Source organism: Guyparkeria hydrothermalis (assembly GCF_023555375.1).
GTDB classification, from domain to species: domain Bacteria; phylum Pseudomonadota; class Gammaproteobacteria; order Halothiobacillales; family Halothiobacillaceae; genus Guyparkeria; species Guyparkeria hydrothermalis.
This window is the reverse complement of sequence record NZ_JAJSEE010000005.1, coordinates 1-56,831: the sequence shown is the minus strand read 5'-3', so window position 1 is coordinate 56,831 and position 56,831 is coordinate 1. Positions and strand designations below refer to the sequence as shown.

Annotated in this window: 52 protein-coding genes and 3 tRNA genes; 21 read left to right on the top strand and 34 right to left on the bottom strand. The window is 67.0% G+C overall.

Going from position 1 to position 56,831, the window contains the following annotated elements; genetic code table 11:
- The first annotated feature begins 46 nt into the window (after positions 1-46).
- Entirely contained in the window at positions 47-280 is a 234-nt protein-coding gene (locus LV475_RS07845; protein ID WP_136867655.1) for a DUF2789 domain-containing protein, read from the top strand.
- A 22-nt stretch (positions 281-302) separates the two neighbouring features.
- Here the strand turns inward: LV475_RS07845 and LV475_RS07840 are convergent, their stop codons facing one another.
- Together LV475_RS07840 and ovoA are read right to left on the bottom strand one after the other, a co-directional pair.
- Positions 303-1,529, bottom strand: coding sequence for a MalY/PatB family protein (locus LV475_RS07840; RefSeq protein WP_136867654.1), 1,227 nt, complete (start codon positions 1,527-1,529; stop codon positions 303-305).
- Positions 1,526-3,658, bottom strand: a complete 2,133-nt coding sequence (ovoA, locus tag LV475_RS07835) for a 5-histidylcysteine sulfoxide synthase (RefSeq protein ID WP_211238829.1) — start codon at positions 3,656-3,658, stop codon at positions 1,526-1,528. The genes LV475_RS07840 and ovoA overlap by 4 nt, the downstream gene beginning before the upstream one ends.
- A gap of 189 nt (positions 3,659-3,847) precedes the next feature.
- Here ovoA and LV475_RS07830 point away from each other — a divergent pair, with 189 nt between their 5' ends.
- Positions 3,848-4,303 carry a methyltransferase family protein gene (locus tag LV475_RS07830; RefSeq protein WP_136867653.1) on the top strand — a complete coding sequence of 152 codons (456 nt, stop codon included), beginning with the start codon at positions 3,848-3,850 and terminating at the stop codon, positions 4,301-4,303.
- A 223-nt stretch (positions 4,304-4,526) separates the two neighbouring features.
- Positions 4,527-8,546 (top strand): EAL domain-containing protein, encoded by a 4,020-nt coding sequence (locus tag LV475_RS07825; RefSeq protein WP_136867652.1) that lies wholly within the window; start codon positions 4,527-4,529, stop codon positions 8,544-8,546.
- An 83-nt stretch (positions 8,547-8,629) separates the two neighbouring features.
- Here LV475_RS07825 and LV475_RS07820 read toward each other — a convergent pair.
- From LV475_RS07820 to LV475_RS07790, 7 genes are all read right to left on the bottom strand, one after another.
- Positions 8,630-8,706: transfer RNA gene (locus LV475_RS07820), tRNA-Arg, on the bottom strand.
- An 81-nt stretch (positions 8,707-8,787) separates the two neighbouring features.
- Positions 8,788-10,425 (bottom strand): phosphoglucomutase (alpha-D-glucose-1,6-bisphosphate-dependent), encoded by a 1,638-nt coding sequence (gene pgm, locus LV475_RS07815; protein ID WP_136867651.1) that lies wholly within the window; start codon positions 10,423-10,425, stop codon positions 8,788-8,790.
- Positions 10,426-10,502: 77 nt separating this feature from the next.
- The gene (locus LV475_RS07810) at positions 10,503-11,468 is read right to left on the bottom strand and encodes a bifunctional enoyl-CoA hydratase/phosphate acetyltransferase (RefSeq protein WP_250106101.1); all 966 of its coding nucleotides are present in this window, start codon (positions 11,466-11,468) and stop codon (positions 10,503-10,505) included.
- A gap of 45 nt (positions 11,469-11,513) precedes the next feature.
- Positions 11,514-12,122, bottom strand: coding sequence for an SMC-Scp complex subunit ScpB (scpB, locus tag LV475_RS07805; protein WP_136867649.1), 609 nt, complete (start codon positions 12,120-12,122; stop codon positions 11,514-11,516).
- Positions 12,119-12,979, bottom strand: coding sequence for a segregation and condensation protein A (locus LV475_RS07800; protein WP_136867648.1), 861 nt, complete (start codon positions 12,977-12,979; stop codon positions 12,119-12,121). Before LV475_RS07800 ends, scpB begins: the two co-directional genes overlap by 4 nt.
- Positions 12,969-13,625 (bottom strand): site-2 protease family protein, encoded by a 657-nt coding sequence (locus LV475_RS07795; RefSeq protein ID WP_197039203.1) that lies wholly within the window; start codon positions 13,623-13,625, stop codon positions 12,969-12,971. Before LV475_RS07795 ends, LV475_RS07800 begins: the two co-directional genes overlap by 11 nt.
- Positions 13,626-13,632: 7 nt before the next feature.
- Positions 13,633-14,250, bottom strand: coding sequence for an L-threonylcarbamoyladenylate synthase (locus tag LV475_RS07790; RefSeq protein WP_197039278.1), 618 nt, complete (start codon positions 14,248-14,250; stop codon positions 13,633-13,635).
- Between the two features lie 186 nt (positions 14,251-14,436).
- Between LV475_RS07790 and LV475_RS07785 the strand changes: the two genes are divergently transcribed.
- The 4 genes from LV475_RS07785 (at position 14,437) to LV475_RS07770 (ending at position 17,029) form a co-directional block, all read left to right on the top strand.
- Entirely contained in the window at positions 14,437-15,015 is a 579-nt protein-coding gene (locus tag LV475_RS07785) for a septation protein A (RefSeq protein WP_136867646.1), read from the top strand.
- A 54-nt stretch (positions 15,016-15,069) separates the two neighbouring features.
- Positions 15,070-15,375, top strand: a complete 306-nt coding sequence (locus tag LV475_RS07780) for a YciI family protein (RefSeq protein WP_136867645.1) — start codon at positions 15,070-15,072, stop codon at positions 15,373-15,375.
- Positions 15,376-15,440: 65 nt separating this feature from the next.
- Positions 15,441-16,499: a peptidylprolyl isomerase gene (locus LV475_RS07775; RefSeq protein WP_136867644.1), complete on the top strand. Its 1,059-nt coding sequence runs from the start codon at positions 15,441-15,443 to the stop codon at positions 16,497-16,499.
- 41 nt (positions 16,500-16,540) lie between these two features.
- Positions 16,541-17,029: a Crp/Fnr family transcriptional regulator gene (locus LV475_RS07770; protein WP_136867643.1), complete on the top strand. Its 489-nt coding sequence runs from the start codon at positions 16,541-16,543 to the stop codon at positions 17,027-17,029.
- 87 nt (positions 17,030-17,116) lie between these two features.
- Here the strand turns inward: LV475_RS07770 and LV475_RS07765 are convergent, their stop codons facing one another.
- The 12 genes from LV475_RS07765 to hrcA all read right to left on the bottom strand — a co-directional run bounded on the left by LV475_RS07765 (position 17,117) and on the right by hrcA (position 32,545).
- Complete coding sequence (locus LV475_RS07765) at positions 17,117-18,388, bottom strand: EAL and HDOD domain-containing protein (RefSeq protein ID WP_136867642.1); 1,272 nt, start codon at positions 18,386-18,388, stop codon at positions 17,117-17,119.
- Between the two features lie 71 nt (positions 18,389-18,459).
- Positions 18,460-20,592, bottom strand: a complete 2,133-nt coding sequence (pnp, locus tag LV475_RS07760; protein WP_136867641.1) for a polyribonucleotide nucleotidyltransferase — start codon at positions 20,590-20,592, stop codon at positions 18,460-18,462.
- Positions 20,593-20,655: 63 nt separating this feature from the next.
- Complete coding sequence (gene rpsO / locus LV475_RS07755; RefSeq protein WP_136867640.1) at positions 20,656-20,925, bottom strand: 30S ribosomal protein S15; 270 nt, start codon at positions 20,923-20,925, stop codon at positions 20,656-20,658.
- 97 nt (positions 20,926-21,022) lie between these two features.
- A complete protein-coding gene (truB, locus tag LV475_RS07750; RefSeq protein ID WP_136867639.1) occupies positions 21,023-21,946 on the bottom strand; it encodes a tRNA pseudouridine(55) synthase TruB in 924 nt (307 codons plus the stop codon).
- 19 nt (positions 21,947-21,965) lie between these two features.
- Positions 21,966-22,385: a 30S ribosome-binding factor RbfA gene (rbfA, locus tag LV475_RS07745; RefSeq protein WP_136867638.1), complete on the bottom strand. Its 420-nt coding sequence runs from the start codon at positions 22,383-22,385 to the stop codon at positions 21,966-21,968.
- A gap of 10 nt (positions 22,386-22,395) precedes the next feature.
- Entirely contained in the window at positions 22,396-25,011 is a 2,616-nt protein-coding gene (gene infB / locus LV475_RS07740; protein WP_136867637.1) for a translation initiation factor IF-2, read from the bottom strand.
- Positions 25,012-25,102: 91 nt separating this feature from the next.
- On the bottom strand, positions 25,103-26,596 hold the full coding sequence (gene nusA, locus LV475_RS07735; protein ID WP_136867636.1) for a transcription termination factor NusA: 1,494 nt from the start codon (positions 26,594-26,596) through the stop codon (positions 25,103-25,105).
- A gap of 18 nt (positions 26,597-26,614) precedes the next feature.
- The gene (gene rimP, locus LV475_RS07730; RefSeq protein ID WP_231505807.1) at positions 26,615-27,127 is read right to left on the bottom strand and encodes a ribosome maturation factor RimP; all 513 of its coding nucleotides are present in this window, start codon (positions 27,125-27,127) and stop codon (positions 26,615-26,617) included.
- A gap of 244 nt (positions 27,128-27,371) precedes the next feature.
- On the bottom strand, positions 27,372-28,526 hold the full coding sequence (gene dnaJ, locus LV475_RS07725; RefSeq protein ID WP_136867635.1) for a molecular chaperone DnaJ: 1,155 nt from the start codon (positions 28,524-28,526) through the stop codon (positions 27,372-27,374).
- Between the two features lie 181 nt (positions 28,527-28,707).
- Positions 28,708-30,630 (bottom strand): molecular chaperone DnaK, encoded by a 1,923-nt coding sequence (gene dnaK, locus LV475_RS07720; RefSeq protein ID WP_136867798.1) that lies wholly within the window; start codon positions 30,628-30,630, stop codon positions 28,708-28,710.
- A gap of 151 nt (positions 30,631-30,781) precedes the next feature.
- On the bottom strand, positions 30,782-31,333 hold the full coding sequence (grpE, locus tag LV475_RS07715; protein ID WP_211238835.1) for a nucleotide exchange factor GrpE: 552 nt from the start codon (positions 31,331-31,333) through the stop codon (positions 30,782-30,784).
- 162 nt (positions 31,334-31,495) lie between these two features.
- Positions 31,496-32,545 carry a heat-inducible transcriptional repressor HrcA gene (hrcA, locus tag LV475_RS07710; RefSeq protein ID WP_136867797.1) on the bottom strand — a complete coding sequence of 350 codons (1,050 nt, stop codon included), beginning with the start codon at positions 32,543-32,545 and terminating at the stop codon, positions 31,496-31,498.
- Positions 32,546-32,757: 212 nt separating this feature from the next.
- Between hrcA and LV475_RS07705 the strand changes: the two genes are divergently transcribed.
- Genes LV475_RS07705 through recN form a run of 3 tightly spaced genes read left to right on the top strand, consistent with a single transcriptional unit; the run spans position 32,758 to position 35,738 of the window.
- Entirely contained in the window at positions 32,758-33,084 is a 327-nt protein-coding gene (locus tag LV475_RS07705) for a DMT family transporter (RefSeq protein ID WP_136867796.1), read from the top strand.
- A 28-nt stretch (positions 33,085-33,112) separates the two neighbouring features.
- A complete protein-coding gene (locus LV475_RS07700; RefSeq protein WP_136867795.1) occupies positions 33,113-34,030 on the top strand; it encodes an NAD(+)/NADH kinase in 918 nt (305 codons plus the stop codon).
- A 19-nt stretch (positions 34,031-34,049) separates the two neighbouring features.
- Entirely contained in the window at positions 34,050-35,738 is a 1,689-nt protein-coding gene (recN, locus tag LV475_RS07695; protein WP_136867794.1) for a DNA repair protein RecN, read from the top strand.
- A 95-nt stretch (positions 35,739-35,833) separates the two neighbouring features.
- Here recN and fur read toward each other — a convergent pair whose 3' ends face one another.
- Entirely contained in the window at positions 35,834-36,250 is a 417-nt protein-coding gene (gene fur / locus LV475_RS07690; RefSeq protein WP_197039201.1) for a ferric iron uptake transcriptional regulator, read from the bottom strand.
- 215 nt (positions 36,251-36,465) lie between these two features.
- On the opposite strand from fur, the gene LV475_RS07685 reads away from it, so the two are divergent.
- A complete protein-coding gene (locus tag LV475_RS07685; protein WP_169303669.1) occupies positions 36,466-36,987 on the top strand; it encodes an outer membrane protein assembly factor BamE in 522 nt (173 codons plus the stop codon).
- A 70-nt stretch (positions 36,988-37,057) separates the two neighbouring features.
- On the opposite strand, the gene LV475_RS07680 is transcribed toward LV475_RS07685, so the two are convergent.
- The 3 genes from LV475_RS07680 to LV475_RS07670 all read right to left on the bottom strand — a co-directional run bounded on the left by LV475_RS07680 (position 37,058) and on the right by LV475_RS07670 (position 39,372).
- The gene (locus LV475_RS07680; RefSeq protein WP_136867791.1) at positions 37,058-37,450 is read right to left on the bottom strand and encodes an RnfH family protein; all 393 of its coding nucleotides are present in this window, start codon (positions 37,448-37,450) and stop codon (positions 37,058-37,060) included.
- Entirely contained in the window at positions 37,447-37,902 is a 456-nt protein-coding gene (locus LV475_RS07675; protein ID WP_136867790.1) for a type II toxin-antitoxin system RatA family toxin, read from the bottom strand. The genes LV475_RS07680 and LV475_RS07675 overlap by 4 nt, the downstream gene beginning before the upstream one ends.
- Positions 37,903-38,010: 108 nt before the next feature.
- Positions 38,011-39,372, bottom strand: a complete 1,362-nt coding sequence (locus LV475_RS07670) for a sodium-dependent transporter (RefSeq protein ID WP_169303668.1) — start codon at positions 39,370-39,372, stop codon at positions 38,011-38,013.
- Between the two features lie 245 nt (positions 39,373-39,617).
- Here LV475_RS07670 and smpB point away from each other — a divergent pair, with 245 nt between their 5' ends.
- The gene (gene smpB / locus LV475_RS07665) at positions 39,618-40,097 is read left to right on the top strand and encodes an SsrA-binding protein SmpB (protein ID WP_136867789.1); all 480 of its coding nucleotides are present in this window, start codon (positions 39,618-39,620) and stop codon (positions 40,095-40,097) included.
- 201 nt (positions 40,098-40,298) lie between these two features.
- Here smpB and hda read toward each other — a convergent pair whose 3' ends face one another.
- Genes hda through LV475_RS07650 form a run of 3 tightly spaced genes read right to left on the bottom strand, consistent with a single transcriptional unit; the run spans position 40,299 to position 45,060 of the window.
- Positions 40,299-40,994, bottom strand: coding sequence for a DnaA regulatory inactivator Hda (hda, locus tag LV475_RS07660; protein ID WP_136867788.1), 696 nt, complete (start codon positions 40,992-40,994; stop codon positions 40,299-40,301).
- Between the two features lie 5 nt (positions 40,995-40,999).
- A complete protein-coding gene (locus LV475_RS07655; RefSeq protein WP_250106100.1) occupies positions 41,000-42,109 on the bottom strand; it encodes an AI-2E family transporter in 1,110 nt (369 codons plus the stop codon).
- Positions 42,110-42,144: 35 nt separating this feature from the next.
- Positions 42,145-45,060 carry an insulinase family protein gene (locus tag LV475_RS07650; protein ID WP_250106099.1) on the bottom strand — a complete coding sequence of 972 codons (2,916 nt, stop codon included), beginning with the start codon at positions 45,058-45,060 and terminating at the stop codon, positions 42,145-42,147.
- 149 nt (positions 45,061-45,209) lie between these two features.
- Between LV475_RS07650 and LV475_RS07645 the strand changes: the two genes are divergently transcribed.
- From LV475_RS07645 to LV475_RS07630, 4 genes are all read left to right on the top strand, one after another.
- Positions 45,210-45,296: transfer RNA gene (locus LV475_RS07645), tRNA-Leu, on the top strand.
- 136 nt (positions 45,297-45,432) lie between these two features.
- Positions 45,433-46,353, top strand: coding sequence for a 30S ribosomal protein S6--L-glutamate ligase (rimK, locus tag LV475_RS07640; RefSeq protein WP_136867785.1), 921 nt, complete (start codon positions 45,433-45,435; stop codon positions 46,351-46,353).
- Positions 46,354-46,357: 4 nt separating this feature from the next.
- Positions 46,358-47,386, top strand: a complete 1,029-nt coding sequence (locus LV475_RS07635) for a succinylglutamate desuccinylase/aspartoacylase family protein (RefSeq protein WP_250106098.1) — start codon at positions 46,358-46,360, stop codon at positions 47,384-47,386.
- 4 nt (positions 47,387-47,390) lie between these two features.
- A complete protein-coding gene (locus LV475_RS07630) occupies positions 47,391-47,870 on the top strand; it encodes an ATP-dependent zinc protease family protein (RefSeq protein WP_136867783.1) in 480 nt (159 codons plus the stop codon).
- On the opposite strand, the gene LV475_RS07625 is transcribed toward LV475_RS07630, so the two are convergent.
- Both LV475_RS07625 and LV475_RS07620 read right to left on the bottom strand, forming a co-directional pair.
- The gene (locus LV475_RS07625) at positions 47,857-48,282 is read right to left on the bottom strand and encodes a CBS domain-containing protein (protein ID WP_136867782.1); all 426 of its coding nucleotides are present in this window, start codon (positions 48,280-48,282) and stop codon (positions 47,857-47,859) included. The genes LV475_RS07630 and LV475_RS07625 overlap by 14 nt on opposite strands.
- Entirely contained in the window at positions 48,269-49,504 is a 1,236-nt protein-coding gene (locus tag LV475_RS07620; RefSeq protein WP_156227996.1) for a cation:proton antiporter, read from the bottom strand. The genes LV475_RS07625 and LV475_RS07620 overlap by 14 nt, the downstream gene beginning before the upstream one ends.
- Before the next feature lie 115 nt (positions 49,505-49,619).
- Here LV475_RS07620 and LV475_RS07615 point away from each other — a divergent pair, with 115 nt between their 5' ends.
- A complete protein-coding gene (locus LV475_RS07615) occupies positions 49,620-49,772 on the top strand; it encodes an entericidin A/B family lipoprotein (RefSeq protein ID WP_169303667.1) in 153 nt (50 codons plus the stop codon).
- 106 nt (positions 49,773-49,878) lie between these two features.
- The gene (locus LV475_RS07610; protein ID WP_156227994.1) at positions 49,879-50,028 is read left to right on the top strand and encodes an entericidin A/B family lipoprotein; all 150 of its coding nucleotides are present in this window, start codon (positions 49,879-49,881) and stop codon (positions 50,026-50,028) included.
- A gap of 6 nt (positions 50,029-50,034) precedes the next feature.
- Here the strand turns inward: LV475_RS07610 and LV475_RS07605 are convergent, their stop codons facing one another.
- Entirely contained in the window at positions 50,035-51,018 is a 984-nt protein-coding gene (locus LV475_RS07605) for an alpha/beta fold hydrolase (RefSeq protein ID WP_197039199.1), read from the bottom strand.
- Between the two features lie 186 nt (positions 51,019-51,204).
- Between LV475_RS07605 and LV475_RS07600 the strand changes: the two genes are divergently transcribed.
- From LV475_RS07600 to LV475_RS07590, 3 genes are all read left to right on the top strand, one after another.
- Positions 51,205-51,753: a type 1 glutamine amidotransferase domain-containing protein gene (locus tag LV475_RS07600; protein ID WP_250106097.1), complete on the top strand. Its 549-nt coding sequence runs from the start codon at positions 51,205-51,207 to the stop codon at positions 51,751-51,753.
- A gap of 372 nt (positions 51,754-52,125) precedes the next feature.
- Entirely contained in the window at positions 52,126-53,814 is a 1,689-nt protein-coding gene (ilvD, locus tag LV475_RS07595; RefSeq protein ID WP_250106096.1) for a dihydroxy-acid dehydratase, read from the top strand.
- 24 nt (positions 53,815-53,838) lie between these two features.
- Entirely contained in the window at positions 53,839-54,279 is a 441-nt protein-coding gene (locus tag LV475_RS07590; protein ID WP_250106095.1) for a YtoQ family protein, read from the top strand.
- 652 nt (positions 54,280-54,931) lie between these two features.
- Here the strand turns inward: LV475_RS07590 and LV475_RS07585 are convergent.
- From LV475_RS07585 to icd, 3 genes are all read right to left on the bottom strand, one after another.
- Positions 54,932-55,008: transfer RNA gene (locus LV475_RS07585), tRNA-Arg, on the bottom strand.
- A 61-nt stretch (positions 55,009-55,069) separates the two neighbouring features.
- Entirely contained in the window at positions 55,070-55,258 is a 189-nt protein-coding gene (locus tag LV475_RS07580) for a CPXCG motif-containing cysteine-rich protein (protein ID WP_125198844.1), read from the bottom strand.
- Between the two features lie 122 nt (positions 55,259-55,380).
- Positions 55,381-56,637: an NADP-dependent isocitrate dehydrogenase gene (gene icd, locus LV475_RS07575; protein ID WP_250106094.1), complete on the bottom strand. Its 1,257-nt coding sequence runs from the start codon at positions 56,635-56,637 to the stop codon at positions 55,381-55,383.
- Positions 56,638-56,831 lie beyond the last annotated feature (194 nt).

Genomic DNA, 56,831 nt, shown 5'->3' with positions numbered 1-56,831 from the left:
CGCATTCCACACGCGATACCGGCACCCGTCCGATGGAGGAGATCGCATGCAGCCACCGTTTCACCCCCTGAGTGAACTGTTCGAGCAACTCGGCCTGGACGCGGGCGAGGACGACATCGAGGCATTCATCGATCGCCATTCCCCCCTGCCGAGCGAGGTGGCCTTGAGCGACGCCCCGTTCTGGAACGAGAACCAGCGCCGCTTCCTACGTGAATCGCTGGCCGAAGACGCCGACTGGGCCGAGGCCGTCGACCACCTCGACGCCCGACTGCGCGACTAGACCACTCTGACCTGAGAAATCGTCAGGCGGGCCTCTGCCGCCTCGCGATCCGCTTCTCCCAGGCCTCGCGCAGTTGCGTCATGGCGCGTTCAATCACCCGCGTCGGCGTGGCCAGGTTGATACGCATGTAGCCACGTCCCGGCTCGCCGAAGATGATGCCCTGGCTCAGCCCCAACCCCGCCTCGTCGATGAAGAACCGCTGCAGGGACCGGTCTTCGGGCTCCCGGACCGCGTCCGACAGGCCCATGCCACGACAGTCCAGCCACAACAGGTAGGTCGCCTCGGGCGCCATCGGCTCGATCGGCAGGTCCTCGGTCGCCTCGATCACGCGATCGCGATTGACGGCAATGTGCCGCATCAATTCGGCCGGCCAGTGCGCCCCTTGCGTGTAGGCCGCCTTGAGCGCCGTGAGCCCGAACACCGAGCCCTCGCCCAGGTGCATGCCGCGGCGCTCTTGATCGAAGCGCGTTCGGATCTCGGTATCCGGGATCACGGCGTAACCCCCGCCGATGCCGGCGGTGTTGAAGGTCTTGCCCGGCGCGGTGACCGTGAACCAACGGCGGCCGGCCGCCTCGGCGACACGGGCGAATGGCGTGTGCCGGATGCCCGGGTAGGTCAGGTCCATGTGGATCTCGTCGCTGATCACCATCACGTCGTGACGCGCGCCGATCGCCGCAACCCGGGCCAGCTCGTCCGCGCTCCAGGCGCGGCCCCCGGGATTGTGCGGGTTGCACAGCAACAGCATCTCGGCCTCGGCGGCCTGGGCCTCCAGCGCCTCGAAATCCATCACGTAGCGCCGCCCGCCGTCGGTCGACTCCTGCTCGACCAGCGGATTCTCGACCAGTGTCCGCCCCTGGTCGCGCACCACCTGGAAGAACGGAAAGTACACCGGCGGCTGGATGATCACCCGCGCCCCGGGACTCGTGAAGGCCCGGATGGCCATCGCCATCGCCGGCACCACGCCGGGCACCGGCACGATCGTCTCTGGAGCGACCCGCCAGTCGTGCTGGCCGGCCAGCCAGCCGGTGATCGCCCCGACATGCTCGGCGGTCGGCTTGGCGTAACCGAAGGCGCCATCGGCGAGCCGTGCGGCCAGCGCCTCGGTGACGAAGTCGGGTGCGGGGAAGTCCATGTCCGCCACCCACAGCGGGATCACGTCCTCGCGGCCAAAGATCTCGCCGCGCCGGTCGTACTTCTCGCAGCCTGATCCGGGGTACTGGGCCAGCCGGGTGAAATCGGTCTGGCTCATGCCTTCCGGGCCCAGACCGTCACCTGGCTGACCGTGTGCTGATAACGCCGGGCCGTGTCGCGGATGACGAACGGGATGTCCGCCGGTTCGCCTACCAGCTCGAAGGTCGGCTCGAGGCGCTTGATCAGCGTGTCCAGCGTGGTGACGGGTCGACCGTCCTCGACATAGCCGCCCAGCCAGCGCTCCCGCGGTGTCACGTCCTCCAGCCAGGTGTAGGGCGAGGCCAGCACCAGCAGGCCGCCGGCATTGATGCGTCCGGCGATGTCGTCGAGGAACTTGCCCGGATCGTAGAGCCGGTCGATCAGGTTGCCGGCGAGCACCAGGTCGTAGCCGGTGAAATGCGGCTTCATGTTGCAGGCATCCTGCTGCCAAAAGTCGATGTTGTCGCGCGGCTCCAGGCCCAGCGAGGCCAGCGAGGCGGCCCGATCCTCGGTCAGCTCGCCCTCGGTGGGCAGCGCGTAGGCGATCTGGCCGTCGTCGAGCATCGCCTGGGCGATCTGGATGAAACGCGCCGAGAAGTCGAGCCCGGTGACCGAGTCGAAGTGCGGCGCGAGCTCGAAGGTCGCCCGCCCGGTGGCGCAGCCGATGTCGAGCGCCGCGCCATGGTTGCGCCCTTCCATCTGACGCAGGGCGTACTCGGCCAGCGCCCGCGGGAAGTTGGCCACGCCGAAGTACGAACGACCGTAGTGGAAGTCGCAGTACTGCGCGAGTTGCGCGTCGGTCTCGTAGTAGCTCTCGTCCTTCGAGGCCGGCGGGCGCACCGGTTCGCCCTCGACGTAGCGGAATCCGGCGTGCTGGAAGAAGTGCCGACGGAAGGCGTAACGGGCATCTCGCGTCGCCTCGTTGCCGGTCGAGATCCACGAGCCACCCTTGATCAGGTTGTGCTGGTTGTCGAAGGTCGGCACGGAGAAGTCGTCGTAGATCGGGTGCGGCTCGAAACCCTCGAAGGCATCGATGGGCGTCTCGGTCCACTGCCAGACATTGCCGATCACGTCATAGAAGTCGCCCTGGGCGAAGCGGTCGACCGGGCAGGCCGAGGCCCAGTACTCGAGGTTGATGTTGCCTGGCGCCCGCTCGCCCCATTCCGGCTCGTCGGGCACGCCGGCGACCTGGCGCAGGCGCTCGTACTCCGGCTCGGTGGGCAGCCGGATGGACTTGCCCGTGGTCTCGGCAAGCCAGTTGCAGAAGGCCTTGGCCTCGAGGTAGTTGACGTCCACCGGCCAGTCCCAGGGCATGTCGATCTCCCGGGTCATGGTGCGGTACCCCCAGGAGTCGCCACGTGGCACCCAGAAGATCGGGTGGACCGCGCCGCGGAAATCCAGCCAGCGGCGCCCCTCCTCGGTCCACCACTCGGGCGTCTCGTAGCCACCGGCCTCGACGAAGGCGAGGAACTCGGCGTTGGAAACCTGCATGCGGCTGGCGCGGAACGCGTCGACGTGCGTCGCCAGCCGGCCGTATTCGTTGTCCCAGCCGTACAGGGGGGCATCGTGCGACTTGCCCTGCACCACGGTGCCGCCGGTGACGTCGAGCAACTCGTTTACCGGTGCGGCCGCCGGTTCGGCCACGGCCGTGTCGCATATCGGCCACTCGTCATGCGGTCGCACCCACTCGAGGTCGAGCTGGCGGATCAGCACCGAGGACGTCTCCAGGTGGATGCGCTCGTGCTCGATGCCCATGAAGATCGACCAGGTCGGGTGGTCGTCCCAGCGCACCGGCGGGGTCCAGTCGAGCTCGCTGATCAGTTGGTCGACGCGCTCGCGCACCTTGCGACGGTACTCGCGTACGCGGTCGACGGTCGGCCAGTCGTAGTGATCGTCGTTGAGGTCGTCCCAGGACATCTCGTCGACGCCGATGGCGAACATGCCCTCGAGCTGTGGGTCGATGCGGGTGGTCGCCTTCGCGGTGACCAGCTTGTTGATATAGAAGGTCGCGGTGTGACCGAAGTAGAAGATCAGCGGGTGGCGCAGCGGTTCGGGGCGCTCGTAGAAGGCCTGGTCGTCGGTGAGCACCTCGAACAGCTTTTCGTAGGTATCCATGGTGCGGTGGAAGTAGGCGCGCACCGCTTCGCGCTTGCTCTCGGCATCGGTTCCCGTCAGCAGGACCGAACGGCTCTTGAGTCGGGACAGCATGACAATCTTCTCCTTGGACGGTTTTTGCACCGATCAACGAACGGAAAACGCAGGGAATATCGACCGACTTTAGGCTATCGAACCACGGGTATAAACCGCGCTGGGCCCGGCCCGGGATGTCTTTCGATCCACGGGGGCACTAGACTGCGCCTGGGACACGTATCGCAACCACCGTCAGGAAGACCCGCCATGCTCACCAAGCTGATTCCCCCTCCGGTCGCCCTGTTGATTGCCATTGCGCTGGTCTACGCGCTGGCGACGCTCTGGCCCGGCGCGACCCTCGACTGGCCCTGGCTGACCTGGCTCGCCTGGGGGTTGTTTGCCACCGGCGGCCTGCTCATGCTGGCGGCCGTGATCTCGCTGGCACAGGCGCACACCACCATCAACCCGATCCATCCCGAGCGCACCCGCCACCTGGTCACCAGCGGCATCTACCGACTCAGCCGCAACCCGATCTACCTCGGCGACGCCTTGCTGCTCGCGGGTGTGGTCTGCTGGTTCGGCCACCCGGCGGGCGTTTTGGCCATCGCCGCGTTCGTCGGGTTCATCGACCGCTTCCAGATTCGCGGCGAAGAACGCGTGTTGACGCAGCGCTTCGGTGCCGGCTACTCCGCCTACCGCGCCCGCACGCGTCGCTGGATCTAGCAGGCGACAGATACTCCCCAGCCGCCGCTACGGCCAACCCGCGCGAATAACCCATCAAAAAACTTTGATTTGTGTCAGAGACGACAAACAATTAGCGTGGCTCAACATTGGCGGCCTCTCCGGTCGGAATCATCCGACTCGATCTCGATTCGAGTCCGGATCGATGACCCGACTGACCGAACATGACCGCCCCGCGTAACCACCGGTGTACTGCCAGGCCCTGATGACCCCCGCCGCCGACAGCCCACTACTGACCAAGTCCTATCTGTTGATGGTAGTCGCCGCCTGCCTGGCCATCGGCAGTGTCGGACTGGTCGCGCCGCTGCTGATCACCGATCCGGGCCCACTGGGTCTGCCACTGCCGCGCGAGAGTGCCCTCGCGGCCCTGCTGGCCGGCCTGGGACTTGGCGCCCACCTGCAAGGATGGCGGGTACTGCACAGCGGTGCCGGGCTCGCCTTGCTGGCGCTGGTCGGCTACAGCCTGGCCACTCACGGCATCCATCTGCCCGCCAGCCTCAGCCCCGACCACGGCGGCGGTCACGACCACCTCTCCATCGAGGCCGCCCTGCTGCTGGCCGCCATTGCGGTCAGCCTGATGATCCCCGGCACCTCCCGACTGGCGCGTCGCCCCTGGCGCTGGGTCGGCGCGCTGATGCTGTTCCTTGGCACCATCTCGGTGTTCTGGATGCTGCTCGGCAACACGCCATGGCTGCAGTTCCAGTCGACGGCCGCCTGGGTGGCCGCGCTGTTCACCCTGTTGTTTGGCGGCGCCATGCTGCTCGCCGGCCGGCTGCGCGACAGCGATCTTCGCGAACTGGGATCGATCGCCGTGACGGCGGGGCTGCTCGGCTCCCTGATCGCCGCCCTGGCGTGGTACCAGCTCTCGCTGCTGCACAACCGCGACCTGCAGGCGATCGGTGAAATCCAGCTCGACCGCGTCGAGAGTGTCAGTCACCAGGCCCTGACCGACCGTGTCCACACCCTCAAGCGCCTGGCGGAACGCTGGCAACTGATCGGCAGCCTGCCGACGGCCGATTCGATTCGCGAGAGGGAGGCCGAAACCTACCTGCGCGACATGCAAAGCCTGCTGGTCGTGGCCATGCTGGACCGCCAACAGGACGTGGTCTGGCACGCCGATCGCGGTCGCCGTGGCGGTGAACTGCTGGCCGACTTGCTCGCCAAACCCCAGACCCGTGACTGGCTGTCGCAGCGCGATCCGTCACCACGCCTGCTACTGCTGGACGACCCATCCAGCCACGGCAACAGCAACAGCCTGATCGCCGTTCCCATGGTCAACCCGCAGCGGCGCGAAAAGCAGTTCCTCGCGTTGCTCGATTTCGACAGCCTGCTTCACCAGGCACTGCAACCGCAGGCACAACCATTGGCCGTTCACCTCGACACGGACGATGGCGTGCATATCGAGCTCTACAGCGACCCGGAGCACCACGAGCACAAGGCGGTACTCGCGCAGCGCGAACTGACGCTTCCCTTCGGACCGACACTGTCGGCCCGCAGCTACCTCGAGGATGGCCAGCAACCGCTCATCGCCTCGCTGCTGCCCTCGGCCGTCACCCTGATCGGGCTGGCGATCACCTACCTGATCGTGCTGATGCTGGCGCTCGGGCAAAATCGTCTCGCCCAGACCCGCCGCCTGGCCGCGGCCCACCGCGAACTGGAATCCCAGCAGATCATCCAGCAGATGATCCTGCATTCCGAATCGCTCGAACACACCCTGACGTCGGTCTGCGAACTGATGGAGGAGCACGACCCCGACTCGCGCTGCTCGATCATGCTCAGCGACGAGTCGGGCGAGAACCTGCATCTCGCCGCGGCACCCAGCCTGAGCGCCGCCTACCGCGCGGCAATGACCATGATCCCGATCACCGATATCGGCACCTGCGGCACCGCAGCGAATCGGCGCGAGCCGGTGATCACCGAAGACATCGCCAAGGACGACCGCTGGACCGGGTTTGCCGAACTGGCCGCCGACAACGGCCTGCGCTCCTGCTGGTCCTACCCGTTGCTGGCTTCCGACGGCACGGTGCTCGGCACCTTTGCCAGCTACCGCGGCGAGCCGGGCACGCCGTCGCAGACCCATCGCCGCCAGATCGCACGGGCCGCGGACCTGATCTCGCTTGCCATCGAACGTCACCGGGATCGCTCGGCCCTCGAGGAAAACGAGCAGCGCTACCGCTCGCTGTTCGCCTACAACCCGGACGCGGTCTTCTCGCTGGACAGCCGGGGGCGGCTGAAGACCTTCAATCACGCCACCGAGGCCATGCTGGCCCGCCCGCACGTCGACCTGTCCGGCCAATCACTGATCGAGCTGATCGACGCAAGCGAACGACAGACCATCCAGGAGGCCGTCGATCGCACCCTGCGGGGTCGGACCCAGGTCACCGAGCTGACCGTCACGCACGACGACGCCAGCCGGCACGAGTTCGACGTCACCTTCCTGCCGATGGTGATCAACGGCCGGATCGAGGCCGCCTACGGCATTGCCAAGGACGTGACCGTCCGCAAGCGACAGGAACGGCGCCTGCGCACACTCGAGCGTAGCGTCGAGGCGAGCATCCATGGCGTGATCATCGCGGACGCACGTCAGCCCGACCTGCCGATCGTCTACACCAACGCCGCCTTCACCCAGATCACCGGCTACCGGGCCGACGAAGTGATCGGGCGCAACTGCCGGTTCCTGCAGGGCGAGCAGACCGATCCGGCCGCCATCGATCAGATCCGCCTGGGACTGGCCGCCAAGCAGCCGGTGCGCGTATTGCTGCGCAATTACCGCAAGGACGGCAGCCTGTTCTGGAACGAGTTGCATATCGCCCCGGTGGAGGACGAGCACGGCGAGGTCACCCACTTCGTCGGCCTGCAGAATGACGTCTCGGCGCACAAGTCCTACGAGGCGCAGCTGGCCTTCAACGCCACCCACGATGCGTTGACCGGCCTGGGCAACCGGACCCTGTTCGAGGATCGCCTGACGCACACCGTCGAGCTCACCCGCCGTCGCGGCACCCGGGTGGCGGTGCTGTTCATCGACCTCGACGAGTTCAAGCCGATCAACGACAGCCTCGGGCATGCCGTGGGCGACAAGATCCTGATCGAGGTAGCGCGCCGGCTCGAGGAACAGATGCGCGCCGAGGACACCCTGTCGCGCTTCGGCGGCGACGAGTTCGTCGCCCTGCTGGCCGACATCGACGGCGAGGACGAGGCGCTGATGGTGGCCGAGCGGCTGCTGCCCGAAATCGGTCGCCCCTACCGCATCGACGAGCACGAGCTGTACCTGAGTGCGAGCATCGGCATCGCCATCAGCGAGCCGGGTCAGGAGAACGCCACCGCATTGATCCAGCAGGCCGACATGGCGATGTACCGGGCCAAGCAACAGGGCCGGAACACCTGCCAGATCTTCAACGAGGACATCGACACCCAGGTGCGCCACCGCGTCGGCCTGCGCAATGACCTGCAGGAGGCACTCGAGCACGGCGATTTCCAGGTCTTCTACCAACCGCTGGTGCTGGGCGAGGAGCGCCGCATTGCCGGGCTCGAAGCCCTGCTGCGCTGGCAGCACCCCACCCACGGCTGGATCTCGCCGGCCACCTTCATCCCGCTCGCCGAGGAAACCGGCCAGATCATCCCGTTGAGCGAGTGGGTGCTCGAGCGAGCCTGTCGCGACATGAAGACCCTGGTCGACCACGGCCTGAAGGACGGGCGCGTGGCCATCAATCTCTCGCCGGTGCAGTTCAACCGGCCCAACTTTCTCGCCACCATCCGCCGCATGCTCGAGCTCAGCGGGTTGCCGGCCAACCGGCTCGAACTCGAGCTGACCGAAGGCATCCTGATGAACGAGACGGAAACGGCCATCGAGACACTGCACCAGCTGCGCGACAGCACCATCAGCGTCTCGATCGACGACTTCGGCACCGGCTTTTCCAGCCTGAGCTACCTCAAGCACCTGCCGATCGACAAGATCAAGATCGATCGCAGCTTCATCCAGGGCGTGGAGCACAGCGCCGACGATGCCGCGATCGTGCAGGGCGTGATCTCGATGGCGCACCATCTCGGCATCAAGGTGGTCGCCGAGGGCATCGAGACCGAGGCCCAGCGCGACATCCTGGTCGGCTGGGGCTGCGACATCCTGCAGGGCTATCTGTTCGCGAGGCCGATGCCGCTCGACGAGCTGACCGGCTGCCTGCGTCACAACCGCCAGATCGCGGATCACATCGACCCGCCCACGTCATGACGCTACCCTGACGCCACGAAAAAACGCCCCCGGAGCCGTGCTCGCGGGGGCGTTTTTCGTTGGCGATGCCAGATCACCGTGTCTGGTGCGCCCGACAGGATTCGAACCTGTGACCTTCGGCTTCGGAGGCCGACACTCTATCCAGCTGAGCTACGGGCGCGTTCTTGGCGAGGAGGCCTCACCAGGCAAGGGCGGCATGATAGCGGCTTGACCGCCTCACGTCCATGGCACGCAGCCGCTATCACCCATTCAGCGCGTCACCCACCACCTGCTCGGCCTGGGCGAAGATTTCCTCGAGATGGCCGGGGTCACGGAAGCTCTCGGCGTAGATCTTGTAGATCGGCTCGGTCCCGGACGGGCGCGCGGCGAACCAGCCGTTGGCGGTTTCCACCTTGAGCCCACCGATCGGCGCGTCGTTGCCGGGCGCCCGCGTGCGGATGCCGGTAACCGCCTCGCCGGCCAGGGTGTCGATGGCAAGCGAATCCGGGTCGAGCGCCTTGAAGCGCGCCTTCTGCTCGTCGCTGAGCGCGGCATCGCGGCGCGCGTAGAACGGCTGGCCGTACTGGTCGATCAGCCGATTGAAGCGCGCCCAGACGTCCTCGCCGGTCACCGCGAGGATCTCGGCGGCCAGCAGGCCCATGGTCAGGCCATCCTTGTCGGTATTCCAGACCTCGCCGTTGCGGGCCAGGAAGGTGGCGCCTGCCGATTCCTCGCCGCCGAAGCCGAGCCAGCCGTCGGTCAGGCCGGGCTGAAACCACTTGATGCCCACCGGCGTTTCATAGACCTCGCGGCCCAGGCCGCCGGCGACGCGGTCGATCATCGAACTCGACACGATGGTCTTGCCCACCTTGAGATCGTGGCGCCAGTCGGGACGATGACCGAACAGGTAATCGATGGAGACCGACAGGAAATGGTTGGGATTGATCAGCCCGCCCTCGGGGCTGACGATGCCGTGGCGATCGGCGTCGGTGTCGTTGCCGAAGGCCACGTCGAAGCGGTCCTTGATCTTGAGCAGGCCCGCCATCGCGTAGGGCGACGAGCAGTCCATGCGGATCTTGCCGTCGTGATCGAGCGGGATGAAGCGGAAATCCGGCTCGACCTGCCGGTTGACCACGGTCAGGTCCAGCCCGTAGTGCTCGGCGATCGGCTCCCAGTACGGCAGCCCCGCCCCGCCCATCGGGTCGACACCGATCGACACCCCGGCGCGGGCGATCGCCTGCATATCGACGACCGTGTCGAGTGCCTCCACGTAGGGACGGATGAAGTCCACGCCCTCGGCCGACTCCCCCTTGATCGCCCGTTCGAACGGCTGGCGGGCGATTCCCTGCCAATCGGCCAGCAACTCGTTGGCACGCGCTTGGATCCAGCCGGTCGCGCCGGTGTCCGCGGGCCCGCCATGCGGCGGGTTGTACTTGAAACCGCCGTCGGCCGGCGGATTGTGTGACGGGGTGAGGATGATGCCGTCGCAGCGTGCCCCGCCGGCGCGATTCGCCGCGATGATCGCCTGGGAGATCACCGGGGTCGGCGTGGGGGCATTGTCGTGCTGGTAGCGGAACCGCACGCCGGCCGCCGCCAGCACCTCGACGCAGGTCATGAACGCCGGCCAGGCCAGTGCGTGGGTATCGAAGCCGATCAGGATCGGGCCATCGGTGCCCTCGCGCTTGCGGTAGTCGACCAGCGCGGCGGTGACCGCGGCGATATGGGCCTCGTTGAACGAGCCGTTGAGGCTCGAGCCGCGATGCCCGGAGGTACCGAAGGAAATGCGTTGCGACGGGTCCTCCACCAGCGGTTCGCCCTGGTAATAGGCACTGATCAGACGGGGCACGTCGACGAGGAAGTCACGGGGTGGCGTCTGGCCGGCTAGTTCGTGCAATGGCATGGGTCGGGAATCCTTCGGCTATACAGTCGTTGACGTCTGAGGCGTTTCACGCGCCCGCGTGGCCGGGCGGGCGTCAATCAATGCGGCAGGTGACCGCAGCTGCCGGCCTCGAACGGCGGCAGCGGGTCGACCTCGGCCTGGCGGTGCGACGCCACGCGGGCCAGGGCCAGCGAGGCGATGCGCACCGCTTCGGGATCGGCCCGCGAGGTGAGCACCACCGGCACGCAGGCGCCCAGGACGATGCCGGCAAAACGCGCCCCGGCCAGGTACTCGAGATCCTTGTAGAGGATATTGCCTGAGACCAGATCCGGAACCAACAGGATGTCGGCGTGGCCGGCCACGGGGCTGATCAGGCCCTTGATGCGCGCCGACTCGCCCGAGATCGCCGTGTCGAACGCCAGCGGCCCGTCGATCTGCGCGTGCGCGATCTGGCCGCGCTCGCCCATCTTGGCCAGGCAGGCGGCATCCAGGGTCGAGGGAATGGCCGGGTTGACCATCTCGATCGCCGACAGGGCCGCCACCCGCGCCCGTTGGTTGCCCAACCACCAGGTCAGGTTGACCGCATTCTGCAGGATCTCGGCCTTGGCGCGCACGTCCGGCTGGATATTGATCGCCGCGTCGGTGATGAACAGGAGCTTGTGGTAGCTCGCCATCTCGGCCATGAACACGTGCGAGATGCGCGGGCCGCGTCGCAGTTCGCGGATGATCGGCCGCAGGAACACGTCGCTGTGAATCGCCCCCTTCATCAGGAGGCTCACCCGGCCCGACTCGACCGCGTCCACCCCGGCGCGGGCCGCCTGCTCCGGCCCGGCGGCATCGACCACCGGGAAGCTCACGCCCTGCTCGGCCATCAGCGCCTCGATGCGAGCCGCCCGGCCGATCAGTACCGGCTCGATCAGCCCGGCGTCGGCGGCGTGCCGCGCCGCCTCGACGATTGGCGCCTCGTCGGCCCCGACCACGGCCGTCGGGGCCGGCGGCAGGCCCCGAGCCTCCTCGATCAGTTGATCGAGACTGCGTATTTCATCGGCTGAATGTCCTGTCATGTCCCTTCCCTGTCGTCACGCGGCGCCGGGGCCCCGGCCATGCCGTCACACGTCGATGTCGTCCTGCCCGGCGAAGCGTTCGAAATCCGGCAGGTCCGCGAGCGAGTCGAGGCCGAAATCGGCGAGGAACTCGCGCGTGGTGCCCAGCATTTCCGGCCGCCCCGGACTGTCCTTGACCCCCAGGCTCCTCACCCAGCCGCGTTCGGCCAGCTGCTTGAGGATCTGCGGGTTGACCGCCACCCCGCGCGCCGCTTCGATCTCCCCACGGGTGATCGGCTGGCGCCAGACAATCAGCGCGAGCGTCTCCAGGGCCGCGCGACTGAGCTTCGGCACCCGCCCCGGTTCGCCGGCCTTGAGATACGGGGCCACGGCGGCGGTGGCCACCAGGTGCCAGACGCGGCGCCCCCCGACCTCGCGGGAGGCCAGCTCGATGAAGCGATGCGACTCCCACCGGGCGGCTACGCGAGCCAGCGTCGCCTCGAGCAGCTCCGGCGCGGTCTCCTGCCCCACCATCGCCCCCAACGAGTCCAGTGACAGCGGCTCGTCGATCGTCAGCAACAGGGCCTCGACCAGTTCGACCAGCCCCTCGGGCGGCTCGCTGCCGCTTGAGGCGCGCTGATCGGGGGGCATCGCGGGTGGTGCCTTGTCGGTCATCCGGGCATTTCCTCCTCAACGGTCGGTTCGGCGGGCGAGCCGGCCAGGCGAAACAGGGTCACGGGGCCGAAGGGCTCGTCCTGCGACCAGTCGAGTGCGTGGGTGCGCGAGAGTTCCAGCACCGCCACGGTGGTCACGGCCACGCCCATCCGCCCCTCCTCGGGACGAAATACCTCGGCCAGCTCGCAACGGCTCCGGTCCGCCAGCACATCGAGGATATCGGTCATGCGCTGTCGAATGGAAAGCCCCTCGGCGCGCACGTGGTGGGCACGACGCACGCTGCCCTCGCGCAGCAGCCCGTTCATCGCCGCGATCAACCCGGCGAGATCGGCCGGCACCGGTGGCGCGGGCAGCTGCTCGGGCGGCTCGACCGACAACGCGAACCAGTCGCGGCCGCGGCGGGGCCGCTCGTCCAGGAGACCGGCGGCCCGGGTGGTGCGCTCGTACTCGAGCAGGCGCTCGACCAGCTCGGCGCGCGGGTCGAGCGGTTCCTCCTCGTCGTCCTCGCGCGGCTCGGGCGGCAGGAGCATGCGCGACTTGATCTCGGCCAGCCAGGCGGCCATCAGCAGGTACTCGGCGGCCAGTTCGATCGCCATCGACTTCATCAGGGCGAGGTACTCGAGGTACTGCTCGGTGACCCGTGCGACCGGGATCTCGAGGATGTCGATGTTGTGCTTGCGGATCAGGTAGAGCAGCAGATCCAGCGGCCCCTCGAACTGCTCGAGCCAGATCGCGAGCGCATCGGCCGGGATGTAGAGATCCAGCGGCAGCTGCTCGAGCGGCTGGCCCGACACGCGCGGCGTGGCATCGACCCAGCGCCGCGAATCGTCTGCCGGGATGTGGGCTTCAGAGGACATGGATCAGGGCGTTGAACCAGCCGAGCAGCGTGCCCATGATCGGCAGCAGGATCGCCGAGAGCACGCCAGTGACCAGGAGCACCACCACGATCGGCAGCCCCCAGGGCTCGAGGCGTGACATCGTGTCGCCCCAGCGTGCCGGCAGCACGGCCACCAGCATCCGACCACCATCGAGCGGCAGGATCGGCAACAGGTTGAACACGGCCAGTATCAGGTTGATGAAAATCCCCACCTGCCCCATCAGGGCCAGCGGTTCGGCGAACGCCATCCCGCCGTCGAGCCCCTTCAGGGCCAGGACGGTGACCAACGCCCAGCCGAGCGCCATCACGACGTTGACAGCCGGTCCGGCGGCGGCCACCAGGAACATGCCGCGACGCGGGTCACGCAGGCGGGCGGCATTCACCGGCACCGGCTTGGCCCAGCCGAAGACGAACGGGGTGAACAGGTACATCAGCAGCGGCACGACGATCGTGCCCAGCCAGTCGACGTGGCGGATGGGATTGAGCGTCAGCCGCCCGGCGCGCTTGGCGGTGGGATCGCCCAGCGCGTTGGCGACATAGCCGTGGGCGGCCTCGTGGACGGTCACCGCCAGCAGGATCGGCAGGATGCCGATCGCGATCTTCTGCAGGAACGAAAGCTCCAGCACGTCCGGCTCAGTCCGCCAGCTCGGGCGGCACGCCGCCCAGCCCCTCGCGCTGGACGTCGAAATCATCACCGGTCAGGTCGAGCACCGTGCCCGGGATCTGCTCGAGAAAGCCCGCGCCGGCGATCAGGTCGACCTGGTTGGTGACCGCGGTGGGAAAGAGCGCCGGATCGTCGAGTGGCTCGTCGAGGTCCGGGATCACCAGCGAGGCGCTCAGGATGGGGGCATCCAGGGCCTCGAGGATGGCGCGCAACACCACCTGCGAGGGCACCCGCAGGCCGATCGAGCGCTTCTTCTCGTGCTGCAATCGCCTGGGGACCTCGCGCGTCGCCGGCAGGATGAAGGTGTAGGGGCCGGGGATATGGGTCTTGAGAAAACGAAACTGGACGTTATCCACCTTGGCGTAGACCCCCAGCTCGGATAGATCGCGCACCGACAGGGTCATATGGTGGATGCCATCGTCACGCCGGATGCGGCCGATACGCTCGATTGCGTTCTTGTCCTCCAGACGGCAGGCCAGCGCGTAACCCGAGTCGGTCGGCACGACCACGATCTGCCCGCGGGCGATGGCGTCGGCGGCCTGCTTGACGAAGCGTGGTTGGGGTGTCTCGGGATGGATGTCGAGCATCTTGCTCATGGGTGATCCTCGTGGCGGCAAATGGCAGTGGCGGCGGGCCCGGTTGTCGGCTGAAGAAGCGGATGGCCAAACGGCTCGCTCCCCGCACCCTCACGCCCATGTTAGTGTACTGCAAGCGGCCGCAGGGACGTCCTGCCGGCCCCGATACCAGGCCCCTTTTTCGTTACGCGAGACACGATGAAATTCCTGTTCGATTTCTTCCCCATCCTGCTGTTCTTCGGCGCCTATCACCTCGAGGGGATCTACGTGGCCACCGCGGTGGCGATGGTCGCCTCCGTGGTGCAGATCGCCGCCGGCTGGCTGATGTGGCGCAAGGTCGAGCGGATGCACTGGGTGTCCGCGGGACTGATCGTCGTGTTCGGCGGCATGACGCTGATCCTGCAGAACCCGCTGTTCATCATGTGGAAGCCCACCATCCTCAACTGGCTGTTCGCGCTGGTCTTCCTGGGTAGCGCCTTCATCGGCAAGAAGCCGCTGGTCCAGCGGATGATGGAACACATCATCCAGGTACCGCGGGCCATCTGGCATCGTGTCAACTGGGCCTGGGTGGGTTTCTTCGTGTTGTCGGGCGTGGCCAACATCCTGGTCGCCTACCAGTTTTCCGAGGAGTTCTGGGTCAACTTCAAGCTGTTCGGCCTGATGGGCATGACCTTCGTGTTCATGATCCTGCAGGGGCTCTATCTGGGCCTGTACGCCGAACGCCCCGCCGAGGTCGAGGCGGAGACCGGCCCGCCGGACCGAGACGAACGCCCCTGATCGTCACCCCGTGACACCGACCCGACCCGCATCGCAATGGAGGACGCCGCCGCAATGCAATGGTTTATGATCGTGGCCAACGACGTGGCCGACAGCGCCCCGCTGCGGGCCGAGCACCGCGACGCCCACCGGGCGCGCATCGAGTCGATGACCGACGAGGGCCGCATCCTCACTGCCGGCCCCCTGCCGATCGACCCCGCCGACCCGGACCGGGGCCTGTCGGGCAGCCTGATCGTCGCGGCCTTCGAGGACCTCGCGGCCGCCCGCCGCTGGGCCGAGTCCGACCCGTTCGCCGTCGGCGGCGTGTACGCCTCGGTCGACGTGCGCCCCTACAAGCCGATTTTCGCTGCCACCGGCTAGCATCGGACGGCACCGCGCCATCACAACGAAAAACGAACCACACGAAACAACCAAAGGATACGTTCATGGATAGCAAACTGATCGCCGACCGCCTCCCCCATCGTCGTCACCGCCTGGCCATCGCGCTGAGCGCGGGGCTGCTGCTCAGCGCCGGGGCGATGACCGGCTGCAGCGAGGATCGAGCGACGACCGCCGAGAAGACCCCGCTGGGTCAGCAGGCGAGCCCGGGCGGCGCGTACGCCACCATCGAGGACGGCGAGGTGATCGCCCGCATCAACGGCTCGCCGCTCTACCGCGAGAACCTCGAGGTGGTGAAGGAAAACCTCGGCGCCGAGGTGCCCGAGGAGCGCCTGGTCAGCCGCATGGTCGAGCTGCGCCTGCTGGCCGACCGCGCCCGCGAGGAAGGCCTGGACCGCGACCCGCAGACCCAGGCACGCATCCAGAACGCCATCGACAACCAGCTCGCCAACGCCTACCTCGTGAACTACATGACCGAGATGGAGGTGAGCGAGTCCGACGTCGAGGCCGCCTACGACAAGGAAATGGAGGCCCTGGGCAAGGAAACCCAGTACCGCGCCATGCACATCCTGGTCGAGGACGAAGAGACCGCCCGCGACCTGATCGCGCAGCTGGACGACGGCGCCGACTTCGGCGAACTCGCCCAGGAGCATTCCAAGGACACCGGCTCCGGCGAAGCGGGCGGCGACCTGGGCTGGTTCTCGCTCGACCAGATGGTCGAGCCGTTCGCCGATGCCGTTGGCGCCCTGGAACCGGGGCAGCGTGCCGACGAGCCGGTCGAGACCCGTTTCGGCTGGCACATCGTCCAGCTCGAGGAGACCCGGCCGATGCCCAAGCCGACGCTCGAGCAGATGCGCCCGGAACTGGAGGATCGCGCCCGGCGTGACGCCATCAACGGGATGATCGCCGAGTTGCGCGATTCGGCGAATGTCGAGATCCTGACCAGCGACGTACGCTCGATGGTCGAGCGGGACGGTGACGCCGATAGCCAGACAGACAGCCAGGCAAGTAACCAGGCCGACAACGCATCGGGCGAGTCAGCTGAGGCCGGCGACGAGTCCGACATGGGCAGCCTGCCGGCCGAGCCGCTCAAGGCCATGCCCTGAACCGGGCCACGCCCATCCGTCACACGGCAACAGGAAAGACCATGACGAAACAAGTCGTAACCGGTGAGGAGCTCAAGCAGACCGCGCTGGGGCAGGAACTGAGCGACGAGCAGTGCCGCCTGCTCGCGAGCGTGTGCACGCGCCGCGAGGTGAGCAACGGCGAGATCCTGTTCGAGGAAGGCCAGATCAGCGACACGCTGTTCATCGTGATCCAGGGTCGATTCGCGGTCAGCCGCGATACCGGCCGCGGGTTCTCCGACACCCTGCACCTGCTCGAGACCGGGCAACTGGCCGGGGAGTCGGGCTTTCTCGACGGAACCCCGCACAGCGCGACCCTGCGCGCCGTCGGCGATGCCCGAGTGGTCATGCTCGACCGGGCCCACCTCGAGTCGCTGCTGGTCGACCACCCGATCCTCGTCTACAAGGTGATGCGGGCGATCGTGCACAGCGTGCGGGAGATCATCCGACGCATGAACCGTCAGCACAGCGAGCTGCTGAGCTACATCAATCCGAGCATCGGCCGGTTCTGACCCGGTCGGATACCCGGATGCAGAAAAGGGCCGTGATCCCGCGATCACGGCCCTTTTTCTTAGGGGCGGGCGAATGCGGCGCGGTCGTCAGGGCCCGCCGAGCGATGCGCGCAACGCCTCGTCCCAGCGCACCGCGTCGAGGTAGCAGTTGGGGGCCACCTCGTTGAGCGAGGAGACGGCCGTCTCGCCATCGCCCTCAAGCCACTGGCCCTTCTCGTAGAAGCGCACGTACTCGAGCAACTCGCCCAGGCTGCCCTGCCCTTCGAGCAGGGCCTTGGCGATGTCGTCGGTCAGCGGCAACTCCTCGATCAACTGGGCGAGCGGCTGGTTGTAGAAGGCATCGAGATTGGAGAACAACCCGACCAGGAAGGCGGTCGGCGGATTGGCCAGGCGACTCTGTGCCGCCAGCAGCTCGGCGAACCGCGCCCGGATCATGGTGTTGTGGATCAGGGCCGGCGGCTTGCCGTCCACGCCCGTCAGGGCCGACAGGTAGACCAGGCTGCGCACGGCCTTCAGCCCCAGCAACCGCACCGCCTCCTCGACGGAATCCACCTGCCGCCGGAGCCCGATCGCCGCCGAGTTGACCAGCCGCAACAGGCGGTAACTCAGCGCGAGATCGGTATTGATGCGCTCGACGATCTCGCCGAACTCGGCCTCGTCGTCCTGCAACAGGATCAACAGCCCCATCAGGTTGGCCTTGGAGGCGCGCACGGTCGGGCGTGTCACCATCTCCGGGCGAGAGACGAAGTGGCCCTGGAAGAAGTCGACACCCGCGTCACGCAGGCGATCATAGACGTCCCACTCCTCGACCTTCTCGGCGATCACCTTCAGGCCGGCCCGGTGCGCCGCCGGCACGGCGGCGACGATCCGGTCGGTCCCTTCGGCCAGGGTGTCGAACTTGACGTAGTGGCTTTCGGCCACGCAGGGGCGGTCGATCGCCTCGGGCGGAAAGTCGTCCAGCGCGATGCGATAGCCCGCCCTCTTGAGTCGCCTGAGGGACTCGGCGGTCTGCTCGTTGCATTCGACCGTCTCGAGGATCTCGAGCACCACGGACGGGGCGACGATGCCCTCGAGCACGTCGCTGTGCAGGAGCTTGCCGGGCACGTTGATGAACGCCTGCTTGCCGCCGACGAGGCTGTCGAGGCCGATCTCGCTCAGGGCGTTGAGCACCGTCGAGGCGGTGGCCTGGTTGGAATTGCCGATCCGGGCCACCTGGTCGGCGTCCGCGGCACGGTACAGCAGCTCGTAGCCGACGGTATTGAGGTCGGCATCCACGATCGGCTGACGGGCGAGCCGCACGGACTGGACGATCCGTTGGATCGCCTCGTCGTTGCTGGGGTTGTGATCGGCCTGTGCCATGGCGTGTCGAACTCCCGGGTCATCCGGCGTGATGGCCGCCGGTGGCGTGGACCATCATAGCCGCTGGATCCCTAGGCGGAGAAACGCATCGACAGTCGCAGTCGGCCCTGGCGGTCGATCTCGAGGAGCTTGACGTCCACCTCGTCCCCCTCGTTGACCACGTCGGTGACCTTCTCGACCCGGCTGTCGGCCATCTCGGAGATGTGCAGCAGGCCATCCTTGCCCGGGGCGATGTTGACGAAGGCGCCGAAGTCCTTAATGCCGACCACCTTGCCGTGGTAGACCTTGCCCACCTCGAGCTCGGCGGTCAGCTCCTCGACCCGGCGACGCGCCTCCTCGGCCGCTTCACCGTTGGGCGCGGCGATGGTGACGGTCCCATCCTCACCGATGTCGATCTGGCACTCGGTCTCGCGCGTCAGGGACTGGATGGTCGAACCGCCCTTGCCGATCAGGTCACCCTTGCGCTCCGGGTTGATGCGCATGGTGATGAAACGCGGCGCGTGCGAGGAGAGGTCGGTGCGCGCCTCGGCCAGGGCCTCGTTCATGCAACCGAGGATGTGGGTCCGCCCGGCGCGTGCCTCGCGCAGCGCCTCTTCCATGATCTCGCGGTTGATGCCCTCGATCTTGATGTCCATCTGCAGGGCGTTGACGCCGTCGGCGGTGCCGGCGACCTTGAAGTCCATGTCGCCGAGGTGGTCCTCGTCACCGAGGATGTCGGTCAGCACCACGAACTGCTCGCCCTCCTTGATCAGGCCCATCGCGATACCGGCCACCGGGGCCTTCATCGGCACGCCGGCATCCATCATCGCCAGTGAGGCCCCGCAGACCGAGGCCATCGAGGACGAGCCGTTGGACTCGGTGATCTCCGAGACCACGCGAATCGTGTAGGGGAACTCGTCCGCCGGCGGCAGCGCAGCCATCACGCCACGACGCGCCAGGTTGCCGTGACCGATCTCGCGGCGTTTGGGCGCGCCGAACCGACCGGTTTCGCCCACGCAGAACGGCGGGAAGTTGTAATGGAACAGGAACGGTTCCTTGCGCTCGCCGCCGACCGCGTCGATCAGCTGCGCGTCGCGGGCGGTGCCGAGCGTGGTCACCACCATCGCCTGGGTCTCGCCGCGGGTGAACAGCGCCGAGCCGTGGGCGCGCGGCAGGAAGCCGGTGCGGATGCTGATCGGGCGCACCGTGCGCGTATCGCGCCCGTCGATGCGCGGCTTGCCGGCGAGGATGTTGCCGCGCACCACGTCGGACTCGATGCCCTTGACCAGGGCGTCGACCGTCTTCTCGGTGACCGGCGGCTCGGCGGCCTCGTCGACAAAGCGCTCGCGGATCGCGCCGCGCAGCTGGCCGAGGCGGTTGCCGCGCTCGGCCTTGTCGGCGATCTGGTAGGCGGACTCGATCTCGGCACGGAAGGCCGCGTCGATCTGCCCGGCCAGCGCGGAGCTGTCGGCCGGCGGCGTCCACTCGATCGGCGGGCGGGCGGCCTCGGCGGCCAGGGCCTCGATCGCCTTGATGGCCGCCTGCATCTGCTCATGGCCGAACATGACCGCGTCGAGCATGACGTCCTCGGGCAGCTGGTCGGCCTCGGACTCGACCATCAGCACGGCCTTGTCGGTCCCGGCGACCACCAGGTCCAGCCGCGACCCGGTCAGTTGCGCCGGGCTCGGGTTGAGCACGAACTCGCCGTCGATGTGGCCGATGCGCGCCGCACCGATCGGGCCGGCAAACGGCGCACCGGAAAGCGACAGCGCCGCCGAGGCCCCGAGCAGGGCCGGGATCTCGGAGTCGACCTCGGGGTCGAGCGAAAGCACCTGCGCGATCACCTGGGTCTCGTGGGTAAAGCCCTTCGGGAACAGCGGGCGCACGGGGCGGTCGATCAGGCGCGCGACCAGGGTCTCGCCCTCGGTCGAACGGCCCTCGCGGCGGAAGAAGCTGCCCGGTACTCGGCCGGCGGCGTAGAACTTCTCCTGGTACTCGATCGTCAGCGGCAGGAAGTCCTTGCCCGGATCGGCGGTCGGCGCGACCACGGCGGTGACCAGGACCACCGTCTCGCCCATGGTCACCATGACCGCCCCGCTGGCCTGCCGGGCGATTTCGCCGGTCTCCAGGGTGACGGTGTGTTGACCGTACTCGAAGGACTGCTTGCTGACTGCCACGCTTGGCTCCTGACGTATCGAATGTGTTCGTGATGGGGACGGGGCCATTCAGGGCCCCGCAAACAAAAAACCCGCCGGCTTGCGGCGGGTTCCTAGTGTAACGGCAAGCGCTTACTTGCGCAGGCCCAGCTTTTTGATCAGGTCCTGGTAGCGGGTCAAGCTCTTGGACTTGAGATAGTCGAGCATCTTGCGGCGCTGGTTGACCAGCTTGAGCAGGCCACGGCGGGAGTGGTGATCCTGCTTGTGGGTCGCGAAGTGCTCGGTCAGGTGCGTGATCCGCTGGGTCAGCAGCGCGACCTGGACTTCCGGGGAACCGGTGTCGTTCGCGTCTTTGCCGAACTCAGCAACGATCTCGGCGGTGGTCTTTTCGTTCAGGGACATGGGAGTTCTCCTATCTGCCTGGGTGAAGCTTTAAAAGTCCATCGCGGGTCAGTGACGACCGGTCACCGTCCCGCAATGCGTCTGGGCCAAAAGCCCCTTACAACGCCGCGAACAATCGTCGCGGCGCGGTTCGCCCGTCATCCAGCACTTCCCCCATACCCAGGAAGAGGTCGTCGGGTGCGTAGAGTCGAAACCACCCGGTTTGTGGCGCGTTGGGCACAAACACCGGATGACCGTGGCGAATTGGTGTGACGCTGGCCGCATCCAGCACGACGGCCGGATAGGCGCCCAGCGCCGAATCGATCGGGAGGATAACACGATCGAGGGCGTCGAGCCCGCCCTCGGCGACCATCGCCTCGAGCTCCTCGAGCCGGTAGGTCGACTGCTCGTCCATCGACCAGGGGCCCAGTCCGATGCGGCGCAGCTCGGCCACCACCGCGCCGCAGCCGAGCGCCTCGCCGATATCCTCGACCAGCGTGCGGATGTAGGCACCCTTGCTCGAGTGCACCCGCAGGGTGAACTCGGTCGAGGAGAGCGCCTCGAGGGTGACCTCGTGGAAGTCGATCGTGCGCGCCTTGCGCTCGACCGTCTTGCCCTCGCGGGCCAGTTCGTAGAGGCGCTTGCCCTCGTGCTTGAGGGCCGAATACATCGGCGGGACCTGTTCGACGCGGCCACGAAAACGGGCCAGCACGGCCTCCATCGCCTCGGCATCCAGCGGCGGGACCTCGCGGGTCTCGATCACCTCGCCCTCGAGATCGCCGCTGTCGGTACGCGTACCCAGCCGGCCGGTGACCCGGTAGGTCTTGTCGGCGTCCAGCAACAGTCCCGAGATCCGGGTCGCCTGGCCGAAGCAGACCGGCAGCAGGCCACTGGCGGCCGGGTCGAGGCTGCCGGTATGGCCGGCCTTCGCCGCGTTGAACAACCGCCGCACGCGCTGCAGCGCCTGGTTCGAGCTGAGCCCCAGGGGCTTGTCGAACAGGACGATGCCGTTGATTTCGCGACCGCGACGCTTGCGTGCCATGCGAACTGACGCGGCCGGCTCAGTGCCGGCCGTCGGTGTCGATGGGGTCCGACTCGTCGGACGGATCGTCCTCGTCGCCGTCCTGCTCGCGCACCGCCCGGATCAGGGCATCCATCTGCATGCCCTGCTCGATCGAGTTGTCGAAGATGAAGGTCAGCTGCGGGACGATACGCAGGCGCATGCGATGACCCAGCTCGCCGCGCAGGTAACCGGCTGCCTCGTTGAGCCATTGCTCGGCGACCGGCTGCTCGCTGGCATTGAGCACGCTGTAGAAGATGCGGGCATGGGCGAGATCCCGCGAGACCTCGCAGTCCGTGACCGTCAACATGGTCAGCGGCGCGTTCGCCCCGCTGTCCACGCCGGAGTCGCGGATCAGCTCGGCGATCTCGCGCTTGATCTGGCCGGCCACCCGCTGGTGGCGCTGAAAACCCTGTGCCATCGCGTTCGCCTTACAGGGTCCGCTGGACCTCGACGCGCTCGAAGACCTCAATCTGGTCGCCGACCTTGACGTCGTTGTAGTTCTTCACGCCGATACCGCACTCCATACCGGAACGCACTTCCTGGACGTCGTCCTTGAAGCGGCGCAGCGACTCGAGCTCGCCCTCGTAGATGACGACGTTGTCGCGCAGGACGCGGATCGGGTTGTTCCGCTTGACCACGCCCTCGGTGACCATGCAGCCGGCGATCGCGCCCAGCTTCGGCGAACGGAACACGTCGCGCACCTCGGCGAGACCGACGAACTTCTCCTGGGTCTCGGTACCCAGCAGACCGCTCATGGCCGCCTTGACGTCGTCGAGCATCTCGTAGATGACCGAGTAGTAGCGGATCTCGACGTCCTGCTCGCCGGCCGTCTTGCGAGCGGCGGCGTCGGCACGGACGTTGAAGCCGATCACGATCGCGCTCGAGGTCGAGGCGAGGTTGATGTCGGACTCGTTGATGCCACCGACGCCGCTCATCAGCACGTTGACCTTGACCTCGTCGGTCGACAGCTTCTGCAGACTGTCGCGGATGGCTTCCGCCGAGCCCTGCACGTCGGCCTTGACCAGCACGTTGAGCGACTCGACCTCGCCTTCCTTCATCTGCTCGAACAGGTTCTCGAGCTTGGCGGCCTGCTGGGCGGCCAGGCGCGAATCACGCTGCTTGGCCTCGCGGAACTCGGCGATCTCGCGCGCCTTGCGCTCGTCCTCGATCACCACCAGCTCGTCGCCGGCCTCCGGCGTGCCGGACAGGCCCAGCACGACCACGGGGATCGACGGGCCGGCCGACTTGACCTGCTGGCCGTTCTCGTCGAGCAGGGCACGGACCCGGCCGTACTCCTTGCCCACGACAACGGTGTCGCCCTTCTTGAGCGTGCCGCTCTGCACGAGGATGGTCGCGACCGGGCCGCGCCCCTTCTCGAGCGAGGACTCGACCACGGTCCCGATGGCGTGACCCTCGACCGGGGCCTTGAGCTCCTGGAGCTCGGCCTGCAGCAAGATCGCCTCGAGCAGTTGGTCGATGCCTTCGCCGGTGTGCGCGGAGACGTGCACGAACTGGGTGTCGCCACCCCACTCCTCGGAGATCACTTCCTCCTGGGAAAGCTCGGCACGGACGCGCTCGGGGTCGGCGCCGTCCTTGTCGATCTTGTTGACCGCCACGACCATCGGCACGTTGCCGGCCCGGGCGTGGTGGATCGCTTCCTTCGTCTGCGGCATGACGCCGTCATCGGCCGCCACGACCAGCACGACCACGTCGGTCGCGCTCGCCCCACGGGCACGCATGGCGGTGAACGCCTCGTGGCCCGGGGTATCGAGGAAGGTGACGGTGCCGCGCGGCGTATCGACGTGATAGGCCCCCACGTGCTGGGTAATGCCGCCGGCCTCGCCCGCGGTGACCTTGGCGGTACGGATGTAGTCGAGCAGCGAGGTCTTGCCGTGGTCGACGTGGCCCATCACGGTGACCACCGGCGGACGCGGCTTGGCCTCGCCCTGCTCGACCTGCTTGAGCGCCTCGTCCTCGATCGCCGTCTCGGACTCGGCATGCGGCTTGTGGCCCATCTCCTCGACCACCAGGATCGCGGTGTCCTGATCGAGCACCTGGTTGATGGTGGCCATCACGCCCATGTTGAACAGGGTCTTGACCACGTCGACGCCCTTGACGGCCATGCGCTGGGCCAGGTCCTCGACCGAGATCGACTCGGGGACGTTGACGTCGCGGACCACCGGGGCAGTCGGCTTCTCGAAGGTGTGGCGGGTGGCCACGGCGGTCTTGGACGCCGCGCCCTTCTTGCCCTTCTTGCGACGACGACCGGCGCCGGCGCCCAGGTGGAGTTCCTCGCGGGCGTTTTCGCGTGCATGGCGGCCCTTGCCACCGTGCTTGCCACGCTTCGGCTTGCCTTCGTCGGCGGAGACCGGGATGCCCGGCGCCTCTTCCGGCATGGCAACGATGCGCAGGCGGGATTTCTTCTTGCCGTCGTCCTTGTCTTCACCGGCCTCGGCCGCCGCGTCTTCTACCGGGGCACTCTCCTCGGCGGCGGTCTCTTCAACCGGTTCCTCGGCGGGCTGCTCCTCGGCCTCGGCCGCCGGCTCGGCGACCGGCTCGGGCTCGGCCGGCGTCTCGTCGGCTTCGACCGGCTCGGCTGCCTCGGCCTTGGACGTCTCCTCGACGGCCGGGGCTGCCTCGGCAGCCGGCTGCTGCTCTTCAACCGCAGCAGTCGGGGTCACTTCCTCGGCCGGCTGCTCGACCTGCTCGGCCTCTTCGGGCTGCTCGACCTCGTCACGCGGGACGTAGGTCTTGCGGCGACGGTACTCGACCGCGACGGTCTTGCCGCCACGGGCGCCGCCGCCGACCTTGATTTCCTGCTGCGAACGACGCTTGAGCGTGATGCGCGAGGACGGCTTCTTGGCCTCTCCCTCGCCCGACGAGCGCGACTTGCGCAGATGGGCCAGCAGCTTCATCTTGTCGTCGTCACTGACACTGGCATCCACGGAAGACGCCGAAACGCCCGCTTCGGCCAGTTGCTCGAGCAGCCGTTCCGGGGTGGCGCCTACCACTTTTGCCAATTCTTTAACCGTGACCTCGGACATTAACGACTCCTGTGGTCCTACAAACTATCAAACAGTGATTTCACGCCTCGGCACCTGCCGAGGGCGACGGTTCGGGCAATCGCCGACCGATTCAGGCAAACCAGGGTGCGCGTGCGGCCATGATCAGCCGCCCGGCAAGCTCCTCGTCCACGCCTTCGTATTCCGTCAACTCATCAATGGACAGCTCGGCAACGTCTTCCGAGTCCTTGATGTTGTTCTCGCGCAGGTTGGCGGCCAGGTCGGCCGTCATCCCGTCGAGTTCCTCGAGCGCCAGCGCCTCGCCGGCCGACTCGGCCTCCTCCTCGGCGTCGCCGCCACCGGAGATCGCCATGGTCAGCAGGGCGTCGCGGGCACGGTTGCGCAGTTCCTCGACGATGCCCTCGTCGAAGCCCTCGACCTCGAGCAGCTCCTCGGTGGGCACGTAGGCGATTTCCTCGATGGTGGTGAAGCCGGCCTCGACCAACACCTCGCCCACTTCCTGGTCGACGTCCAATGCCTCCATGAACTGCTCGACGATGCGTCGGGTCTCGGTTTCGCCCTTTTCGATCGCCTGCTCTTCGCTCATGACATTGATCTGCCAGCGGGTGAGCTGGCTCGCCAGGCGGACGTTCTGGCCGCCGCGACCGATCGCCTTGGAGAGGTTCTCCTCGCTGACCGCCACGTCCATGCTGCCCGCGTCCTCGTCGACCACGATCGAGACCACCTCGGCCGGCGACATCGCGTTGATGACGAACTGGGCCGGGTTCTCGTCCCAGACGATGATATCAATCCGCTCGCCGGAGAGCTCGTTGGTCACCGACTGGACGCGCGAACCGCGCATGCCGACACAGGTGCCCACCGGGTCGATGCGCGGGTCGTTGGAGAGCACGGCGATCTTGGCGCGCAGGCCCGGGTCGCGGGCCGCGTTGACGATCTCGATCAGCCCCTGGGAGATTTCCGGCACCTCGAGCTTGAACAGCTCGATCAGGAATTCCGGCGCCGTGCGCGAGACGAAGATCTGCGGACCACGCGGCTCGTGGCGCACGTCGGTGACATAGCCACGCAGGCGGTCGCCGGGACGAACCGCCTCTCGGCCGATCATCTCGTCGCGCGGGATCATCGCCTCGGCATTGCCGCCCAGGTCCAGGATGACGTTGCCGCGATCGATGCGCTTGACCAGCCCCATGATCAGGGTGCCCTTGCGATCGATGTAGGCGTCGACGACCTGGCGGCGCTCGGCCTCGCGCACCTTCTGCACGATGACCTGCTTGGCGGCCTGGGCGGCGATGCGCCCGAACTCGGCCGACTCGATCTCTTCCTCGATGTAGTCGCCGAGTTGCACCTCGGGGTCGTCCATCTGGGCGGCCTCGAGGATGATCTCGCGCTCGGGGTGCTCGGAGGTCTCGCCCTCGACCACCAGCCAGCGACGGAAGGTGCGATAGCTGCCGTCTTCCCGGTCGATCTCGACGCGCGTCTCGATGTCACCGCCATGGCGCTTGCGCGCTGCCTGGGCAAGCGCGGCCTCGATCGCCTCGAAGATCACGTCGCGCTCGACGCCCTTCTCGTTGGAAACCGAATCGACGACAAAAAGGATTTCTTTGTTCATGTTGCTAGCCAGATCGCTCTATTTCCGCGCCGTGCGCCGCTTCTTACGCTTGTTGCGGCCACGCTTGCTGTTGTCGGCAAACTCGTAGACCAGATGGGCCTTCTCGGCCTCCTCGAAACGGAAGACCAGCTCGCCCACCTCGTCGACGAGGACGGTGATGTCCTCGCCATCGACGCCCTGAATGACGCCCTCGAACTTCTTCTGCTTCGCCACCGGCTTGTACAGCCGCAGGCGTACGCGGTGCCCGACGAAACGGGCGAAATCCTCGGTGCGGAACATCGGCCGCTCGACGCCCGGCGAGGAAACCTCCAGCCGGTAGGCGCCCGGGAACGGGTCCTCGACATCGAGCACGCCAGCCAGGGCGTGACTCACGTCGGCGCAGTGATCCAGCGTCATGCCGTCCGGGTGGTCGATGTAAACGCGCAGCAGGCCGGACGGGCCGCCGCGGAACTCGCCGCCGACCCACTCGAAACCGAGGTCCTCGACCACCGGTTTGAGCATGTCCTCGATCGCCGCCGGGATTCTCTGCACGTCTAACTGCACCCTCTGCTGGTTGAACCCGTCCTGTTCGCAAGACCGGGAGCCGGGAAAATAAAAAAGCCCCATATGGGGCCCGGCATCACTCTTAAAGCCAATGTTCGCGGGAACCGGAATATAAAGACAACGCCCGGCAAAGTCAATGCGATACCGCGGCCATCCGCCAATCGGTGGCGGGCGGGCCGCCGCGTTCGCCGCCCGTCCGGACGGACCTGGCGAGCGTCGGATTCCGCGACGCTCAGTCGCCGCGCAGGTCGTCGAAGAAGCGCTTGACCGAGTCGAGGAACGAATGCTGGCGCGGGCGGTGCTTCTTGGCCACGCCGTCGCCCTCGCCGCTGCCCAGCGACCGCTCGAACGCCTGGAGGAGCTCGCGCTGCTCGTCGTTGAGCTTGACCGGCGTCTCGACGTGCACGGTCACCAGGAGATCGCCCTGCGTGCCGCCGCGCACCGGGCGCACGCCCTTGCCGCGCAGGCGGAACACCTTGCCGGTCTGCGTCTCGGCCGGGATCTTCAGGCTCACCTTGCCGTCGAGCGTGGGCACCTCGATCTCGCCACCGAGCGCGGCCGTGGTGAAGCTGATCGGCATGTCGCACAGGAGATCCGCGTCGTCGCGCCGGAACAGCGGGTGCGGCTTGATGTCGATCAGGATGTACAGATCCCCCGGCGGGCCGCCCTTCTCGCCCGGCGCCCCCTCGCCGGAATGCCGGATGCGATCGCCGGTATCCACGCCGGCCGGGATCTTGACCGAGAGGGTCTTCTGCGTCTCGATCCGACCCGTGCCGCCACAATCCGTGCAAGGGTCCTCGATCTTCTGCCCCTCGCCGCCGCAGTCGGGGCAAGGCTGCTGGATGGCGAAGAAGCCCTGCTGGATGCGCACCGCGCCCTGGCCGCCGCAGGTGGTACAGGTGGTCTTGCCGGTACCGGGCTTGGCGCCGCTGCCGTCGCAGGTCTCGCAGGGCTCGGTGGTCGGGATGCGGATCTCGACCGTGGTGCCGCGCACGGCCTCCTCGAGCGACAGCTTGAGGTTGTACTGCAGGTCGGCCCCGCGCGAGGCGCCGCCCCGGGCGCGTCCGCCGCCAAAGATGTCGCCGAAGACATCGCCAAAGATGTCGGCGAACCCGGCACCACCGCCGAAGCCGCCGCCACCGAAGCCACCGGCGCCCTGGCCGTCGACCCCGGCATGACCGAACTGGTCGTAGGCCGACCGCTTCTGCGGATCGGAGAGCACCTCGTAGGCCTCCTTGGCCTCCTTGAACAGCGTCTCGGCCTGCTCGTCGCCCGGGTTGCGGTCCGGGTGGTGTTTCATCGCCAGGCGGCGATAGGCCTTCTTCAGTTCGTCGGCCGAGGCATTCTTGCTGACCCCCAGCACCTCGTAGTAGTCACGTTTTGCCATGGTCGATCTCTGCGGCTGATTCGGATCTGGGCCCCCGGGCGCACGCCCACGGGCCGGAATAATGCTGAACGGGCCCCGTTGCCGGACGGCCCGTCCATGGAATGCGGGTGCCACGCCGGGGCGTGACACAAAAAATCACCCGCCCGGCAGGGCGGATGATTTTCCAGCTCGAGGAGACGACTTACTTCTTGTCGTCGTCCTTCACTTCCTCGAACTCGGCGTCGACGACGTCGTCGTCCTGCTTGCCCTGCTCGCCACCGGCGGCCTGCTCACCGCCGGCCTGGCCGGCACCCTGGGCCTTCTGCATGACCGTGGCGGAGGCCTCGGAGAGGGCCTGGACCTTGGCGTCGATCTCGGCCTTGTCGTCGCCCTTCATCGCCTCGCGCAGGGCCTCGATGGCCTCGTTGACCGGCTTCTTGTCGTCGTCGGTCAGGGCCTCGCCCGCATCGGTCATCGCCTTCTCGACGGTGTGGATGATGCCGTCGCCCTGGTTGCGCGCCTCGACCAGTTCCTTCTGCTTCTTGTCCTCGTCGGCGTGCGCGGCGGCATCGTCGACCATGCGCTGCACTTCTTCCTCGGACAGGCCGGAGCTCGCCTTGATCTCGATCTTCTGCTCGCGACCGGTGCCCTTATCCTTGGCCGAGACGTGCAGGATGCCGTTGGCGTCGATGTCGAAGGTCACCTCGATCTGCGGCTGACCGCGCGGCGCCGGCGGGATCTCGGTGAGATCGAAGCGGCCCAGCGACTTGTTGCCGCTGGCCATCTCGCGCTCGCCCTGCAGGACGTGGACGGTCACGGCCGTCTGGTTGTCCTCGGCGGTCGAGAAGGTCTGGCTCGCCTTGGTCGGGATGGTGGTGTTCTTGTCGATCAACTTGGTCATGACACCACCCATCGTCTCGATGCCAAGCGACAGCGGGGTGACGTCAAGCAACAGCACGTCGTTGACGCCGCCGGAGAGCACGCCGCCCTGGATCGCCGCACCGATGGCCACGGCCTCGTCCGGGTTGACGTCCTTGCGCGGGTCCTTGCCGAAGAACTCGGCAACCGTGTCGCGCACCTTCGGCATGCGGGTCTGGCCGCCGACCAGGATCACGTCGTCGATGTCGGAGGCCGACACGCCGGCGTCCTTGAGCGCCATCTTGCAGGGCTCGATGGTGCGCTTGATCAGCTCTTCGACCAGCGACTCGAGCTTGGCACGCGTGATCTTGATGTTCATGTGCTTCGGACCGCTCTGATCCGCCGTGATGTACGGCAGGTTCACGTCGGTCTGCTCGGTCGAGGACAGCTCGATCTTGGCCTTCTCGGCGGCCTCCTTGAGACGCTGCATGGCAAGCGCGTCGTTGGAGAGATCGACGCCCTGCTCCTTCTTGAACTCGTCGACCAGGTGGTCGATCAGGCGGTTGTCGAAGTCCTCGCCACCCAGGAAGGTGTCACCGTTGGTGGACATGACCTCGAACTGCTTCTCGCCGTCGATGTCGGCCACCTCGATGATCGATACGTCGAAGGTGCCGCCACCCAGGTCGTAGACCGCGATCTTGCGATCGCCGCCTTCCTTCTTGTCCATGCCGTAGGCGAGCGCGGCCGCGGTCGGCTCGTTGATGATGCGCTTGACCTCGAGGCCGGCGATCTTGCCGGCGTCCTTGGTCGCCTGGCGCTGGGAGTCGTTGAAGTAGGCCGGCACGGTGATGACCGCCTCGGTCACCTCTTCGCCCAGGTAGGCCTCGACGTCCTTCTTGATCTTCATCAGGACGCGGGCGGAGACTTCCGGCGGGGCCATCTTCTTGCCGCCAGCCTCGACCCAGGCATCGCCGTTGTCGGCCTTGACGATCTTGTAGGGCATCAGCTTGATGTCCTTCTGAACGGCGTCCTCGTCGAAACGACGGCCGATCAGTCGCTTGACCGCGTACAGGGTGTTTTCCGGGTTGGTGACCGCCTGGCGCTTGGCCGGCTGGCCGACCAGGATCTCGCCATCATTGGCGTAGGCGACCACCGACGGGGTGGTGCGCGCGCCCTCGGCGTTCTCGATAACCTTGCCGGACTTGCCGTCCATGATCGCGACGCAGGAGTTGGTCGTCCCCAGGTCGATACCGATTACCTTGCCCATAAAATCGTGTCTCCAGAGTTCTGTGTTGAATGCGAAATTCGGTTGGCGCGGCCCGGTGCCTTGCTCGGGCACCGCACCCGCCCTTGTGCTTGGACGTGCGGGCGAGCCGTGATTTTTCAAGCCACCCGCGGCAAATCGCCCCTCGAGCGCCTTACTTCGGCTTCGAGACGACCACCATGGCCGGACGGACGACGCGGTCCTTCAGGAGGTAGCCCTTCTGCATCACGTCGACGACGTGATCGGGATCGCCGTCGTGCGGCTGCAGGCTGATGGCCTGGTGGTGCTCCGGGTTGAAGCGCTCGCCGATCGGGTGAACGGCCTTGACGCCGAACTTCTCCAGCGTCTGGATCAGCATCTTGAGGGTCATCTCGTCACCCTCCTTGATCTTCTCCAGCGTGGCGTTCTCCTTCTCGGCCGCCTCGATACCCAGCTCGAGCGAATCGACCACCGGCAGCAGCCCCTCGACGAAGCGCTCCAGGGCGAACTTGCGCGCCGACTCGATGTCGCGCTCGGCACGGTGGCGCACGTTCTGCATCTCGGCGGCGATGCGCAGGACTTCCTCTTCCTTCTCGGCGAGCTTCGCCTTGAGCTCGTCGACCTCGCTCGTCTCTCCTGACTGGGCAGACTGCTCGACCTCGCCCTCGACGGGCTGCTCCGGCTGTTCCTGGTTCATGTCGTCGTGATCGACCGGCTTGTCCGTCATCGAAGCTCTCCTGAAAAGCGGATGGAATTGATGGGTAAAGCCCGGTCCGCCGCCGGCATACAGTGCATCCGGCATGACCAAGGCTCGTGTCGATGCCCCGACTCTTGGGGCATCCGGCATCTTTTCAAGGGGAAGGAGACATTCCTGCCTCCCGGGGGCAGGTCACTGGCGCGACAAGGCGCTCGACAGCAGGCGCGAGGTGACGTCGACGATCGAGATCACCCGGCCGTACGGCATGCGCTTGGGGCCGATGACGCCGAGCACGCCGACCACCTCGTCGTCGACGCCGTAGGAAGCGCCCACCACGCTGCATTCATCGAAGGTGGGCGAGCCGGACTCGCGGCCGATGAAGATCTTCACCCCCTGGGCGCGTTCGCAGCGATCCAAGAGGGAGACCAGTTCGCGCTTTTCCGCGAAGGCGTTGAACAGCCGGCGCATGCGATCGACGTCGCCGAGCTCGTCGATGCCCATCAGGTTGACCTGGCCGGCCACGGCGACCCCGGCCTTGTCCTCGACCGCCTCGACGGCCGACTCGGCCAGCGTGATCGCCTCGGAGAGGTTGCCCTCGATCTGCTCGCGCGTGCTCTTGAGCTCAGCGACCAGCGTCTCGCGCAGCGCCTGGATGGACTGGCCGTTGAGGCGCTCGTTGAGGAAGTTGGCAAACCGGGTGAGTTCGTCCTGGCTATAGGGCTTGTCCGGGTGGATGATGCGGTTCTGCACCCCGCCGTCGTTGGTGACCAGCACCATCAGCACCCGCCCGGGCGAGAGCGAAACGAAATCGATCTGGCGGAACAGCGCGCGGGCCCGCGACGGGATGGTCACCACGCCGGCGAACTGCGTCAGGCTCGAGAGCAGGTTCGAGGCGGTGTCCGCCAGATGCTGCGGGTCGTCCTCGGCTGCCTCGCGCAGGATGCGCTCGAGCCGCCGGGCATCGACCGGTGCCCGACCCGGCGCGGTCAAAAGCGAGTCGACGAACAGGCGATAGGCGAGCTCGGTGGGCACGCGGCCGGACGAGGTGTGGGGGGCGCGCACCAGCCCGAGGTCCTCGAGATCGGCCATCACGTTGCGCACCGTCGCCGGGCTCAGGTTCAGGTCGGACATGCGCGCTAGCGCGCGCGAGCCGACCGGCGCACCCTCGTCGGTGTAGCGGTCGATCAGCACCCGCAGCAGGGTCTGGGCCCGCTCGGGGAGTTCGCTCCAGGCATCAGTCATAGGCGGCCTCGAGAACCTCGGTTTTTTGGGGGTCGGCCCGAATGGCCGGGGAGTAAACTAGCACTCGCCCGAGGAGAGTGCCAAGCCCATCGCACCGCGGTCGGATTCAAACCCCCTCTCCTTTGCTAGACTGGGCCGAATTCCGCATCCGCCGGCCGATCGCCGGCTCTCGACGGACGCGACGAAACCGTTTCCGAGGATCCGCTCACGCCATGAACGCCTGGCTCATCTTGTTGGCCGCCGGCCTGTTGGAAATCGTCTGGGCGACCGGTCTGCGCTTCACCGACGGCTTCTCCCGCCTGGTGCCGACGGTGATCGTGCTGGCCATCGCCTGGGCGAGCTTCTACCTGCTCGCCCTCGCGATGCGCGAGATCCCGATGGGCACGGCCTACGCCATCTGGACGGGCATCGGCGCGACCGGCGTGGCGATCCTCGGCATCCTCTGGTTCAAGGAACCGGCGACGGCCGCCCGGCTGGGCTTCATCGCCCTGATCGTGATCGGCATCGTCGGATTGAAATGGTCATCGGGCAATCACTGAGTCGTCAGGCAGCAAGAGCGCACACGCCATGAAACCTTCCTCCTCGTCAGCCAGCGAACAGCCAGACGCCGCCCCCGCCTTCTCGCGCCTGGGCATCATCGTCAAGCCCGACGGGGGCGACCCGCTCGCCGAGGTCTACCGCAACCTGGTGGCCGTGGCCGAGGAACACGATGTCGAGTGGGCGCTGGAGGAAGAGGCCGAGAACCCGGCCCCGTCGATCCAGGCCCAGCGGTTCTCGCGAGATCGCGTCGACCGCGACCTGATCGTGGTAATCGGCGGCGACGGCACCATGCTCAACGCCGCGCGTTGCCTGTGCCTGCATGACGTTCCCATCCTGGGCGTGAACCTCGGCCGTCTCGGCTTTCTCGCCGACGTCAGCCCCAACGAGGTGCAACGTCACCTGTCGGCCATCCTCGAAGGGCGCTACACCGAGGAACGCCGCTTTCTCCTGCAGGGCAGCCTGATGCGCAACGACACGCGCATCATGGAATCGGTGGCGCTCAACGACATCACCTTCAAGATGCGCGACCCCGCCCGGATGGTCGAGTTCGAGATGAGCATCGACGGCACCCTGGTCAACCAGCAGCGCTCCGACGGCGTGGTGGTCTGCACCCCGACCGGGTCGACCGCCTACGCGCTGTCCGCCGGCGGGCCGCTGATCGCCCCCGACCTGCACGCGGTGGGCATCGTCTCGATCTGCCCGCACACCCTGAGCTACCGCCCCATCGTGGTCGATGCCCGCCACCTGATCGAGATCCGCCCGGTCGAGGGCTCACGCGGCGGCGGCGTGGTCAGCTTCGACGGCCAGCTCAACCAGCCGCTGGAGTACGGCGACGTGCTCGCCATCTCGAAGTACGAGCATGACATCCGCCTGATCCACCCGGCCGGCCACGACCACTATTCCCTGCTGCGCGACAAGCTCTGCTGGAGCGAGCAGACCTTCTAGGCAAAGGAATCCGCCTGACATGCTGACCACCCTATCGATCCGCCAGATCGCCCTGATCGACCAGCTCGAACTCGATTTCGCCGCCGGCATGACCGCGCTGACCGGCGAGACGGGCGCGGGCAAGTCGATCCTGATCGACGCGATCGGGCTGCTCCTGGGCGATCGCGCCAACATGAACCTGCTGCGCGCCGGTTGCGACCAGGGCGAGGTCACCGGCGAGTTCCTGCTGCCCGCGGACAGCCCGGCGGCGCGCTGGCTCGAGGAGCAGGAACTGGGCGAGGAACCGGAGGGCGACTCCCTGCCGCTGATCGTGCGCCGGCTGCTCTCGCGCGACGGCCGCTCAAAGGCCTGGATCAACGGTCGACCCGTGCCGGGTCAGACCCTCAAGGGGATCGGGCGGCACCTGATCGACATCCACGGCCAGCACCAGAACCAGCGATTGATGCAGGCGAAGACCCAGCTCGCCCTGCTCGATCATTTCTGCGACCTCAAGCGCCAGGTCGATGAGCTCGGCCGGCTGAGCCGGCAGATCCACGCCGACGAGCAGCAGCTTGCCAACCATCAGGCCGAGCAGGCCTCGCGCGCCGACCGGCTCGCCTTCCTCGAATTCCAGCTCGAGGAGATCGAGCGTGTCGACCCGCAACCCGACGAGTTCAACCAGCTGCACGCCGAGCTCAAGCGGTTGACGCGCCTCGACGAGTGGCGCCAGGTGCTGGCCGAACAGATGGCCGCCCTGTTCGACGAGGACGGCAACGCCCACGACCGCGTCGGCGCCGCCGAGCAGGCCCTCTCGCGGATCGCGGACCTCGACGAGGCGCTCGGCCCGGTGATCGAGACCCTGCAATCGGCCGAGATCCAGATCGCCGAGGCGGTCGACACCCTGCGTGATCGCCTCGAATCCGCCGAGGCCGACCCCGAGCGACTGGCCACCGTCGAGGCGCGGCTGGACACGCTGCACGAACTGGCGCGCAAGCACCGCGTCGCCCCCGAGGCGTTCGAACAGCACGTCCACGACCTGCGCGAGGAACACGAGCAACTCGAGCAGGCCGGCAGCACGCTGGGCGAAGTCGAGTCCCGCCTGGTCGAGAACCGCGCCACCTACGACCGTCTCGCCGCCGAGGTGAGCACAAAACGCGCAACCGGCGCGAAGAAACTGGCCGAGCGCCTCAAGGCCTCGATCCGTGAGCTGGGAATGCCCAATGGCGAGTTCGAGGTCCGACTGACCCAGCCGGAGACACTGGCCGAACGCCGCGGCGAGCGCGGCATCGACGAGGTGGTCTTCCTGATCAGCGCCAACCGCGGCCAGCCGGTCGCGCCGCTGGACCAGATCGCCTCCGGCGGCGAGCTCGCCCGCGTGAGCCTGGCGCTCAAGACCCTGACCGCCGGCGACGACCCGGTGGGCACCTTCATCTTCGACGAGGTCGATACCGGCATCGGCGGGGCGACCGCGGCGATCGTCGGGGCGCACCTGCGGGCACTGGGCGACTCGCGCCAGGTCCTGTGCGTCACCCACCTGCCGCAGGTCGCCGCCCACGGCCACCACCAGGCGCGCATCGAGAAGGACGAACAGGCCGACTCCACCCGTACCTGGGTGCGGGCGCTCGACCCGAACGAACGGGTCGAGGAACTCGCGCGCATGCTCGGCGGGCGCGAGGTCACCGAGCAGACCCGGGCGCACGCCCGCGAACTGCTCGACTCCTCGGCCTGAGCCACGCCCAACCCCCAACGCAAGACGCCCGCCCCAGGTCTCCCCAAGGCGGGCGTCTTGCGTTCAGGCCATCACGTCAGGCCCATCGCGGGCCCCTACTTCTTGCCGGTCGCCTTGCGGCTGATGCCGTAGATCACCAGCGAGTAGTCGGTCAGGTCGAAATCGAACTCGTCGGCGATCATCGCGATACGCTCCTGGATGATCGGATCGTGGAATTCCTCCACCTGCCCGGTCTTCACGCAGACCAGGTGATCGTGATCGCCCTTGGAGATCAGCTCGAACACGGCCTTGCCGCCCTCGAACTGGTGGCGCTTGAGGATGTCGGCGGTCTCGAACTGGGTCAGCACGCGGTAGACGGTCGCCAGGCCGATCTCTTCACCGCGGGCGAGCAATTCCTTGTAGACGTCCTCCGCGCTCATGTGCCAATCGGGGTTCGCCTCGATGATTTCGAGGATCTTCACCCGTGGCAAGGTGACCTTGAGGCCGGCCTTCTTGAGTTCGCTGGAATCCAAAACTTCTGCCCTCGATTGCGTGTGCTTGCGGGATTGTAACCGAAGATGCCGCCCAGACCGGAGCGCGATGCGCATAATCGATGCGCACGAGCCGATCGGCTGGCATCATCTGCCGGGCAAGCGCTTTCCGGTTCGTGCAGAGCCGCCCGACACTGCGTATGATTGAGCGCAGTCGAATGCCATCCAGACCATTCAGGAACAGGTTTTTCAGGATCATGCAGCGCTCACTTCTCACGCTCCCGCTCGTCGCCACCCTGCTCGCCGGCTGCTCGTCGGTCTACGTTCCGAGCTTCATCCAGGTCTACCAGCCGGATATCCAGCAGGGCAACATCTACGAGGAGGCGCAGATCGAGCGCCTGCGCGAGGGGATGCCGCAATCCCAGGTGCGCGCGATCCTCGGCACCCCCAGTCTCAACGACATCTTCCACCAGGGTCAGCGCGATACCTACATCTACTACGACAAGCGCGGCAAGGAAGAGGCCTTCCGCCACACCCTGGTGATCGAATACGACTCGACCGGTCGCGTCGCTTCCATCCAGCGTGACGGCATGGACCTGGCCGAGGCGCCGTCGATGAACAGCGCCGAGCTGCCCGACGAGGCCGAGGCCGCCTCGCCGAGCAACGCGCCGACCAACCCGGCGTCCGGCCCGACCGATGACGACAATCCCTACGACCTGGAAACGTCGGATGACGGTCAGCCCCTGCCGCAGACCCCGCCGGCGCAGGACCCGCTCTAAGATCGGGCACGGGAATCCATCGCCCCCTTGACCGGGTGCCGGCGATCGACAGAACGAACCGGCGTGAGTGCTACTCCGCCGGTTTTTTCGTGCCCGCCGGCGCCGGATCGGACTTGGACGCTGCCTTGCCGGCCGCGCGTTTTCCGGCGCCCGCGTTGCCAGCACTTTCCTTCTGGGCGCCTGTCTTCCGGGCCCCGTCCTTTTGAGCACGCTGGCGGCGCGCGGCCTTGGGGTCGGCAATCAGCGGCCGGTAGATCTCGACCCGATCCCACTCGCGCAACGCCTGCGACAGCGGCGCGACCTTGGCGAACACGCCGACCTTCTGCGTCGAGAGATCGATCTCGGGAAAGCGCTCGAGGATGCCGCTGAGACGAATCGCCTCCTCGACGGTCGCCCCCTCGGCGACATCCACCTCGAGGATTACCTGCACGTCCGGGCGGGCATAGGCCACCTCGACCTTCACGCGCCCTCGCCCCCGTCACGCGGGTAGACCTGGAAGGCACGCTTGCGGAAGGCCCCGACGAGGTTCTTGACGATCTCGCGGAACACCGGCCCGATCGCCCGTTCCAGCAGGCGGTTGGAAAACTCGAAGCGCATGTCGAGGGTCACGCGCGACCCGCCGTCGGGCAGGTCCTCGAACCCCCAGAACCCGTCGAGGTGTCGAAACGGTCCGTCGACCAGGGTCACCACGATGCGCGAGCCGGGCTCGTTGTGATTGCGGGTGACGAAGGTCTTGCGGATCGCGCCCTTCTTCAGCGTGATGCTCGCTTCGACCTCGTCCCCCGATGCCTGCAGGATGCGGGTCTGCTCGCACCAGGGAAGAAAGTCCGGATAGGCGTCGATGTCGTTGACCAGCGCGTACATCTGCAACGCGGAAAACGGCACATCGACCTGACGCTCGATGGTGGTACTCATGCCGGGAGGAAGTCGCCCTTGCGTTTCTTGCTTGCCCCACTGCCGGTCAAGGCGTGGGCAGTCTGTCGGAACGCGAAGTCTAGCAGAGCGGGAGGCCCGACCCGTCGGTCAGCCAAACAGACCCAGGCCGTTGAGGAACACCAGGGCCACGCCCAGCGGCGCGACGATGGCCGCCAGCCACCACCACAGCCGGTAGCGCCAGCCGGCCAGACCCAGTTCCTCGGCCGAGTCGGCCCGCGGCATACGCCAGGCGGCGAAGAGCGCGATCAGCATGCCGCCGGCCGGCAGGAGGATATTGGCCGTGGTGAATTCCAACAGGCCGAAGGCGGTCTTGCCAAACAGGGTCACGTCATCGAGCAGGTTGAACGACAGGGCCGCGAGCACCCCGATCGACCAGGTCGCCACACCCACGGCGATCGCCGAGTGCAGCCGGCGGACGCCGAAGCGCTCCCAGAGATACGACACCGCCGGTTCGACCAGCGAAATGGCGGAGGTCCAGGCGGCGATCGACACCAGCACGAACAGCACGATCGCGAGGAAATAGCCCCACTCCATCTGCCCGAGGGCCAGCGGCAGGGTCTGGAAGATCAGCCCCGCGCCCTGTTCGGGGCTCATGCCGTTGGAGAACACGATCGGGAAGATCACCATGCCGGCCAGCAGCGCGATGCCGGTGTCGAGCACGATGATCCAGATCCCGGCGCGCACGATCGAGGTGCCCCTGGGCATGTAGGAGCCGTAGACCATGATCGCGCCCATGCCGAGGCTGAGCGTGAAGAAGGCGTGGCCGAGCGCGACCAGGAAGGTCTGGGCCGTCACCTGCGAGAAGTCCGGCGCGAACATGAAGTCCATCGCCGGGGCGAAGCCGGAGGTACCGATGTTGTAGCCCACCAGCAGCACCAGGATCACGATCAGCAACGGCATCATGATCCGCGTGGCCAGCTCCAGCCCGCCACGCACGCCGCGCGCCACCACCGCGACCGTCATCACCATCGCGACGGTGTGCCAGAACAACAGCGTGCCGGGGTTGCCGACCAGCCCGTCGAACAGCCCCTCGATGGTTGCCGCGGACGCCCCGACGAATGCCCCGGTGGCGGCCTTCTCGACGTAGGACAGGGCCCAGCCCATCACCACCGAGTAGAAGCTCAGGATGAGAAAGCCGGTGAGCACACCCATCCAGCCGATCAGCTGCCAACCGCGACTGACGCCGGCCTGGTCGGCAAGCTTGCCCATGCCGATGATCGGGTTCGAGCGGGCGCGGCGCCCCAGCATCACCTCGCTGATCAGGATGGGCGTGGCCACGATCAGCAGGCAGGCGAGGTAGATCATCACGAACGCCCCGCCGCCGTTCTCGCCCATGATGTAGGGAAACTTCCAGATATTGCCCAGGCCGACGGCCGAGCCCGCCGAGGCCAGGATGAAGGCCAGCCGGCCACTCCACTCGGGATGGTTCTCGAGATGCTGTGCGGACACCGGGCTTCCTCTTCGATTTGATTGGGCGCGGCTCCCCTCCCGGGAGCGCGACGGATGGCCTGAAAGCTACCACCATGGGACCGGCGCGGCCAAGTTGGCCGGCCCCGGGGCGGAGAGAGCCGTCCCGAGGGGGCCGGACTCCCCACTGAAAAAGTGGGCGCCGGGGCAAGAGGGAAGCGGCCGACACGGGACAAAATTCTTTCGGATTCGGCAGGGCCGCGCCACGGCCCTGTTAGAATGAATCCATGAGCAAGAACACGAAACCCACGACCGGCCAGTCCACCATCGCCCTGAACAAGAAGGCGAAATTCGACTTCTTTCTCGGCGACCGCATCGAGGCCGGACTGGTCCTCGAGGGCTGGGAAGTGAAGGCCCTGCGCGCCGGCAAGGCCCAGATCGCCGACGCGCACGTCATCATCAAGGACGGCGAGGCCTGGCTGCTGGGCGCGGTGATCACCCCGCTCCTGCAGGCCTCGAGCCACGTCAAGCCCGATCCCACCCGCACCCGCAAGCTGCTGCTGCACGAGCACGAGCTGGCGCGCCTGATCGGGCAGGTCGAGCGCAAGGGCTTTACCATCGTGCCCACCGCGCTGTACTTCAAGCGCGGCATGGTCAAGCTCGAGATCGCGCTCGGCGAGGGCAAGAAGGCCCACGACAAGCGCGCGACCCTCAAGGACCGCGACTGGCAGCGCGACAAGCAGCGCATCGTCCGCCACACCATGTAGCGGACCTCTACACGATTCGATAACGTCTCTGCGAAACCGCCCTTCCGGGGCATGAGGATTTGCCCGCACTCCGCGTTGCCGTCACTCGACGGGCGGCAAGCCCGTCTTCGCTCCGGTGCCTTGATTGCGAACAAATCCTCAAGCCAGAAACGTCACCGAATCGTGCAGAGGCCCGCTGGCGGGGCAACAACCAATAGGCGCTCATTCCCCCTCGATCAGCACCTCGCGCACGAAGGGGATGGTCAGGCGCCGCTTGGCGATCATCGATTCGCGATCCAGCCGGTCGAGCGCGTCGAGCAGCGTGCCGACGTCGCGCGGCAGGTGGGCAAGCATCCATTGGGCCGTGCCATGCGGCATCTCCAGTCCGCGTGCCTGGGCCCGGGCGCGCAGCAACTCGATCTTCTCGCCGTCACCCGGCAAGTGCACGGCCATCATCGCCCCCCAGGTCAGCCGCGAGGCGAGATCTGCCAGCTTGACCGGCAGCTCGGTCGGCGGGTGCGATGCCGTCAACAGCAGCGGCACGCCGGCCTCCCGCGCCCGGTTGATCAGGTCGAACAGCATGAACTCGCCTTCCGCCTGGCCGATCACCGCGTCGACGTCGTCGATCACGGCCAGGGCGAACGCCTCAATCTGCTCGCTGGCCGCCGCCAGTTGCCCGCCGAGCTGGCGCAACGGCCAGTACGCGGCGGGACGCCCCATCGATCCGGCGTGATAGCAGGCGGCTTGCGCCAGGTGCGACTTGCCCGCCCCGGCCGGGCCGTGGATCAGCACCTGTGTCTCGCCACTGCCGGCCGCCTGCTCGGCCAGGGTGGCCTTGAGCAGCAGGTTCTCGTTGCCGATGAACCCCTCGAAGCTCGTGGGGGTGACGAGATCCAGCGCCAGCGGAATCTGCTGCATCCGGTTCAGTCCCTGGCCTCGTCACCCGCGTCCGCTACCGGGTCATCGCCCGAGCCATCGCCCGGCGGGAGCGCCCGCGCGTCGCGGCCGCGGTAGTAGCGACTCTGCTGGTAGGCAATCAGGGCGTGCTCGCCCAGCACGATCAGCACCGCCGAGACCGGCAGCGCGAGCAGGATGCCGAAAAAGCCGAACAGCTGGCCGCCGGCCATCACCGCAAAGATCACCGCCACCGGGTGCATGCCGATCTCGTTGCCGACGAAACGCGGCTGCCAGGCCACGGTCTCCAGTACCTGGCCGACGCCGAATACGCCGAGGACCAGCAACAGCGGCCAGATGCTGTCGGCCTGGATGTACATCGCGATCAGGGCGAGCGCCACGCCGGTGATGGTGCCGAGATACGGCACGAAGCTAACCAGCCCGGCGAACAGGCCGATCGCGATCCCGGTGTTGAGCCCGATCAGGGTCAGGCCGATCGAGTAGGTCACGCCGTTGGCGATCATCACCGCCAGCTGGCCGCGCAGGAAGTTGCCCAGCATCTGGTCGGACTCGCGCGCGAGCTCGACGATGGTCCCGGCGCGATGCCGCGGCAGCATCTGCTCGATGCGCTCGACCACCCGCGGCCAGTCGCGCAGCAGGTAGAAGGCGATCACCGGGATCAGCAGGAGATTCATCACCGCCACGAACACGGCCGTGCCGGTGGTCGAGACGTTCGAGAGCCCGTCGGCGAGCATCTTGCCGATGGTCTCGCCGTGCTTGACCAGGAGATCACGCAGCTGGCCGACGTGCAGTTCCACGCCGATGGTCTGGTTGACCCAGGGGATCACCCGCTGCTGGACGATATCGAGCAGTTGCGGGAAGACCCGCACCAGCCGCGCGGTCTGCTCGATCAGCACGGGGATCAGGGCGATCAACCCGACCAGGAGCAACAACGCGCCCACCAGGAAGATCAGCGAGGTGCCCCAGGTGCGCGAGATGCCGTGCCGGTCCAGGCGGGTGACCACCGGGTTGAACAGGTAGGCGATGATGAAGCCGACCACGAAGGGGCTCAGGATCGGCAACAGGAAATAGGAAACCAGCAGCAGACCGGCCAGGCCGATCCCGATCATCCAGCGCATCAATCCCCCTCCCTTGGTCGTGTCGCCCATCCGGCTCAGATCCGCTCGATCCGCAGGTTCAGCGCCTTGAGATCATCCTCGCGCGACGGCCCGGCCAGCACGCCCACCGAGGCGGTCTCCGGCTTGAGGTAGGTCTCGGCCACCCGCTTCAAGTCATCCTGGGTCACGTCGAGCACCCGGGCGCGCATCGCGCGCAGGTCGTCCGGCGTGCGCCCGTGCAGCGTGTCCATGAAGGCCTTCTTCGCCTCGCCGGCCGGCGAGCCCGGCTTGTCGATCGAGGCGATCACGCCAAAGATCGCCTCGTCCACGGTGCGGTCCTCGTGGGCATTGTCGACCACCCAGTCGACCGCGCGATCGAAGTCCTCGAGCGTCTCGGCCAGGCGCGGGTCGCGGTATGAGAAGAAGCGGAAGGCGCCGGACTCGGCGTCATAACCGGCGCCGCCACCGTAGGCCCCGCCCTTCTCGCGGATGGCCGTGTGCAGGAAGCCGTTGCGCATGAAGCCGCCCAGCACGGCCAGCGCCGCGGCGTCCGGGTGCTTGGGCGGCACGCCGGCATGTGCCTTGGCGCAGTAGTTGACCGCGAGGTTGCCGATCCAGGCCTCGCGCACCTGCGCCTCGTGGCGGCCCAGCGCGAACGGCTTGTCCGTCTGCCCCTGATGCATGTGCGGGCGCAGAGCCTGGGCCATCTCGGCGAAGTGGCGCTGCTCGGTGACCACGTTGTAGTGGCGCAGCCCGCCCTTGAGCTTGTCGTGCAGGCGAGCGAGCCGCTCGGCCAGGTCGTATTGCGACTCACGCTGCTCCAGACCGTCGTCCATCGCCTTGATGCGGCGCACGGCCGAGACCCCGGCGGTGTCGTGGCGCATCGCCGCGCGTGCCGACATGCCCGAGGAGGCCAGCAGCATGGCGTGGACATGGCCACGACCGGCCACGCCCTGCTCGGTGCCGAAACGCATCTGGCTGACGAGATCCCGAATGCGGTCGATCTCGTCGAAACGCGCGGCATCCAGGTGCTGATGGAACAGGTCGACCATCGCATCGGCGTGGCGCACCAGCGACTTGCCCGACAGCAGCCAGAAGCCGCTGGTCCGGTGGACGTCATCGATGCCCGCGCGTACCGACGCGCCCGAGGCGAAACCACCGGTCTTCGCCGCCACGGCCTCCGCCATCTGCAGGTAGTCTCGGTCACCGGCGCCCAGCTCGGTCAGAAGCCCGGTGTAGACCGGCATCAGCTCGAGCTCGTCGCGGGAGAGCTCGGGCAGATCGATCGCCAGCTGCAGGTAGGCCAGGCCATTGGTGCTGCGGTTGTACCAGCGCTGGCTCGAGGGCTGATGCACGAACTGCTGCGGCTGCGGGATCTCGATGTCCGCGGGGATGTCCTCGCGCGTCACCGTCGGCAGGATGGAGAGATCGCCCTCCTCGGCCTGGCGGTCGGCCAGTGCCTTGGCCTGCTCGACGATGCGCTGCTTGTCCTCGTCGGTGAGCGTGTCCTGCATGGCCGCCAGCCGCGCCTTTTCCGCCGCTTGCTGCCGCGCGGAGAGCTCGGTGTCCGGTTTGAGTACCAGTCGCACGCGGTGCGGGTTGTCCAACAGCAGCCGACGGACGAGGTTGGGAACGAACTGCGGGTCGGCGGCCTTGGCGCGCAGGCGCTCGAGCGCGGGCTCCAGGTCGAGCAGGTTGATCGGGTCGCTGTCGTGGATCGCCGCCGGCAGGGCCTGGACGATCAGGTGCAGGCCGTAGGGGAAGCCGTCGCCGGTGACCTCGCGCTGTTCGAGCTCGAGCTGGTGGAGCACCGACTCGACCATGTCGGGGTCGACGCCCTTGTCCGCCACCTCGGTGAGCGTGTCGAGGATCAGCGTTTCGACCGCCTCGGCCCGGTCGGCTTCGCTGCCCTCGAGCCCGGCGACGAAAACCATCTGGCGCTGGGAGTCCTCCAGGCCCAGCACCGGCGACGGCGCGGCACCCAGATCCGTGGTTTCCAGGGCCTTCAGCAACGGCGAGGCGCTGTTCTCCAGCAGCACGCCCTCGAGCAGTTGCGCCTCGAGGCGCGCGTCGAGATCGGCGCTCTCGCCCAGCATCCAGCCGACGTTGACGTGGGTCTTCTCGGCGGTGTCCTCGTCGTCGAGCGGGTAGACGTCCTCGACCTGCTTGGGGCCGGCGAAGATCGATTGGAGCGGCACGGCCGAGTCAGGATCGATCTTGTCGAAGCGGGCCAGGGCCCGCTCCTCGAATTCCGTCTGCAGGCGCGCGACCGGCTGGTTGCCGTAGGTCATGAACACCGCGTTCGACGGGTGGTAGAAGCGCTTGTAGAACGCCACCATCTGCTCGTAGGTGAGATCCGGGATGCGGGCCGGATCGCCACCGGAGTTGTGGTGATAGGTGGTGTCCGGGAACAGCTCGCGCGACAGCGTCTGCCAGAGCACCGAGGTCGGGTCGCTCATCGCCCCCTTCATCTCGTTGAACACCACGCCCTTGAAGGTCAACGGGGTGGACGGGTCATCCCACTGCTCGAATTCCACCCGGTGGCCTTCCTGGCGAAAGTCCAGCTCGTCGATGCGCGAGAAGAAGGTCGCGTCGAGGTAGACGTCGAGCAGGTTGTAGAAGTCCTTCTCGTTGCAGGAGGCGAACGGGTAGGCCGTCCAGTCGCTCGAGGTGAAGGCGTTCATGAAGGTGTTGAGCGACCGGCGGATCATCATGAAGAACGGGTCGCGAACGGGGTAGCGCTCCGAGCCGCACAGCGCGGTGTGCTCGAGGATGTGCGCCACGCCGGTGGAGTCCTCCGGCACCGTGCGCAGTCCGACCAGGAAGACGTTCTGGTCGTCTTCGGTGGCGAGGTGGTAATGCCGGGCGCCGGTCTTGTCGTGCCGGTACTCCTCGACGGTCAGGTTGAGCGCTTCGATGGGAACCGAGCGCTGCAGGGTGAACGCGGGGTGGTGACCGTTGGCTTGTGACATGCTTGCGCGTGACTCCGGGTGGTTATCACTGAATGAATTAAACGTGGCAGTGTAACGCACATGCTCTGGCTTGCATGCCGTTCGCGGGGTGGCGGAAAAGGCGATAGAATGCCGCCCCCGCCGGGCGTCCCGCCCGATGCGCTCCCACCGCGGGTGTGGTGGAATTGGTAGACACAGCAGACTTAAAATCTGCAGGCCGAAAGGCCGTGCCGGTTCGAGTCCGGCCACCCGCACCAGATCAAGCGACCCTTCCGATCCGGCGTCCCCATGCGGATCAGGCATTGCCCACGCCGGCATGAACTTCCCCCCGGTTGGGCCTACAGTTGGGTCATCATTCACACGACCCATTTCCCTTTCGGATCGAACCACGCCATGAAGATAGCCATCCTGTCGCGCAACCCGAGGCTCTACTCCACCCGCCGCCTGATCGAGGCGGCCGAGGAGCGCGGCCACGAGGTGCGGGTGCTCGACGTGCTGCGCTGCTACATGAACATCGCCTCGAACAACCCCGAGGTGCATTACAAGGGCGAGGAGCTCGAGGATTTCGACGCGGTGATCCCGCGGATCGGCGCCTCGATCACCTTCTACGGCTCGGCCGTACTGCGCCAGTTCGAGATGATGGGCACCTTCCCCTTGAACGAGTCGGTCGCCATCAGCCGCTCGCGCGACAAGCTGCGCTCGCTGCAACTGCTCTCGCGCAAGGGCATCGGCCTGCCGGTGACCGGCTTTGCCCATCGCCCCGACGACGTCGAGGACCTGATCAAGATGGTCGGCGGCGCCCCGCTGGTGATCAAGCTGCTCGAGGGCACCCAGGGCATCGGCGTGGTGCTGGCCGAGACCAAGCAGGCCGCCGAGAGCGTGATCGAGGCCTTCATGGGCACCAAGACCAACATCCTGGTGCAGGAGTACATTCGCGAGGCCAACGGCGCGGACATCCGCTGCCTGGTCATCGGCGACAAGGTGGTCGCGGCCATGAAGCGCCAGGGCAAGGAAGGCGAATTCCGCTCCAACCTGCATCGCGGCGGCTCGGCCAGCCTGATCCGCATCACCCCGGAGGAACGCTCGACGGCCGTGCGGGCGGCCAAGACCATGGGCCTGAACGTCGCCGGCGTCGATCTCCTGCGCTCCAACCACGGCGCGGTGGTCATGGAGGTCAACTCCTCGCCGGGCCTCGAAGGCATCGAGACCGCCACCGGCAAGGACATCGCCTCGATGCAGATCCAGTTCATCGAGAAGAAGCTCGCCGAACGCCGCACCAAGCGCGGCCTGACTCGCACGCGCGGCCAGGGCTGACACCATGCGCGAGGCCTTCGAGATCGCCGGACGACGCGTTGCCCCGGGCAAGCGCGCCCTGGTCGACCTGCCCATGCCGCGACTGAGCTCGCACACCGAGCTCTCCATGCCGGTGCACGTCATCCACGGCCGGCGCGACGGCCCGACGCTGTTCGTCTGCGCGGCCATCCACGGTGACGAGCTCAACGGCGTGGAGATCATCCGCCGGGTCCTCAAGACCCGCGCGCTGCAACGCCTGCGCGGCACGCTGATCGCCGTGCCGGTGGTCAATGCCTACGGCCTGATCCACGAAAGCCGCTACCTGCCCGACCGCCGCGATCTCAACCGCTCCTTTCCCGGCTCCGACGAGGGCTCGCTGGCCGCGCGCCTGGCCCACCTGTTCCTCGAGGAGATCGTCAGCCGCTGCAGCCACGGCATCGATCTCCACACCGGCGCGATCCACCGCACCAATCTGCCGCAGATCCGGGGCAATCTCGACGACCCCGAGACCCTGCGACTGGCGCGCGCCTTCGGTGTGCCGGTGCTGCTGAATTCCTCCCTGCGCGACGGCTCGCTGCGTGCCGCCGCCGGCGAACGCGGCATTCCCACCCTGCTCTACGAGGCGGGCGAGGCGCTGCGCTTCGACGAAGTCTCCATCCGCGCCGGCACCCAGGGCGTGCTCAGCGTCATGCGCGCGCTGGGCATGCTGGCGCCCTCGCGGCGGAAGACCGAGCGACCGGAACCGTTCGTCTCGCGGCGCAGCCTCTGGGTGCGCGCCCCGGAGAGCGGCATGCTGGGCACCGCCGTGCGCCTCGGCGCCCAGGTCTCGCGCGGCGAGACGCTCGGTTACGTCGACGATGCGTACAGCGGACGGCGCGAGGCGATCATCTCGCCCAGCGACGGCGTGGTGATCGGTCGACTGGAACGGCCGCTGGTGCACGAGGGCGACGCGGTCTATCACATCGCGCGATTCAAGGGCGACGTCAGCGAGATCGCGGGCACGGTGGAGGACTTCCAGGCCGGCCACGCCGACGACGAGGAAGGGGAGGACTGATCGGATGACGGACGAGCCCATCGACGCGAACGAGGGTCTGGTCCGCCTGGGCTGGCGCGAATGGGTGGCCCTACCCGATCTGGGTATCCGCCGGATCAAGGTAAAGGTGGATACCGGCGCGCGTACCTCGGCGCTGCACGCCTTCGCCGTCGACCCGTTCCGTCGCGACGGTCGCGACTGGGTGCGCATCGGCATGCATCCCATCCAGGGCGACAACGACACGGTGGTCCACTGCGAGGCCGAACTGCTCGATCGGCGCCTGGTCTCGGATTCGGGCGGCCACCGCGAGAACCGCTACGTGATCGCCACGCGGCTGATGATCGGCGAGCTCGAGGAGCGCATCGAACTCACGCTGACCGACCGCGACACCATGCGCTTTCGCATGCTGCTGGGCCGCAAGGCGATGGAGGGGCGCTTCCTGGTCGATCCGGCGGCCTCCTACCTCACCGGCAAGCCCGACCTGCCGAAACCTAGTACCGGTTGATCGCCTTGCGCAGCAGGTCGGCGATGCGGATCACCCCCAGCAGCCGCCGCTCGCCGTCGACCACCGGGATCGCCTCGACCCGCCGCTCCATGTGGTGGTGGAAGACCTCGCTGATGCGCTCGTCCGGGCGCATCACCAGCACGTGATCGTCCATGTGCTCGCGCACCGAGCCCCCGACCACCCGCTCGACCAGCTGCCGCCGGCTGTGGGTCGGCCGCAGGTGGGCGAGCAGCAGCCCCGCCAGCCGACGGAACCCCAGATGCCCGCAGACCCGACCCTCGGCGTCGACCACGTAGATATCCCGCACCTCGGGGTGCTCCAGGAACAATGCCGCCGCCTCCGGCAACGAGGCCTCCGGCGAGACGGTCACGGCCTCGGCCGGGTGCGCGGCCAACCAGTCACTTGCCTTCATCGCCGTTCCTCCTACCCTGTTGTCCGGCGTGCTGGCCGCCGTTGGCCATGTCGAGTTCGCCGGCGCGCTGCAAGCCGAAGCGGGCCGCCAACGCCCCGATCGATTCGGTCAGCAGCGTACTCGCCGTGATGATGTTGATCGCCAGGGTCGCCATCTCGGCAAAGCGCGGCTGACCCTCGAGCATCAGGGCCATGCCCACGGCCACGCCCCCCTGCGGCAACATGCCCAGTCCCACGTTGTTGGCGATCGCCGGCGGCGCCCCGCCGAGACGGGCACCGATCCACGAGCCGACCACCTGGCCGGCCGCGCGCAGCATGAAGAACAGCAGGATCAACCAACCGTGCTCGACCGCCACCGACAGGTCGAAGTACAGCCCGGCGAAGGTGAAGAACAGCACGAACACCATTTCCTCGAGCTGCTCGACCGGCTCGAACAGTCGCTCGGCGTGCGACCCGCCAAACCAGCGGGCGGTGAACCCCAGCGTCATGGCGGCCAGCAGGCCGGAAAAGTGCCAGGCCTCGGCCAGTCCCACCAACAGGATGATGGCACCGACCAGCGCGACCAGGCGCAGTTCGTGTTCGTGCAACAGGCGGCTGATCCGCTCGATCAGCCAGCCACCGATCCCGCCGATCACCAACGCCGCGACGATCTCCCAGACCACCAGCGGAAGGGCCGAGACCACGCCATCGGCGGCCAGCAGCGCCAGCACCACGGAAAAGATCACCACGCCCAGGGCATCGTCCATCGCCACCATGCCAAGCAACGCGGTGGTCAATGGCCCGCGGGCCCGGTACTGGTGGATAATCGCCACGATCGCCGCCGGCGCGGTGATGGTCGCCAGCGCGGCGAGCACCAGCGGTACGCCCCAGCCCGGCAGATCGGGCACGCCGACGCCCAGCCAGACGAACCCCGCGAACACCAGCAGGAACGCGCCGGTCACCTTGCCGACGGTCGCGGTAATGATCGACACGCCCAGGCGGCGCAGCTGTCCGACCGTCGCCGCCCCGCCGATCAGGTAGGCGACGATGCCCAGCGCGATCGCCACCAGCGGCTGGGTCCAGCGCGCGGCATCCAGGCCGAGGTAATCCCCCAACAGATCCGGCGAGAACAGCATCCCGATCAGGATGTAGCCGACCACCCGGGGCACGCCGAAATAATGACTACCCAGCGTGCCGAAGGCCAACCCGGCCAGCAGCAGGATGCCGATCAGCAGTATCTCCACGAATCCTCCTTGCCTCGCGCCGGTGCCGACGCCGAACCCTCGCCTCGGGAACCTTTGGCTCCGGCGGCTATCCTACGTCGTGCAACACGCACAAAAACGAAAAAGGGGAAGCGACATGATGATTTCCGTTCTCAAGCGCATGAGCCTGCTCGTCCTCCTTGCCGGGCCCCTCGCCTTCCTGTCCGGCTGCAACACGATGGAAGGCCTGGGCCAGGATACCCAGGAACTGGGCGAGTCGATCGAGGGCGAGGCCCAGGAACACGATTAACCCCGTACCGCCCGATGGCGGACCCGAAGCCACGTCCGATCCGGCGTGGCTTTTTTGTGGGCACTTGCCCCCATCGCTGCGTGACAACCCACACGGAGACCGTGACATGATCCACCGATTTCTCGGCCGGCTGACGGGCATCGCCCTTCTCGCCGGCCTGCTGGCCATCACCGCCGGCTGTAACACGATGAAGGGGCTGGGCGAGGACATCCAGAACCTCGGCCACTCCATCGAGGGCGCGGCGCAGGACGACTGACCGCGGTCAGTCCGAACCATTCCCGGGGTGGGCGAGTACCCGCCCCAACGCCTCGCCGAATGCTCGCGGCACCTCCTCCCAGGGGAAATGCACGCAGCGATCCAGCAATTCCACCTGTCCGAGCGACAGATTCGCGCGCAACGCCTCGAGATTCACCGGCATAAGCAGGTCCTGTCGGCAGGCGACCACGTCGATCGGCATGTCCCACTCGCGAATGGTCGCGTAGTCCACCGGGTTCTCCCGGTAGGCCCGCCACCCCTCGATATTCAGTTGCGCCGAAAAATCCGAGGCATCGAACTGCTCGGCATAACGCTGGCCCTGCTCGTAATCGAGGAAGTAGCTGGGCAACGAACGCTCGATCTGGTGCCGCGCGGTCGCCGCGGCGTCCTCGCCACCGCCCATGCGCTGCTCCCAGGCGGACTCGTCGTCCCAGGCCTGGCCCAACGCCCTGGCCCGGCGCCGGTCGATCTGCTCGGCGACGTCACGCATCGCCAGACGTTCCGGGTCGACGGGATTGAACAGCACCAGCCGCCGGACCGCGTCGGGGTGCGCCCGGGTGTAGAGCAGTGCCATCAGCGCGCCCCAGGAATGTCCCAGAAGCACCACCGGTCGCTCGTCGGCCACCGCCCGACGCAAGGCCTCGACCTGGGCCACCCAGGTATCCAGCAGCGGCTGGCCGACAAGCCCCGTTCCGCCCGCCGCGTTCTCGCCCACCCCGATCATGTCCATGATGGCCGTCCGGTAACCGAGCTCGGCCAACCGATGCTGCACCGGCTCGAGATTCCAGCTGGAAAACCCCGGCCCGCCAGCCAGCACGATCGCCACGGGTGGAGCGCCATCGTCGCACCGACTGCGCTCACCCGAGGCCTCCACGACGTGGTAACTCAGGCTGCGCTCATCGAGCGTGACGGTTTGCACCGGCGTCGTGAAGCCGGCCTGCGCGAGCCCAGTCAGCGCGAGTCCGGCTCCCAACCAGCCGGCCAGCGCCACGGACCGAAGCCATCCGGCCGGTCGACATTCGGCAAACAACCATCGGCTCATCGGGTGGGCCTCGCCAAGAGTTGAAAACGGACTAAACGGATTGCGCCAAGCCTAGTCGATCCCGCGTGCTGAAGAGACACGGTTAATCTTCTAGCCTCGGGGACACGTTTTTGACGTTCCCCAAGGAGGCAACGGATGATCGAACAACTCAATGGCAAACGTGTCGCCCTGCTGGTTGCCGATGGCTTCGAGCAGGTGGAGCTCACCGAACCCAAGCGCGCGCTGGAAGAGGCCGGCGCGATCGCCCAGATCGTCTCGCCCGCCGACGGCCGCGTGAAGGGCTGGCAGCACACCGACTGGGGCGATGCCTTCGACGTCGACGTGCCCCTGGATTCGGCCAGCGAATCGGACTTCGACGCACTGGTGCTGCCCGGCGGGGTGATGAACCCGGACGCCCTGCGGCAGAACGCAAAGGCCGTCGCCTTCGTGCGCGAGTTCTTCGATCACCACAAGCCGGTCGCCGCCATCTGCCACGGCGGCTGGACGCTCGCCGAGGCCGACGTGCTGCAGGGTCGGCGCGTGACCTCCTACCCCAGCATCCAGACCGATCTGAAGAACGCCGGGGCGGTCTGGGTCGACGAGGAGGTCGTCGTCGACAACGGGCTGGTGACCAGTCGCAATCCCGACGACCTGCCGGCCTTCAACGCCAAGCTGGTCGAGGAAATCGCCGAAGGCCGGCACTGACCCCTTGACGGATTCGCTCAACAGCCCGGCAGACTGCCGGGCTTTTTCGTACCCTCACTAGGGAAACTCTGCACGAATGCCATACCGCTCTGCGTGCCTCGAGCCGGGCAGATGCAAGGCGCTCGTCCGCCGCAGAAAAGTCATTCTCTTTCCAAGAACGACAACACAGCAGATGCCCGGCTCAAGGCGCGCCCTGCGGGGCTTGGCGAGTCGCCCGTGCTCTGCGTTGCGATGTCTTGACGTGGCCACCGGCACGCCGGCGACATCGCGCCTTGATCACGAACGACTCGCCAAGCCAGAGTGGCATGGCATTCGTGCAGAGTTTCCTTAGCATTCAGCATCCCGAATCCGATTTAAGAAAGGAGAGCGTGCATGAGCGACCAGCCGACCGATCCGCGCCGACGCCATTCCGCCCCGGTGGTCGATGGCATCAACAAGTCCGCCAGCCGCGCGATGCTGCGCGCGGTGGGGTTCCAGGACGAGGACTTCACCAAGCCGCAGGTCGGCATCGCCTCGACCTGGAGCCAGGTCACGCCCTGCAACGCGCATATCGACACGCTCGCCGACGCCGCCCGCACTGGTGCCGACACCGCCGGCGGCAAGGGCGTCATCTTCAACACCATCACCATCTCGGATGGCATCGCCAACGGCACCGAGGGGATGAAGTACTCGCTAGTCTCGCGCGAGGTGATCGCCGACTCGATCGAGACGGTCGCCGGCTGCGAGGGCTTCGACGGGCTGGTCGCCATCGGCGGCTGCGACAAGAACATGCCGGGCTGCCTGATCGGCATGGCGCGCCTCAACCGCCCGTCGGTGTTCGTCTATGGCGGCACCATCATGCCGGGCAAGTGCCACACCGATATCGTCTCGGTTTTCGAGGCGGTCGGTGCCTACACCCAGGGCGAGATCGACCTGCCGCGCCTGGAGGACATCGAGAAGACCGCCATCCCGGGCCCCGGCTCCTGCGGCGGCATGTACACCGCCAACACCATGGCCTCGGCGATCGAGGCACTCGGCATGAGCCTGCCGGGCAGCTCGGCGCAGAACGCGGTCTCCGAGGAGAAGCGCGCCGACAGCGAGGCGGCCGGCGAAGCGGTGCTCGACCTGCTGGACAAGGACATCAAGCCGCGCGACATCATGACCCGCGAGGCCTTCGAGAACGCCATCACGGTGACGATCGCCCTGGGCGGCTCGACCAACGCGGTGCTGCACCTGCTGGCGATGGCCAACGTCGTCGACGTGCCGCTCACGCTCGATGATTTCACCGAGATCGGCCGGCGCGTGCCGGTGCTCGCCGACCTGCGGCCCTCCGGGCACTACATGATGAGCGAGCTGGTGGAGATCGGCGGCATCCTGCCGCTGATGAAGAACCTGCTCGATGCGGGCCTGCTGCACGGCGACTGCCTGACCGTCACCGGCCGGACGCTCGCGGAGAACCTTGCCGACGTGGTGCCCTACCCCGACGACCAGCAGATCATCGCCCCGCTCGACCAACCGCGTAAGGCCGACAGCCATCTGCGCGTCCTCAAGGGCAACCTCGCCCCGGAGGGTGCCGTGGCCAAGATCACCGGCAAGGAGGGCACGCGATTCTCCGGCACCGCGCGGGTGTTCGGCTCCGAGGAAGAGGCCCAGGCGCGCATTCTCGACGGCACGGTCACCGCCGGCGACGTGGTGGTGATCCGCTACGAGGGCCCGCGCGGCGGGCCGGGCATGCGCGAAATGCTCTCGCCCACCTCGGCGATCATGGGCCGGGGGCTTGGCAAGGAGGTCGCCCTGATTACCGACGGGCGCTTCTCCGGCGGCAGCCACGGCTTCGTTGTCGGCCACATCACGCCCGAGGCGTTCGACGGCGGACCGATCGCGCTGGTCGAGGACGGCGACACCATCACCATCGACGCCGTGGCGGACACCATCGAGGTCGACGTCGAGCCGGACGAGCTCGAGCGCCGCCGCGCGAAATGGCAACGCCCGGCGCCCAACTACCCGCGCGGCGTACTGGCAAAATACGCGAAAACCGTCAGCTCGGCCTCCACCGGCGCGGTGACCGATCTGCCTGACTAAAGCGAATCAACGAGGAGCATTCCGATGAGCCTGACCGTCTATCTTTCCGGCGAGATCCACACCGACTGGCGCGAGCAGATCGAACAGGGCGCACGTGACGCCGGTCTCGATATCCTGTTCACCCGCCCGGTCACCGACCACGCCGCCAGTGATGCCGCCGGCGACCTGCTCGGCGAGGAATCAAAGCAGTTCTGGCGCGACCACAAGTCGGCCAAGGTCAACGCGATCCGCATCAAGACCCTGCTCGAGCAGGCCGACGTCGCCGTGGTGCGCTTCGGCGACAAGTACAAGCAGTGGAACGCCGCCTTCGACGCCGGCTACTGCGCCGCGATGGGCACGCCCTACATCACCCTGCACGACGAGGACATCGTCCACCCGCTCAAGGAAGTCGACGCCGCCGCCATGGCCTGGGCGACCACCCCGGAGCAGGTGGTCGGCATTCTCAAGCACGTAATGCGGGATTAACTCGCTGATTTCCTCTTTCTCCTGTGCGTTCAAAAAGAAAGGCAGCTGAGATTCTCAGCTGCCTTTCTGCTTTTGATGCCGTTAGAGAATCAGTGGCAATGAACGATTCCAGTACTGTTTTCCATGTGGCAACACTGCCCCGGAGGGGAGCTTTTCCGGCATCCGCCTCCGTGCTCCAAGACTTCAGCACCCTTGTACGTTGGCACCGATGTCCCAGCGACGGCCACGTTACCCAACCCCATGGACAGCATCCCCGCGGTAAAAACCATAAGCATCGTTTTCATCTCGCTCCCTCCTTGCTAGAAGCGTCTTGACGTTAGCACGATCATACGGAAACACGCATGTATTTATTCTTAAACAGGAAACGAGGGACCAGAGCCAAACATTGATGCTTCCACCGGGACGCACGGCGATAACACTCACCACAAGAAAACCCCGCACGAGGCGGGGCAACAAGGAGTGAGAGAAAAATCACCAAGCGAGAGCGGTCTCGAGGGAGCACCTGAAGGAGGCAGGTATCCGCTCATGGTTGGCGCTGGGATCAAGAAACGATCAGCGGCCAGCCACGTGGTGACTGTGTCAGGCGCATGTGACATGGATGTGTATTACTTGCGCCGATTCCGGCGGGGCTGGACACGTCAAACAGGATGTCTGGCGCCCAAGGCAGGATTCGAACCTGCGACCTACCGCTTAGGAGGCGGTTGCTCTATCCAGCTGAGCTACATGGGCAGTCGGAAGGCGGCGAGATGGTAACACGCGCGATGAACCGCCCTCCAGACGGCCAAGCGCCTCATTCGTTTTCCTGGTGCAACTCCAGCGTGGGGCCTTCGGCGGTCCACTTGATGGTCACCACGATCGGCTGGCAGCAGACGCTGCAGTCCTCGACGAAGGTCTGCTCGCCGGCGCTGGTGTCGATCGAGAAGTCGACCGGCTCGCCGCAGTAGGGACAGACGGCACTGGCGTCGATGAGGGGTTCCATGGCGCGCCTCCTGGGGAACGACGCAGGCAATTTTCCTGCCTCAGAAGCGTAGCAGGCGCGCCCGGAAATACCCGGACGCGCCTGCTCGTTTTTCACCTGGCGGCAAGATGCCGCAAAGCGGATCAACCCATCTGGCGGATCAGCTCCTCACCAAAGGCCTTGCAGCCGATCTGGTTGGGCTTGTCCATCAGGCGGGCGAGATCGCCGGTGACGTTGCCGCTGGCGATCGCGCCTTCCATCGCCTTGATGACGGCATCGGCGGCCTCGGTCCAGCCGAGGTGGCGCAGCATCATCTCGGCCGAGAGGATGACCGACGACGGGTTCGCGAGATCCTTGCCGGCGATGTCCGGGGCGGTGCCGTGGGTGGCCTCGAACATGGCGACGGTGTCGGAGAGGTTCGCGCCCGGCGCGATGCCGATGCCGCCGACCTGCGCGGCCAGCGCATCCGAGACGTAGTCACCGTTGAGGTTCAGGGTGGCGACCACGTCGTACTCTTCCGGCACCAGCAGGATCTGCTGCAGGAAGGCATCGGCGATCGAGTCCTTGATGACGATGTCGCGGCCGGTATTGGGGTTCTTGAGCTTCATCCACGGACCGCCGTCGAGCGGCTCGGCGCCGAACTCTTCCTTGGCGAGCTCGTAGCCCCAGTTCTTGAAGGCCCCTTCCGTGAATTTCATGATGTTGCCCTTGTGCACCAGGGTGACCGACTCGCGGTCGTTGGCGATCGCGTACTCGATCGCGCGGCGCACCAGGCGCTTGGTGCCGTCCTCGGAGACCGGCTTGATACCGATGCCCGAGCTCTCCGGGAAGCGGATGTTCTCGACGCCCATCTCGTCCTGCAAGAAGTCGATCACCTTCTTCACTTCCGGGGTGCCCGCGGCCCACTCGATGCCGGCGTAGATGTCCTCGGAGTTCTCGCGGAAGATGACCATGTCGGTCTTCTCCGGGTGCTTGACCGGGCTCGGGGTGCCGGTGAAGTAGCGCACCGGGCGCAGGCAGACGTACAGGTCGAGCTTCTGGCGCAGGGCGACGTTCAGCGAACGAAAACCGCCGCCGACCGGCGTAGTCAGCGGCCCCTTGATGGAGACGACGTAGTCGCGGATCGCCTCCATGGTCTCGGCCGGCAGGCCGCTGCCGTCCGGGTAGACTTCCGTGGACTTCTCGCCGGCGTAGACCTCCATCCAGGCGATCTGGCGCTTGCCGCCGTAGGCCTTCTCGATGGCCGCGTCGATGACCTTTTTCATCACCGGCGTGACGTCGATACCGATGCCGTCACCCTCGATGAACGGGATGATCGGCCGATCCGGCACGGTCAGCGTGCCGTCGGCGGTGACGGTGATCTTGTCGCCCTCGGGGATGGTGATCTTCTCGAAGCCCATGTGTTCTCTCCTGGCTGGATGCGTGGGGGGCAAATGGTCATGGCCGACCCTGCCCGAGATGGCCGGCATTATACCGATTCCCCCCGCCCGGCCGAGGTGCGCCGCCAGCCCGCATCCGAGCTTGCTTAGGGAAGGTCTGCACGATTCGATGACGTCTCTGCGGGACCTCCAAGGGCCCAGATGCAAGGCGCAGC

Bases quoted from the DNA above. Each gene is read 5' to 3' on its own strand.
- LV475_RS07845 (WP_136867655.1), top strand. From the start codon at position 47: ATGCAGCCACCGTTTCACCCCCTGAGTGAACTGTTCGAGCAACTCGGC.
- LV475_RS07840 (WP_136867654.1), bottom strand. From the start codon at position 1,529: ATGAGCCAGACCGATTTCACCCGGCTGGCCCAGTACCCCGGATCAGGC.
- ovoA (WP_211238829.1), bottom strand. From the start codon at position 3,658: ATGCTGTCCCGACTCAAGAGCCGTTCGGTCCTGCTGACGGGAACCGAT.
- LV475_RS07830 (WP_136867653.1), top strand. From the start codon at position 3,848: ATGCTCACCAAGCTGATTCCCCCTCCGGTCGCCCTGTTGATTGCCATT.
- LV475_RS07825 (WP_136867652.1), top strand. From the start codon at position 4,527: ATGACCCCCGCCGCCGACAGCCCACTACTGACCAAGTCCTATCTGTTG.
- pgm (WP_136867651.1), bottom strand. From the start codon at position 10,425: ATGCCATTGCACGAACTAGCCGGCCAGACGCCACCCCGTGACTTCCTC.
- LV475_RS07810 (WP_250106101.1), bottom strand. From the start codon at position 11,468: ATGACAGGACATTCAGCCGATGAAATACGCAGTCTCGATCAACTGATC.
- scpB (WP_136867649.1), bottom strand. From the start codon at position 12,122: ATGACCGACAAGGCACCACCCGCGATGCCCCCCGATCAGCGCGCCTCA.
- LV475_RS07800 (WP_136867648.1), bottom strand. From the start codon at position 12,979: ATGTCCTCTGAAGCCCACATCCCGGCAGACGATTCGCGGCGCTGGGTC.
- LV475_RS07790 (WP_197039278.1), bottom strand. From the start codon at position 14,250: ATGCTCGACATCCATCCCGAGACACCCCAACCACGCTTCGTCAAGCAG.
- LV475_RS07785 (WP_136867646.1), top strand. From the start codon at position 14,437: ATGAAATTCCTGTTCGATTTCTTCCCCATCCTGCTGTTCTTCGGCGCC.
- LV475_RS07780 (WP_136867645.1), top strand. From the start codon at position 15,070: ATGCAATGGTTTATGATCGTGGCCAACGACGTGGCCGACAGCGCCCCG.
- LV475_RS07775 (WP_136867644.1), top strand. From the start codon at position 15,441: ATGGATAGCAAACTGATCGCCGACCGCCTCCCCCATCGTCGTCACCGC.
- LV475_RS07770 (WP_136867643.1), top strand. From the start codon at position 16,541: ATGACGAAACAAGTCGTAACCGGTGAGGAGCTCAAGCAGACCGCGCTG.
- LV475_RS07765 (WP_136867642.1), bottom strand. From the start codon at position 18,388: ATGGCACAGGCCGATCACAACCCCAGCAACGACGAGGCGATCCAACGG.
- pnp (WP_136867641.1), bottom strand. From the start codon at position 20,592: ATGGCCCCGTCCCCATCACGAACACATTCGATACGTCAGGAGCCAAGC.
- rpsO (WP_136867640.1), bottom strand. From the start codon at position 20,925: ATGTCCCTGAACGAAAAGACCACCGCCGAGATCGTTGCTGAGTTCGGC.
- truB (WP_136867639.1), bottom strand. From the start codon at position 21,946: ATGGCACGCAAGCGTCGCGGTCGCGAAATCAACGGCATCGTCCTGTTC.
- rbfA (WP_136867638.1), bottom strand. From the start codon at position 22,385: ATGGCACAGGGTTTTCAGCGCCACCAGCGGGTGGCCGGCCAGATCAAG.
- infB (WP_136867637.1), bottom strand. From the start codon at position 25,011: ATGTCCGAGGTCACGGTTAAAGAATTGGCAAAAGTGGTAGGCGCCACC.
- nusA (WP_136867636.1), bottom strand. From the start codon at position 26,596: ATGAACAAAGAAATCCTTTTTGTCGTCGATTCGGTTTCCAACGAGAAG.
- dnaJ (WP_136867635.1), bottom strand. From the start codon at position 28,526: ATGGCAAAACGTGACTACTACGAGGTGCTGGGGGTCAGCAAGAATGCC.
- dnaK (WP_136867798.1), bottom strand. From the start codon at position 30,630: ATGGGCAAGGTAATCGGTATCGACCTGGGGACGACCAACTCCTGCGTC.
- grpE (WP_211238835.1), bottom strand. From the start codon at position 31,333: ATGACGGACAAGCCGGTCGATCACGACGACATGAACCAGGAACAGCCG.
- hrcA (WP_136867797.1), bottom strand. From the start codon at position 32,545: ATGACTGATGCCTGGAGCGAACTCCCCGAGCGGGCCCAGACCCTGCTG.
- LV475_RS07705 (WP_136867796.1), top strand. From the start codon at position 32,758: ATGAACGCCTGGCTCATCTTGTTGGCCGCCGGCCTGTTGGAAATCGTC.
- LV475_RS07700 (WP_136867795.1), top strand. From the start codon at position 33,113: ATGAAACCTTCCTCCTCGTCAGCCAGCGAACAGCCAGACGCCGCCCCC.
- recN (WP_136867794.1), top strand. From the start codon at position 34,050: ATGCTGACCACCCTATCGATCCGCCAGATCGCCCTGATCGACCAGCTC.
- LV475_RS07685 (WP_169303669.1), top strand. From the start codon at position 36,466: ATGCAGCGCTCACTTCTCACGCTCCCGCTCGTCGCCACCCTGCTCGCC.
- LV475_RS07675 (WP_136867790.1), bottom strand. From the start codon at position 37,902: ATGAGTACCACCATCGAGCGTCAGGTCGATGTGCCGTTTTCCGCGTTG.
- smpB (WP_136867789.1), top strand. From the start codon at position 39,618: ATGAGCAAGAACACGAAACCCACGACCGGCCAGTCCACCATCGCCCTG.
- hda (WP_136867788.1), bottom strand. From the start codon at position 40,994: ATGCAGCAGATTCCGCTGGCGCTGGATCTCGTCACCCCCACGAGCTTC.
- LV475_RS07655 (WP_250106100.1), bottom strand. From the start codon at position 42,109: ATGCGCTGGATGATCGGGATCGGCCTGGCCGGTCTGCTGCTGGTTTCC.
- LV475_RS07650 (WP_250106099.1), bottom strand. From the start codon at position 45,060: ATGTCACAAGCCAACGGTCACCACCCCGCGTTCACCCTGCAGCGCTCG.
- rimK (WP_136867785.1), top strand. From the start codon at position 45,433: ATGAAGATAGCCATCCTGTCGCGCAACCCGAGGCTCTACTCCACCCGC.
- LV475_RS07635 (WP_250106098.1), top strand. From the start codon at position 46,358: ATGCGCGAGGCCTTCGAGATCGCCGGACGACGCGTTGCCCCGGGCAAG.
- LV475_RS07630 (WP_136867783.1), top strand. From the start codon at position 47,391: ATGACGGACGAGCCCATCGACGCGAACGAGGGTCTGGTCCGCCTGGGC.
- LV475_RS07625 (WP_136867782.1), bottom strand. From the start codon at position 48,282: ATGAAGGCAAGTGACTGGTTGGCCGCGCACCCGGCCGAGGCCGTGACC.
- LV475_RS07615 (WP_169303667.1), top strand. From the start codon at position 49,620: ATGATGATTTCCGTTCTCAAGCGCATGAGCCTGCTCGTCCTCCTTGCC.
- LV475_RS07610 (WP_156227994.1), top strand. From the start codon at position 49,879: ATGATCCACCGATTTCTCGGCCGGCTGACGGGCATCGCCCTTCTCGCC.
- LV475_RS07600 (WP_250106097.1), top strand. From the start codon at position 51,205: ATGATCGAACAACTCAATGGCAAACGTGTCGCCCTGCTGGTTGCCGAT.
- ilvD (WP_250106096.1), top strand. From the start codon at position 52,126: ATGAGCGACCAGCCGACCGATCCGCGCCGACGCCATTCCGCCCCGGTG.
- LV475_RS07590 (WP_250106095.1), top strand. From the start codon at position 53,839: ATGAGCCTGACCGTCTATCTTTCCGGCGAGATCCACACCGACTGGCGC.
- LV475_RS07580 (WP_125198844.1), bottom strand. From the start codon at position 55,258: ATGGAACCCCTCATCGACGCCAGTGCCGTCTGTCCCTACTGCGGCGAG.
- icd (WP_250106094.1), bottom strand. From the start codon at position 56,637: ATGGGCTTCGAGAAGATCACCATCCCCGAGGGCGACAAGATCACCGTC.